The sequence below is a fragment of the Rhodococcus erythropolis R138 genome (genome assembly GCF_000696675.2).
Lineage (GTDB): Bacteria > Actinomycetota > Actinomycetes > Mycobacteriales > Mycobacteriaceae > Rhodococcus_F > Rhodococcus_F erythropolis.
In genome coordinates, this window is the sequence record NZ_CP007255.1 from 5,475,745 (window position 1) to 5,533,415 (window position 57,671).

The 57,671-nt window shown below is 63.5% G+C and carries 48 protein-coding genes and 1 pseudogene (1 of these 49 running past the window's edge); 21 read left to right on the forward strand and 28 right to left on the reverse strand.

What is annotated here, in order from left to right; genetic code table 11:
- The first annotated feature begins 111 nt into the window (after positions 1-111).
- The gene (locus H351_RS25125) at positions 112-894 is read left to right on the forward strand and encodes an IclR family transcriptional regulator (RefSeq protein WP_020968790.1); all 783 of its coding nucleotides are present in this window, start codon (positions 112-114) and stop codon (positions 892-894) included.
- A gap of 1 nt (position 895) precedes the next feature.
- Here the strand turns inward: H351_RS25125 and H351_RS25130 are convergent, their stop codons facing one another.
- Entirely contained in the window at positions 896-1,597 is a 702-nt protein-coding gene (locus tag H351_RS25130) for a PadR family transcriptional regulator (protein ID WP_019749414.1), read from the reverse strand.
- Positions 1,598-1,836: 239 nt separating this feature from the next.
- Between H351_RS25130 and H351_RS25135 the strand changes: the two genes are divergently transcribed.
- The 3 genes from H351_RS25135 to H351_RS25145 all read left to right on the forward strand — a co-directional run bounded on the left by H351_RS25135 (position 1,837) and on the right by H351_RS25145 (position 3,084).
- Complete coding sequence (locus H351_RS25135) at positions 1,837-2,337, forward strand: flavin reductase family protein (protein ID WP_020906617.1); 501 nt, start codon at positions 1,837-1,839, stop codon at positions 2,335-2,337.
- Positions 2,338-2,452: 115 nt separating this feature from the next.
- Positions 2,453-2,839 (forward strand): nuclear transport factor 2 family protein, encoded by a 387-nt coding sequence (locus tag H351_RS25140; RefSeq protein ID WP_020906616.1) that lies wholly within the window; start codon positions 2,453-2,455, stop codon positions 2,837-2,839.
- Positions 2,839-3,084, forward strand: coding sequence for a hypothetical protein (locus tag H351_RS25145; protein ID WP_020906615.1), 246 nt, complete (start codon positions 2,839-2,841; stop codon positions 3,082-3,084). The genes H351_RS25140 and H351_RS25145 overlap by 1 nt, the downstream gene beginning before the upstream one ends.
- Here H351_RS25145 and H351_RS25150 read toward each other — a convergent pair.
- Positions 3,057-3,542 carry a flavodoxin family protein gene (locus H351_RS25150; RefSeq protein WP_020906614.1) on the reverse strand — a complete coding sequence of 162 codons (486 nt, stop codon included), beginning with the start codon at positions 3,540-3,542 and terminating at the stop codon, positions 3,057-3,059. The two genes, H351_RS25145 and H351_RS25150, sit on opposite strands and share 28 nt — an antisense overlap.
- Entirely contained in the window at positions 3,539-3,739 is a 201-nt protein-coding gene (locus H351_RS25155) for a hypothetical protein (protein WP_021334256.1), read from the reverse strand. Before H351_RS25155 ends, H351_RS25150 begins: the two co-directional genes overlap by 4 nt.
- 92 nt (positions 3,740-3,831) lie before the next feature.
- On the opposite strand from H351_RS25155, the gene H351_RS25160 reads away from it, so the two are divergent.
- From H351_RS25160 to H351_RS25175, 3 genes are all read left to right on the forward strand, one after another.
- The gene (locus tag H351_RS25160; RefSeq protein WP_029254738.1) at positions 3,832-4,266 is read left to right on the forward strand and encodes a nucleotidyltransferase domain-containing protein; all 435 of its coding nucleotides are present in this window, start codon (positions 3,832-3,834) and stop codon (positions 4,264-4,266) included.
- Complete coding sequence (locus H351_RS25165; protein ID WP_029254737.1) at positions 4,263-4,874, forward strand: AAA family ATPase; 612 nt, start codon at positions 4,263-4,265, stop codon at positions 4,872-4,874. The genes H351_RS25160 and H351_RS25165 overlap by 4 nt, the downstream gene beginning before the upstream one ends.
- A gap of 403 nt (positions 4,875-5,277) precedes the next feature.
- Positions 5,278-6,720: an FAD-dependent oxidoreductase gene (locus tag H351_RS25175; protein WP_029254736.1), complete on the forward strand. Its 1,443-nt coding sequence runs from the start codon at positions 5,278-5,280 to the stop codon at positions 6,718-6,720.
- A gap of 1 nt (position 6,721) precedes the next feature.
- Here H351_RS25175 and H351_RS25180 read toward each other — a convergent pair whose 3' ends face one another.
- The 4 genes from H351_RS25180 to H351_RS25195 all read right to left on the reverse strand — a co-directional run bounded on the left by H351_RS25180 (position 6,722) and on the right by H351_RS25195 (position 10,361).
- Positions 6,722-7,024, reverse strand: a complete 303-nt coding sequence (locus H351_RS25180) for a hypothetical protein (RefSeq protein ID WP_029254735.1) — start codon at positions 7,022-7,024, stop codon at positions 6,722-6,724.
- Positions 7,025-7,106: 82 nt separating this feature from the next.
- Positions 7,107-7,937 carry a mycofactocin-coupled SDR family oxidoreductase gene (locus H351_RS25185; RefSeq protein ID WP_029254734.1) on the reverse strand — a complete coding sequence of 277 codons (831 nt, stop codon included), beginning with the start codon at positions 7,935-7,937 and terminating at the stop codon, positions 7,107-7,109.
- A 4-nt stretch (positions 7,938-7,941) separates the two neighbouring features.
- On the reverse strand, positions 7,942-8,739 hold the full coding sequence (locus tag H351_RS25190; protein WP_029254733.1) for a mycofactocin-coupled SDR family oxidoreductase: 798 nt from the start codon (positions 8,737-8,739) through the stop codon (positions 7,942-7,944).
- Entirely contained in the window at positions 8,736-10,361 is a 1,626-nt protein-coding gene (locus H351_RS25195; RefSeq protein WP_029254732.1) for a flavin-containing monooxygenase, read from the reverse strand. Before H351_RS25195 ends, H351_RS25190 begins: the two co-directional genes overlap by 4 nt.
- Positions 10,362-10,633: 272 nt before the next feature.
- On the opposite strand from H351_RS25195, the gene H351_RS25200 reads away from it, so the two are divergent.
- The gene (locus H351_RS25200) at positions 10,634-11,074 is read left to right on the forward strand and encodes a hypothetical protein (RefSeq protein WP_019749394.1); all 441 of its coding nucleotides are present in this window, start codon (positions 10,634-10,636) and stop codon (positions 11,072-11,074) included.
- A 7-nt stretch (positions 11,075-11,081) separates the two neighbouring features.
- Here H351_RS25200 and H351_RS25205 read toward each other — a convergent pair whose 3' ends face one another.
- Entirely contained in the window at positions 11,082-11,741 is a 660-nt protein-coding gene (locus H351_RS25205; protein WP_019749393.1) for a response regulator, read from the reverse strand.
- Between the two features lie 176 nt (positions 11,742-11,917).
- On the opposite strand from H351_RS25205, the gene H351_RS25210 reads away from it, so the two are divergent.
- Positions 11,918-12,379 (forward strand): hypothetical protein, encoded by a 462-nt coding sequence (locus tag H351_RS25210; protein ID WP_019749392.1) that lies wholly within the window; start codon positions 11,918-11,920, stop codon positions 12,377-12,379.
- 91 nt (positions 12,380-12,470) lie between these two features.
- On the opposite strand, the gene H351_RS25215 is transcribed toward H351_RS25210, so the two are convergent.
- The 9 genes from H351_RS25215 to dnaK form a co-directional block, all read right to left on the reverse strand.
- Positions 12,471-13,646, reverse strand: coding sequence for an NADH:flavin oxidoreductase (locus H351_RS25215; protein WP_029254731.1), 1,176 nt, complete (start codon positions 13,644-13,646; stop codon positions 12,471-12,473).
- A 132-nt stretch (positions 13,647-13,778) separates the two neighbouring features.
- Positions 13,779-14,498: an ABC transporter ATP-binding protein gene (locus H351_RS25220; RefSeq protein ID WP_029254730.1), complete on the reverse strand. Its 720-nt coding sequence runs from the start codon at positions 14,496-14,498 to the stop codon at positions 13,779-13,781.
- Entirely contained in the window at positions 14,498-16,348 is a 1,851-nt protein-coding gene (locus H351_RS25225; protein ID WP_029254729.1) for a branched-chain amino acid ABC transporter ATP-binding protein/permease, read from the reverse strand. Before H351_RS25225 ends, H351_RS25220 begins: the two co-directional genes overlap by 1 nt.
- A 1-nt stretch (position 16,349) precedes the next feature.
- Entirely contained in the window at positions 16,350-17,207 is an 858-nt protein-coding gene (locus tag H351_RS25230; RefSeq protein ID WP_029254728.1) for a branched-chain amino acid ABC transporter permease, read from the reverse strand.
- A complete protein-coding gene (locus H351_RS25235; protein ID WP_019749387.1) occupies positions 17,204-18,418 on the reverse strand; it encodes an ABC transporter substrate-binding protein in 1,215 nt (404 codons plus the stop codon). The genes H351_RS25230 and H351_RS25235 overlap by 4 nt, the downstream gene beginning before the upstream one ends.
- Before the next feature lie 334 nt (positions 18,419-18,752).
- Entirely contained in the window at positions 18,753-19,163 is a 411-nt protein-coding gene (locus H351_RS25240) for a heat shock protein transcriptional repressor HspR (RefSeq protein WP_003944355.1), read from the reverse strand.
- Positions 19,160-20,332, reverse strand: coding sequence for a molecular chaperone DnaJ (gene dnaJ / locus H351_RS25245; protein ID WP_019749386.1), 1,173 nt, complete (start codon positions 20,330-20,332; stop codon positions 19,160-19,162). Before dnaJ ends, H351_RS25240 begins: the two co-directional genes overlap by 4 nt.
- Positions 20,333-20,354: 22 nt before the next feature.
- Entirely contained in the window at positions 20,355-20,951 is a 597-nt protein-coding gene (grpE, locus tag H351_RS25250) for a nucleotide exchange factor GrpE (RefSeq protein WP_019749385.1), read from the reverse strand.
- Entirely contained in the window at positions 20,948-22,801 is a 1,854-nt protein-coding gene (gene dnaK / locus H351_RS25255; RefSeq protein WP_019749384.1) for a molecular chaperone DnaK, read from the reverse strand. The genes grpE and dnaK overlap by 4 nt, the downstream gene beginning before the upstream one ends.
- Positions 22,802-23,063: 262 nt before the next feature.
- Between dnaK and H351_RS25260 the strand changes: the two genes are divergently transcribed.
- Positions 23,064-23,639, forward strand: a complete 576-nt coding sequence (locus H351_RS25260; protein WP_019749383.1) for a hypothetical protein — start codon at positions 23,064-23,066, stop codon at positions 23,637-23,639.
- Entirely contained in the window at positions 23,636-24,640 is a 1,005-nt protein-coding gene (locus H351_RS25265) for a TIGR03617 family F420-dependent LLM class oxidoreductase (RefSeq protein ID WP_029254727.1), read from the forward strand. The genes H351_RS25260 and H351_RS25265 overlap by 4 nt, the downstream gene beginning before the upstream one ends.
- 19 nt (positions 24,641-24,659) lie before the next feature.
- On the opposite strand, the gene H351_RS25270 is transcribed toward H351_RS25265, so the two are convergent.
- From H351_RS25270 to H351_RS25290, 5 genes are all read right to left on the reverse strand, one after another.
- On the reverse strand, positions 24,660-25,304 hold the full coding sequence (locus H351_RS25270) for an FMN-dependent NADH-azoreductase (RefSeq protein ID WP_029254726.1): 645 nt from the start codon (positions 25,302-25,304) through the stop codon (positions 24,660-24,662).
- Positions 25,305-25,327: 23 nt separating this feature from the next.
- Positions 25,328-26,911 carry an MFS transporter gene (locus H351_RS25275; RefSeq protein ID WP_029254725.1) on the reverse strand — a complete coding sequence of 528 codons (1,584 nt, stop codon included), beginning with the start codon at positions 26,909-26,911 and terminating at the stop codon, positions 25,328-25,330.
- Positions 26,912-27,015: 104 nt separating this feature from the next.
- Positions 27,016-28,500, reverse strand: coding sequence for a dynamin family protein (locus H351_RS25280; RefSeq protein ID WP_029254724.1), 1,485 nt, complete (start codon positions 28,498-28,500; stop codon positions 27,016-27,018).
- A complete protein-coding gene (locus H351_RS25285) occupies positions 28,497-30,365 on the reverse strand; it encodes a dynamin family protein (RefSeq protein ID WP_029254723.1) in 1,869 nt (622 codons plus the stop codon). Before H351_RS25285 ends, H351_RS25280 begins: the two co-directional genes overlap by 4 nt.
- A 123-nt stretch (positions 30,366-30,488) precedes the next feature.
- Complete coding sequence (locus H351_RS25290) at positions 30,489-32,771, reverse strand: IniB N-terminal domain-containing protein (protein WP_037119256.1); 2,283 nt, start codon at positions 32,769-32,771, stop codon at positions 30,489-30,491.
- A gap of 335 nt (positions 32,772-33,106) precedes the next feature.
- Here H351_RS25290 and H351_RS25295 point away from each other — a divergent pair, with 335 nt between their 5' ends.
- The 5 genes from H351_RS25295 to H351_RS25315 all read left to right on the forward strand — a co-directional run bounded on the left by H351_RS25295 (position 33,107) and on the right by H351_RS25315 (position 41,622).
- Positions 33,107-34,828, forward strand: coding sequence for an Hsp70 family protein (locus H351_RS25295; protein WP_029254721.1), 1,722 nt, complete (start codon positions 33,107-33,109; stop codon positions 34,826-34,828).
- 14 nt (positions 34,829-34,842) lie between these two features.
- Positions 34,843-37,278 carry a LuxR C-terminal-related transcriptional regulator gene (locus tag H351_RS25300; RefSeq protein ID WP_029254720.1) on the forward strand — a complete coding sequence of 812 codons (2,436 nt, stop codon included), beginning with the start codon at positions 34,843-34,845 and terminating at the stop codon, positions 37,276-37,278.
- Positions 37,279-37,389: 111 nt separating this feature from the next.
- Positions 37,390-38,637 (forward strand): hypothetical protein, encoded by a 1,248-nt coding sequence (locus tag H351_RS25305; RefSeq protein ID WP_029254719.1) that lies wholly within the window; start codon positions 37,390-37,392, stop codon positions 38,635-38,637.
- A gap of 109 nt (positions 38,638-38,746) precedes the next feature.
- Positions 38,747-40,087 carry a S1 family peptidase gene (locus tag H351_RS25310; RefSeq protein ID WP_019749373.1) on the forward strand — a complete coding sequence of 447 codons (1,341 nt, stop codon included), beginning with the start codon at positions 38,747-38,749 and terminating at the stop codon, positions 40,085-40,087.
- A 224-nt stretch (positions 40,088-40,311) separates the two neighbouring features.
- The gene (locus H351_RS25315; RefSeq protein WP_029254718.1) at positions 40,312-41,622 is read left to right on the forward strand and encodes a S1 family peptidase; all 1,311 of its coding nucleotides are present in this window, start codon (positions 40,312-40,314) and stop codon (positions 41,620-41,622) included.
- A gap of 95 nt (positions 41,623-41,717) precedes the next feature.
- Here the strand turns inward: H351_RS25315 and H351_RS25320 are convergent, their stop codons facing one another.
- On the reverse strand, positions 41,718-42,368 hold the full coding sequence (locus H351_RS25320; protein WP_021343217.1) for a DUF8020 domain-containing protein: 651 nt from the start codon (positions 42,366-42,368) through the stop codon (positions 41,718-41,720).
- 359 nt (positions 42,369-42,727) lie between these two features.
- On the opposite strand from H351_RS25320, the gene H351_RS25325 reads away from it, so the two are divergent.
- Positions 42,728-45,850 carry a (Fe-S)-binding protein gene (locus H351_RS25325; RefSeq protein WP_059016377.1) on the forward strand — a complete coding sequence of 1,041 codons (3,123 nt, stop codon included), beginning with the start codon at positions 42,728-42,730 and terminating at the stop codon, positions 45,848-45,850.
- Between the two features lie 177 nt (positions 45,851-46,027).
- On the opposite strand, the gene H351_RS25330 is transcribed toward H351_RS25325, so the two are convergent.
- Both H351_RS25330 and H351_RS25335 read right to left on the reverse strand, forming a co-directional pair.
- Positions 46,028-46,483, reverse strand: a complete 456-nt coding sequence (locus tag H351_RS25330; protein ID WP_029254716.1) for a hypothetical protein — start codon at positions 46,481-46,483, stop codon at positions 46,028-46,030.
- A gap of 60 nt (positions 46,484-46,543) precedes the next feature.
- Positions 46,544-47,819 (reverse strand): annotated as a pseudogene (locus tag H351_RS25335) (DUF6745 domain-containing protein).
- A gap of 245 nt (positions 47,820-48,064) precedes the next feature.
- Here H351_RS25335 and H351_RS25340 point away from each other — a divergent pair.
- Positions 48,065-48,997, forward strand: coding sequence for a hypothetical protein (locus H351_RS25340; RefSeq protein ID WP_021343213.1), 933 nt, complete (start codon positions 48,065-48,067; stop codon positions 48,995-48,997).
- Here H351_RS25340 and H351_RS25345 read toward each other — a convergent pair.
- Positions 48,987-50,927, reverse strand: a complete 1,941-nt coding sequence (locus H351_RS25345; RefSeq protein ID WP_029254715.1) for a S9 family peptidase — start codon at positions 50,925-50,927, stop codon at positions 48,987-48,989. The genes H351_RS25340 and H351_RS25345 overlap by 11 nt on opposite strands.
- Before the next feature lie 76 nt (positions 50,928-51,003).
- Here H351_RS25345 and H351_RS25350 point away from each other — a divergent pair, with 76 nt between their 5' ends.
- Both H351_RS25350 and H351_RS25355 read left to right on the forward strand, forming a co-directional pair.
- Complete coding sequence (locus H351_RS25350) at positions 51,004-52,257, forward strand: pyridoxal phosphate-dependent aminotransferase (RefSeq protein WP_019747413.1); 1,254 nt, start codon at positions 51,004-51,006, stop codon at positions 52,255-52,257.
- Between the two features lie 487 nt (positions 52,258-52,744).
- On the forward strand, positions 52,745-54,007 hold the full coding sequence (locus tag H351_RS25355; protein WP_019747414.1) for a YibE/F family protein: 1,263 nt from the start codon (positions 52,745-52,747) through the stop codon (positions 54,005-54,007).
- Positions 54,008-54,016: 9 nt separating this feature from the next.
- Here the strand turns inward: H351_RS25355 and H351_RS25360 are convergent, their stop codons facing one another.
- A complete protein-coding gene (locus H351_RS25360; RefSeq protein WP_021333831.1) occupies positions 54,017-55,693 on the reverse strand; it encodes a DUF7159 family protein in 1,677 nt (558 codons plus the stop codon).
- 149 nt (positions 55,694-55,842) lie between these two features.
- The gene (locus tag H351_RS25365; protein ID WP_029254713.1) at positions 55,843-57,162 is read right to left on the reverse strand and encodes a UDP-glucose dehydrogenase family protein; all 1,320 of its coding nucleotides are present in this window, start codon (positions 57,160-57,162) and stop codon (positions 55,843-55,845) included.
- A gap of 108 nt (positions 57,163-57,270) precedes the next feature.
- Between H351_RS25365 and H351_RS25370 the strand changes: the two genes are divergently transcribed.
- Positions 57,271-57,671: the 5' portion of an arsenate reductase/protein-tyrosine-phosphatase family protein gene (locus tag H351_RS25370; protein ID WP_029254712.1), read on the forward strand. It continues 124 nt past the right edge of the window; only the first 401 of its 525 coding nucleotides appear in the window; the start codon lies at positions 57,271-57,273; its stop codon lies off the right edge, out of view.

A 57,671-nucleotide genomic window follows, 5' to 3' on the forward strand; every position in this document is an offset into this window, starting at 1 on the left:
CCCGAAAACAGACCGGTGATCCACTTCACAAATCCAGAACTCTATGACACTATTTCTAATTGAAATAGCCAGTTCACTGGTTGTGGAGCTCTAAGAGAAGTGAGGTACACGATGACACTGCAGGCTGTGGATGCTTTAGGCGCCGATTCGGCCCCGACAGCAATTCTCGATCGCGTCTCGCTGGTTCTCGACGCCTTCGACGGTCCCGGCAGGTTGACGCTCGCTCAGGTCGTTCGGAGCACGGGCCTGCCACGCTCGTCTGCCCACCGCATGCTCGAACGTCTCGTCTCGATGCGTTGGCTGCGCCGCGACGGCCGCGACTACGAACTCGGTATGCGCCTCGTCGAACTGGGATCGCTCGCGGTTCATCAAGACCGCCTCCACGCTGCAGCCATGCCGCTCCTCCACGAGCTCTACCGCGTCACCGGCTTCGTGGTTCACCTCGGCATCCTCGACGGGCCCGATGTGGTCTACATGGAGAAGATCGGCGGACGCCTCGCTGCCGCGGTGCCGACGCGTGTGGGTGGTCGACGCCGGGCCGAGACCACCGCGATCGGTCAGGCACTGCTTGCATTCGGTTCGCCGAAGTCCTCGGGCTACGCACTGCCCCACCTCGCCAGGATTCGCGAATCAGGGGTGGCATTCGAAACCGGAAACGGCCTACCGGGATTCAGCTGTCTTGCGGCACCGATCGGCCCCATCGGCCGCGCTGTTGCCGCGGTATCCATCTGCGCGCCGTCGAAGGCTCTCCGACTCGACCACGTCAGCGCAGCGCCGGTTCGGATGGCGGCCGCTGCCATTTGGCGTGGCATCGACGGCGGATCGCTGAGCGTCACTCCGACGTTGCAGCGTCGTCACCTGCTGCGCAACATGCCCACCGCAGCCGGGGCCTGACTCAGATATTCGAGCCGTTGCCGGTGAGACCGGCTTGCTCGAGCGCCAACACGTACTCCTCGACGTTCTTCCATCTGCCAGGCGTCGAGGGCAACGGCGATCCCAGTCGGTCGTGCTCGGCGACGTTCGCGAACTCGGCGGACGCACGATCGATGTCTTCGAGTAGTTCGCGAGCAAGTTCGATCTCGGCTCGGAAGTACCGTTCCGACCATCGCAACGTCATGACCGGGAACGACCAGGCCGGCTCGTTCTCGGCATGATCTGCGTGGAGTTTCGCGCGTCGAATCTGCTCTTCGACGTTGGCGATATGGGCTTCGACCAGTGCCTTCAGTCGCTCGGGTTCGTTGAGGTGTCCCATCCACAGACGCAACATGACGCCGTGCTTGAGCACCGGGACTTCCACCGGCGCCTCCCGTGACCACGTCCGGACGGCGTCGGTTCCTGATTGGGTGATCGAGTAGAGGCGCTTGCCCCGTACCCCGGGCTCGGAGACGACCCGGGACTCCACGAATCCGATGCTTTCGAGCTTCTTCAGCTCTGCGTAGACCTGGCTGATGGACGGGCTCCAGTAGAAGAAGCCGACACTCCAGTCAGCCCACTTCTTCAAATCGTTTCCGGTCAGTTCCTCCCCGAACGTCAGCATCCCGAGCACTGCCCAGCTGGTAGCGGGAAGTCCTCGGGACACGTCATCAGGTTCGGACATGCCCGAAGTCTAACAATCACTGGTGATTTGCTGGTTTCGTAGAATCCGAACGGACCGCTGAGCGGGATCAAATTTGCCCGAGACCCCTCCACCTGACACTCGGTCGGTCCGAACCCGTGGCGAGAAGCCATTGCTGCCATTGAGTGGGACTGCCGCTGGATTACGACCGCGGCGCCACACATCGTTGCTTCTGAAGCTGTTTGCAGAGTTTTGAACAGAGATTTGAACAAGGAGACGACATGACCGTGGAAAACGCCGAGCCGCCAGTTCTGGACGGACGCACACTTCGCAACGTGATGAGCAATTTCTGCACTGGCGTCACCGTCATCACCGCTCACGATGGAGACTCACCCCTCGGCTTCACCTGCCAGTCTCTGGTCTCGGTATCGCTCGATCCCCCGTTGCTCTCGTTCTGCCCGGCGAAGACGTCGACAAGTTGGCCGAAGCTTCGCGAATCCGGAACTCTCTGCATCAATGTTCTCGCCCACGATCAGCAGGACATGTGTTCGGCGTTCGCTCGCGGCGGGACCGACAAGTTCCTCGGCGTCGAGTGGGACGCGGCCGGCAACGGCGCTCCGGCGCTCAGCGGCGCACTCGCTCGCATCGAGGCCACCGTCGAGCAGGAGCACGACGCCGGTGATCACACCATCGTCGTCGCACGCATCACCGATCTGAACGTGCTGCGCCACGACGGTCCGCTTCTGTTCTACCGCGGCGGCTTCGGACGCTTCGACGCCTGAATTTCTTGCGGGCCGTCCCGCTGCGTGGGAGATTGCGACGCCGAATCGAGACGGCACCGATAGCGTCCGAAGTAGTTGTCAGACCCTGAACTTCTCGACTGATCGGACTAACTCGATGACCACTCTCGAACCAGACACCACGGCCGCGATCACGGCGACGGTTACCACCTACCTCGACGCCGTGGCTCGCGGATCGTCAGCGGACATCGCCGCCCTCTACGCCGAGAACGCGACACTCGAAGACCCGGTCGGCAGCGAACCCCGTGTCGGCAAAGCGGCGATCACCGAGTTCTACGGCGCTCTCGAGGGCGGTTCGCAAGAGACGGAGCTTCTCACCTTGCGGGTGAGCGGATCCAGCGCGGCCTTCCACTTCCGCGTCGTCACACCGGTGGGCGATCAGGTCTACGAGGTCGAACCGATCGACGTCATGACTTTCGACGCGGACGCCAAGATCACGAGCATGCGCGCGTTCTGGTCACCGGCCGATCTGATTGCACGCTAATGCGTCAGGTCAGCTGTCGGAACTGCGGAAACCGCGTTCTGGTCGAGAAATACAGCGAAGCGCACACCAGCGTCCAATGGCTCGAAGAGTCGCAAGTGGTGTGCCCGGAACTGGGGCGTGAGAACGGTCGAGCCAACGCTCAGCGGACGTGTGGCGCTCTGCGTCAGACGATCAACGACCTTGCCGACGCCGGCGAGCTGGAGATGAGCCTGCGCAGCTACCCGGTGCCGGGCAAGCTGTCCTGAACGCTACCGCGTAGGACTTCGGCGAACGTGCGCGCCGATTCCAAGTCGTCGGCGTTCGGCCGCCCCTTCCGGATACCGCCGAACGGCTTGAACGGAAAATACGTATCCCACGCACGGGACGAGAAGGCTGCGACCACATCGAAGCCCTTCTGCTCGAGCAGCTGAACCAGTGGACGCGAGAAGCGATGAATCCCCTTGTCGGGAAAACCACTGGTGGCGAAGACAAAAGCCTTGGATCGCCGTTCTTCGGGGAGTGCCTCGATGAACGAGCGTAGATCTTCGTGGTACGAGCGCAGGTAGATGCCGGAGCCGAAGCCCACTAGGTCGTAGTCAGCGAGCTGCGCGGCGTCGATGTCACCGGGCTCGACCACGCGAGCATCGAGAACTTCTCCGATGACGTCGGCGATACGCTTCGTATTGCCATGGGAGACAGAGGTACACACGATGATTGCCTTCATCGACTGCCTTCTTTCGTCGCTGTGTGTGGGACGCCATCTACGTTCTCGCGCAGGTAGATCCAGGTGATGAATCCACCGCAGATTGCAAAAATCACGGCGACAACCGAATATGCGTCGAGCGGAAACCCAGTCCAGATCAAGCCTGCAACAAGGACCATCGCACCAACAGCCAGACCTGCCGATACTTCCTTGGACATTCGCATCCCTCCCCTGGTTCATCACTGACAGTTCCAGGATAGAGGTACCAGCGAAGCCACGGACAGCCGTGACGGTGGGGAATGATGCCGGTATGTCAGCACGATTGAAAGGACGCAGGCGCGCGGTCAACGCTTTGCTCGTCGACGTCGAACAATGGGCCGGTGAACACGACGGAGTCAAGGCTGTAGCGCTGGTCGGGTCCTACGCGCGCGGCGCGGAGCGTATGGCGAGTGATCTTGATCTGATGATCCTGGCCGACGACGCGAACGCGCTCGCAAATGAAGACTGGTTCGTGCGGCTCCGTCCCGACGCGCGGTTCGTCCGCGCCGCGAACTGGGGGCCAGTCCGAGAGCGGCGTTTCCGCCTGCAGTCCGGGCTCCTCGTCGAGCTGAATTTCGCGAGCGAGAGCTGGGCGGACGTTCCGCTCGACGCGGGCACTCGACGTGTTCTCGAAGACGGTCACCGAATCCTGTACGACACGGGGCCTCTTCGTGTCGCTGCGAGTGCTGTAGGAATTGATCGATGAGCACTGCGTCGGTCTTCGAAACCTTAGCCGCCGAAATATCCGCGTTGCGCGGCTCGCCTCTCGTCGCGATCGACGGTGTCGATGGGAGCGGCAAGACGACATTCGCGAAAAGCCTTACAGCGCAGCTGAATGCACGCCCCGCCATCGTGATTCACGTCGATGACTTTCTGAATCCGCCGGAGATTCGTCATCGTAGAGGTCGGCAATCACCGGAAGGCTTCTGGCTCGACAGCTATGACTACGACGCGCTCGAACGACATGTTCTCGATCCGTTGGGGCCGGGCGGGAGCAGAAGGTACCGACAACGGCGGGACAGCGACGCGTACCTGCATGCAGCCGATGGAGCGATCGTCCTTGTCGAAGGACTCTTCCTGCATCGAGACGAACTCGCCGAACGATGGGACTATTCGATCTTTCTCGATGTGCCCTTCGAGGAGACCGCGCGGCGAATGAACCTTCGCGACGGAACGAACGCGGATCCGGATCATCCTTCGATGAACAGATATGTGGGCGGGCAACGGCTTTACTTCGCCGCTGCAAAACCCTGGACCCGAGCCGACTGCGTCATCGACAACTCCGACCCGGGCATGCCGCGCATCCACTCCTGATATCGCGTCGAGATCGCGAGCGATACTCGTATTCCGCCATCCCTCCCTGCCTGGGAATTCTCCCGAACGGTCGCGAGAAGTCGCGTAGGGTTTCTCAATGACGTCACCAACTGCCTCCCGCATCAGAACTCTGAACTGGATCGCATTCGGGATCGGGATTCTGCTGACTGCCCTCGCAATTTACGATCTCGTTCAAGGCGAGCGTTCAACCAGTGTATGGATCGCCGTTGTGTGTTGGCCGATTGTCGCAACACTCAGTGCGGTCCAGCTATTCAAGTCGAGACCCAACAGCTGAGTACTTGAGGGCACCCACTGATCCTCAGGCGACTGTCCGGAACAGGCCTTCTCTCGCTCACCGGGAAGGCACGTATGAGGCGCCACCATCCGACCATAGCTTTGTGACATGGACAACAACGTCGATGTCATTGTCATCGGATCGGGCGCTGCCGGATCCGCCGCCGCACTCCAAGCACACGCTGACGGCGCGTCGGTGGTGATTCTGGAGAAGAGTGGACGCGATACCGCGGGCGGCAACACTCGACTGTCCGGCAGTGGATGGTTCGTCAACCAGGACCCTGCCGCCGCCCGCACCTTCCTGCGTTCGTTGAACGGAACGTTCACCGTTGCCGACGACGTCATCGACGCCTGGGCAGAGAATACGCAAGGACTGTCCGACTGGCTCCGCAGTCTGGGTGCAACTGTAGCGATGACCGGCGATTTCCATTCCACGGCGGAGTACGGCGAACTCGACGGAAGTTCTTGTTACGCAGGGATGGATACCATCGAAGGGAAGATGGGCAATGAACTTCTCTACCGCTTCCTCGTTTCCGCTCTCGCTGAACGCGGCATCACAACTCTTTTCGACACCGAAGCCACCAGACTCTTGACGGATGAATCCGGATCGGTGACCGGAGTCGAGATCCGTTCGGGTGAACAAACTTCGCAGATCCATGCGCGCCGAGGTGTCATCCTTGCCACCGGAGGTTTCGAAGCAAATCCGGCCATGGTGCGCGATTACCTACGCCTGGAGAATCCGAAGATCTGGGGCTCACCTTCGGCAACAGGCGACGGCCACCGGATGGCACAGGCAGTGGGCGCGGATCTGTGGCACATGAACAACATGATGACCATTACGGGAATCCCCGGCGACCTCGAAAATCCGACTGGATTCTTCCTCGCACTGTGGAACGCGCACAACTATGTGTTCCTCAGCCGGGAAGGTCGACGCTTCACCGACGAGTCAGCCGAAATGCGGCACGGTCATGTGTTCAGAGAGGGTTCCTACCAACACTTTCCGGTACAACCGATGAACATAGTGTTCGACGAGACGATGAGGTTGGCCGGGCAGCTGAGCCCCGGTCGCGACGTACTGCCCGTCGGACACATGGTCCTCGACGAAGGGTACGAGTGGAGTTCGGACAATCAAGCCGAGATCGACAAGGGTTGGATCGTCAAAGCGGACACGCTTGCCGAACTCGCCGGGAAGCTCGGCTTGGACCCCGCCGTCGTGGAAACGAGCGTGCACCGCTACAACGAGGCGTGCGCGGACGGCGTAGACCATTCCTTCGGCCGCAACCCGGAAACTTTGGCCCCGGTGGCAACCGCTCCGTTCTACGCCGTCTCCGGGCCGCCACTGCTGGGATGGAGTAGCGGTGGGCCGCGCCGCGACGGTCATTCCCGCGTCCTCGACACCGCCGGTAGCCCGATTCCGGGGCTGTATGCGGCGGGCGCAGTGAGTTCCACCTACAGCGCGGCGAAGGACGGTGGATTCCATATTGCCGACGCCTTCGCGTTCGGTCGTGTTGCCGGCGCCCATGCTGCCGCGCGCGCGACAGCGGGCGACTGAGTCACATCCGAGCGGCCTTGACCTCGTCGAAGAACGCGACGACGGCGGCTTCGTTCTCCGGCGGAACGGTGAGCGATGCCCGTGGACCCGCTATCGCGATGGTGTCGTCGGCGAGCCGGTTTCCAATGGTGAGTTTCAATCCCGATTTCGACGGTTTCGCCTTCACCGCAATGTGTTCGACATGCCAGCGAGCCACTTCGCTCGTGCTCGCGGCGGTGCGGTCGAAGACCTCCACCGTGCGGTGGTCGAGGACCATGACGATGTTGGTCCCGACGGTAACTTCCAGATAGCGTCGTTCCGCCACGGTGTGCGCCTTTCGGTCAGTTGAACCCGACGCTACACACCGTGGCAGATCTCAGCGTGACATAACTCCGCTATTCAAAACTTCAGCGGGACGAACTCCCCGCATCCACCGGCAGGGCGACCGACGTGATGTAGCGGGCCTCGTCGGAGGACAGGAACAGTGCCGCATTCGCTACGTCCACCGGTTCGATCCACGGAATGGCAAGCATGTTCATCGTCATCGCGGCCGCAGCGAATTCCTCGCGCGTCGGGTTCTCGAGATCGGGGCGGAACTTGCCGCGCACCAACGGGTTCTGAATCATCAGAGTGTCGACGTTGGTGGGATGAACGGTGTTGACCCGCACGTTGTGCGGCGCCAATTCCTTTGCCAGCGAACGCATCAGACCAACGACTCCATGCTTGGCTGCGGTGTAGTGCGCAACTCCGACCAGCCCCCGCAGTCCGGCGATGGAACTGGTGAGTGTCATCGATCCCCCACCTCGCGCGATCAAGTGCGGCGCCGCAACCGTCGTGGTGTGCCACACCCCGGTCAGGTTCACGTCCAACATGGTCTGCCACATCGTTTCCGACATCGTCAGAGCCCCGTCGGAGGACGTGATACCAGCTGTAGCGCACACGATGTCGAGTCCGCCGAGCGCTTCGACCCCCGAGTCCACCGCGCTGCGTAGTGCCTCGAGATCCCGAACGTCCACTACCGCAGATTCGACCTTTCGCCCCAGTGCCTCGATCTGGGCTACCGTCTCGGCGAGATCGGATTCCGACGCGGGCGGGGTGACTGTCGTTTCCAACGACGCGCACACGTCGATCGCGATGATGTCCGCACCTTCTTCGGCGAATCGCACGGCCTGAGCCCTGCCGATTCCTCGTGCCGCACCCGTGATCAGCGCGATCTTGCCTTCCAATCGAGAAGTCATCAATTCACACTTTCTGGGTCAGGCCGGCGTCGACCACCAACTGACAGCCGGTCATGTAGCGGGACTCCGCGGATGCGAGAAACAGGACGGCATTGCTGACATCCACCGGATCGACCCAGGGAACAGGTAACAGGTTGCGTGCGCTCAGTACTGCAGCGGCGTCTGCTTCCGTGGGATTCTCGATGTCCGGGCACAGGTTCGCGAACACTCGCTCGTTGATGATCATCGGGGTACGTACCGAACCCGGATGCACGGAGTTGACGCGAATACCCTCCGCGCCCAACTCGTTGGCCAGCGTTCTGGCCAGGCCCACCACGGCGTGCTTGGCGGCGCTGTAATGACTCGCTCCGGCAATACCTTTGATTCCCGCTGTCGAGCTGACCAGAACGACGGATCCACCGTCGCCGAAGTGCGGAACACAGGCCTTGACGGTGTGCCACGCCCCAGTCAGATTGACGTCGAGCGAGCGGTTCCACACTGCAGGATCGATGGTCCACGACGGTCCCGGCGTGTCGTACACGCCTGCATTCGCGACGACGACGTCCAACCCGCCGAGTTCGGCGACACAATCGGCGACTACCGCGGCGAGATCTTCGAAGTCACGAATGTCCGCGACGCCGGTGACCGCCACGCCTCCACGCTCGCGTACCGCCTGGGCGGTCTCCTCCAGCTCGGACTTTGCCTGCACGACATCCAACGCGATCACGGACGCGCCTTCGTCGGCGAGACGCTCGCAGTGTGAGCGGCCCATCCCGCCGGCCGCACCTGTCACGAGTATGCGGAGACCCTCGAGGCGACTCATGCGTGCACCGCACTGTTCAGTTCGAAGCCTCGGTATCCCGCGGCTGCCACGTCTGCACAGATGTCGGAGTAGAGACCGAATCCTCCGATGAATGGCATGAATATCCTCGGCTTTCCCGGAATGTTGGCTCCCATGTACCAGGAGTTCGCGGATGGAAACAGCGTCGCCGACGCCCGGCGTGAGCATTCGTCGAGCCAGTTGTCCACGGCTTCGGCACTCGGTTCGATGGTGTCGATGCCCGCCGAATCGAGGTGGTTGATCGCGCCCGCGATCCAGTCCACGTGCTGCTCGGCAGCGAGAATCATGTTGGACAGCACACTCGGGCTACCCGGCCCGGTGACGATGAACAGGTTGGGGAACCCGTGTACTCCGAGGCCTAGATACGTCCTTGGACCCGCATGCCAGTTCTCGCGCAACGTCTCGCCATTGCGGCCGCGGATCTCGATGCGATCGAGCGCTCCCGTCATCGCGTCGAACCCGGTGGCGAACACCAGCGCATCCAGTTCGTAGTGCGCATCGGCCGTCTTGATTCCAGCCTCGTCGATCGCCTCGATCGGTGCGGACTTGAGATCTACCAGGCTGACGTTGTCACGGTTGTAGCTCTGGTAGTAGTTCGTGTCCGTGACAATCCGCTTGGTTCCGATGGGGTGGTCGTTCGGAATGAGCAGGTCGGCGATCGCCTGATCCTGGACTTCCGAGCGGATCTTGCGTTCGGCAAACGCTGCCGCTGTCCCGTTGGCCTCGATGTTGCTCGTCTGGTCTGCGAAGGTCTTGGCGAACAGGACACCGCCGAGCTTCCAACGCTCCTCGTATGCCGCGATTCTCTCGGCCTCCGAGACCTCGAGGGCGCTGCGAGGATCCGAAACGAACGGCGATCCACCGCCACTGCGCTTGGACAGCGCTCGACGCTCTGCGTAGCCGGCCTTGATCTCGGCGCGGCGCTTGTCATCGAGAGGCGTGTTTCCTGCCGGCACACTGTAATTCGCGGACCGCTGGAAAACGTAGAGATGATCGGCCTGCTCGGCGATCAGCGGAATGGATTGGATGCCCGAGGATCCGGTGCCGATCACGCCGACGCGTTTGCCGGTGAAGTCGACGCCCTCGTGCGGCCAGAAACCGGTGTGGAACACCTCGCCACCGAAGGTCTCACGGCCCGCAATGTTCGGAACGTTCGCGGTCGAGAGGCTGCCCGTGGCGCACACGACGAAGCGTGAGGTGACGTCGTGACCGCCGTCGGTCTGTACTCGCCACGTGGCAGTACCCTCGTCGAACTGTGCGCTCAGAACGCGTGTGTCGAAGGTGAAGCCAGTGCGTAGGTCGAAGCGATCAGCCACGTGATCGAGGTACGAGAGGATCTCCGGTTGCGCGGCGTACTTCTCGCTCCAGTCCCAATCCTGTTGGAGCTCTTCGGAGAACGAGTAGGAGTAGTCGAAACTCTCGACGTCGCAGCGTGCGCCGGGGTAGCGGTTGAAATACCACGTGCCGCCCACTCCGGAGCCCGCCTCGAAGCCGTGGACACGCAGCCCCTGCTCGCGAAGTCGGTGCATGGCGTACATGCCAGCGACGCCGGCGCCGATGACTACGACGTCGAGTGGTGCGGTGGAGAAGTCAGGATCGGTCATGGTGGTCACGCTACGAGTGGACTGGTTGGTAGAGGAACGGGTTCTCCCGCTGGGTGGGCGGAGCCTCCACCCCATGACACTGGGTGGGCGGAGCCTCCACCCCATGACACTGGGTGGGCGGGCCCGTACGGGTTTGTCCACCGATCGGGGGACACCGATGTCATCCAGCACTCGGACCCGTAGGTGGACAGACCCGAAGGGATTTCGGGGCCATAGTTGTCTCATCACCGAAACACACGGTCACCGAGACCGACAAATCGAGGAGAAACATCATGGCTACCAACACAATTCGACCCGAAGCAATTTCCTTCTCCGGCCTCAGCATGGCAGCTCTGGTCGCCCGCGCCGCCGGGGCGAACGCTGTGAAGTCGATAACCGACACTTCCGTCACGACGGCGATGATCAGCAATTCGGGCTTCGGGGCCCTGTATCTGGTCGACGCATCCAATCCGAACGGTGACTGGATCGTCCCGCCGGCCGACTACATCCTGCCGAACATGAACGTCAACGTGGTCGCCACGAGCAAGAATCAGAACGACTTTCCCGTCGTGCTGACGTACCGCTCCGACGACGGTGGAGTGTTTGTCTTCAGCGCCACCAACTCGAAGACCAGGGCAGATGCCGGCGGAACGTACGCCCCCGACGGCCACGACGTCACGGTGACGATGACCTCGGGTTACCCGGCCATGAACGTCACGTACGTACTGCGGTGACTCCCGTTCACTCCAACAGACCCTGCCGCATCGCGGCGGCGACGGCGGCGCCTCGATCGTTGACTCCGAGTTTCTCGTAGAGGCGCTGCACGTGGGTTTTGACGGTCGAAGGCGCAAGAAAGAGCTGGGAGGCGATGGTGGGGATACTGGCGCCCTGTGCGATCAATCCGAGAACTTCACGCTCACGGGCGCTGAGAGTCGGGCCGGACGGCTCGCTACGGCGACGCACCTCGCCTACCAGTCCGGCAGCGATGCTGGGCGGCAACACATCTCGGCCCGCGGCGCAGTCGAGCACGGCGCTCACGATCTCGGCCCGGGTGGATTCCTTCGGCAGGAATCCGGCAGCACCCGCCTGCAGAGCCTGATACACGACGGACGATTCGTCGTGAGCACTGAGCAGGAGCACCCTGGTCGGCAACTCGTCTCGAACCACTGCTGCTGCCACCTGGGTCCCGTCCAGGTGCGGCATCCGGAAATCGATCAGCGCCACCTTCGGGCGTAATTCCCGAATCATTGCGAGCGCAGCTGCGCCGTCGTCGGCCTCGCCCAGAACGTCGATGCGGTCACTGCCGGTCAGGGCCCGAACCACGCCCTCACGAAACAACGGGTGATCGTCGCCGACCACCACGGAAACCTTGCCGACCACCGGCTTCGTGCCTTCTCGCATTGCTCACTTTCTCACGCCCGTACCAGCAATGCGAGCACTTGCGCCTCCCCCGATCGGGGGACACGCGATTCAACCCCGCCACGGCCCCGTCGGCGGACATACAGCAGCCCTGATTCGCGACAAGATTGATTCATCGCCGAGAACGGCAACCACACACCAGCCCAGGAGCAGACATCATGCGTACCAACACCACTCGCTTCGTAGCAGTCACCGCGATCGCCCTCGCTCTCGGCGGAACCGCACTGGGAACCGCGGCGGTCGCCAACGCCGGCACCATGCCGACGGACGGCCCGACGGTTGCCATGACCATCACCAACAACACCGACAACCCGATGCTGCTGGACAGCGCGTCCAACCCCTACGGACAGTGGATCAACGGCCCCCGCTCCTACTTGGCTCCGCACACGACCGAAATCGTCACCGCCTACAGCAGCGATCCGCGCGGCATCGGTGTCGACGTCACCTACAACGTCGCCGACGGAGTCCAGACCGTCATGGCGGCCAACAACTACGCCGGCAACCCCACCCTCGATGGGACCCGCATCATCGGCGACCCGACGCACGTCATCCTCACCGACTACATGGCCACCGGCTACCCCACGATGAACGCCTCCTACGACGTCTTCACGCAGAACTGAACCGAGCGTTGATGCGACCACGAACTTGATCCGCTACGGCCCACGACCCGGTATCCGCATGGATGTCGGGACGTGGTGTGCGCTGACCAGCTCAGACGCGTTCGACCAACACGCAGCGGGCGCCACTGAAGATCGTGGGCATGCACTTGTTGCAGTGGATGCACAGTGATTGGGTATCGGATTCGGCTGCGATCCGATTGATCAGATCCGGTTCTCTGAGCAGTGCCCGTGCCATGGCGACGAACTCGAACCCTTCCGCCATTGCGGTATCCATGCCCGCTTTGTCCGTGACACCTCCGAGCAGCACGAGCGGCAACTTCACCGCAGCACGGATCTGCCGAGCCTCTTCCAGCATGAACAGCGGCTTGTACGGATAGGTATGCAACATGCTCTTGCCCACCAACTGCACACCGAGTCGAACAGGTTGCGGCATCGCGGCGGCGAACTCGCGGATCGGCGCATCGCCCTTGAACAGGTACATCGGGTTGAGCAGTGAGCTACCCATCGTCAACTCGAGCGCGTCGACGCTTCCGGATGCTTCGAGCCACTGCGCCACCTGGATTGCTTCGTCCACCCAGAATCCGCCTGGCACACCGTCGTCCATGTTCAGCTTGGCCAAGATCGCGATCTTGTCGCCGACGGCATCGCGCACACTGCGTGCAGTTTCGAGTACGACGCGAGCCCGATTCTCGAGCGATCCGCCGTAGGAGTCCTTACGACGGTTGAGTTTCGGGCTCAGGAACGAGCTCGCGAAATAGTTGTGGCCGAAGTGGATCTCGACGGCGTCGAATCCTGCCTCGACGGCAAGTCGCGCAGCGCTCCCGTGCGCGGCCGCAATTCTGGTGATGTCCGCTGTGGTGGCAGTGCGAATCATCCTCATGCTCAACGGATTGAACGAACTCGACGGTGCCAGCGCGGGCAGTCCGGTCGACTTCTGATTCGCGACGGGGCCGGCGTGCCCGAGCTGCGCCGATGCTGCTGCCCCTTCGGCGTGAATGGCATCGGTGAGTCGTCGCAGTCCGGGGAGGGCATCGGGCCGCATCCACAGCTGGCCGTATTCGGTGCGCCCTTCCGGTGCGACGGCGCAATACGCGACGGTGGACATCCCGACTCCGCCGGCTGCCGGGCGGCGATGGAACTCGATCAGCTCGTCGGTGACCAGGGCGTCGGGAGTTTTGCCTTCGAATGTCGCGGACTTGATGATTCGATTTCGCAAGGTCACCGGGCCCAGCTTTGCCGGGGCGAGCACGTCGGGAGCAGTCATCAAGTTTGCCTCTCGCAGGGGTTGTTTGCTGGACGGTAGATCGATGGTCCAGAGCTGGCCAGCCCCCGTGCCACGGAGCGGGAAAACAACTTCAGCCCGGCCGAGGTGGCCGGGCTGAAGTGACATCGGTGCAGATCAGATGCGTCCGAAGTACGCGTCCTTGAGCACTGCCAGGTCGTCGATGTCCTTGGCGTCGGCGTCGAGGACCACCTTGCCGATGTCGAGGACCGTCACGTGATCGGCGACGCTCATCGCGGCCTCCACTGCCTGCTCCACCAACAGAACAGCCAGGCCGGTTTCTTTGAGCTGCTGGACGCGGTCCATCACCTCACCGACGATCACGGGAGCGAGACCGCCCGAAGGTTCGTCGAGAAGGAGCAACCTAGGCTGCGCCATCAGCGCTGCGCCGATCGCGAGCATCTGCTGCTGACCGCCCGACATGGAACCGGCGGGAAGCGAACGCTTCTCCCCCAGGATCGGGAACATCTCGTACATGGACTCGACGGATTCCATAAGCTCGCCGCGCTTTGCCTTGCGGGTGTACCCGCCCAGCAGGAGGTTCTGCTCGACGGTCTGCTTGTGGAAGACCCGCTTGCCCTCCTGCACGTACGCCATCCCCTGCCGCACCCGCTTGTGGGCGGGAACTCCGGTGATGTCGGCACCGTCCATTTCGACGGTTCCGGAGGCCACCTTGTTGAGGCCGGACAGGGCACGGAGCGTGCTCGTCTTGCCTGCGCCGTTGCGTCCGAGCAGGGCGGTCACCTGACCGGGATAGACGTCGAACGAGACATCCCAGACGACGCGCAGATCGCCGTACCCGGTCTGCAGGTTACGGACCTTCAGAATCGGTTCCATCACTTCACCTCGCTGGTCTGATGGTCTACCGCGCCGATTTCTTCGAGAAGTGCTTCTTCGTCACCGGACTTGACTCCGAGGTATTCGCTCAAGACGCGTGGGTGATGTTCGATGGTTGCCGCATCGCCGGTGGCGATCACCTGCCCTTGCGCCAGCACGACTATCTCGTCGGCCAGCGAGAGGACGAGGCGGAAGTTGTGCTCCACCAACACCACTGTGGCCCCGGCATCTCGCAGTACCCGGATCAGGTCCGCCAGGCGTTCGAGTTCGTCCTCGTCGAGTCCGGACGCAACCTCGTCGAAGAGTACGACCCTCGGCTCGGCGATGACGGCGCGAGCAACTTCGAGCATGCGACGCATCCCCAGGGGCAGCGACGTCGCGATCTCGTTGCGCAGGTGCGACATCCCCACGAGCTCGAGAACACGCTCGGCCTCGACGATGTCGGCCTTCGCGATCCTGCGGAAGCTGGGCAGGCGAAGCACAGCCGACGCCATCGACGCGCGGTGCACCGAATACCGTCCGGATGCAACAGCTTCCAGAACCGTGATGTTCTCCGGAATCGTCGGAGTTTGGAACGTGCGCGCCACCCCCACGCGCGCCACCTTGTGCGGCGACGACTGCGAGACCACCGTGTCACCGATTGTGATCACGCCGGCGTCCGCGGTGTAGAAGCCGCAGATCATGTTGAGCATGGTCGTCTTACCCGAACCGTTGGGCCCGATCAACGCGGTGACCTTACCGGCCTCTGCGGTCAGGGTTGCCGCATTGAGTGCCTGGTTGCCACCGAATGCCTTGGACACTCCGTCGACCACCAACCGTGCGCCGTTGATCGGCGCCAGCTCCGGTGTTCCGCCGCTGTTTTCCTTTGCGGTGACTACGCCCAGGCCGGCCTTGCGATCGAGTTTCGAGACGATCGCTCGCCCGACCTTGGTCAGACCACCCGAGAGCAGCACACCGCCGATGATCAGGAAGCCCCCGTAGAAGATCAGCGAGTATTCCTGAAATGCCGTCGACTGGTTGGGACCGAGCTGCATGATCGCGGCACCGACTACGGCGCCGTACACACTTGCCGCACCGCCCAGAATGGATGCCGCCAGAACCGCTGTGGCAAAGGTGAACCCGAAGGCTTCCGGCGAGATGAACAGGTCGGTATTGGCGAACAACGCACCCGCCAGGCCGGCCGGGAACGCACCGATCGCATAGCCGAGCAGTTTCATCCGGAACACCGACACACCCTGCGACGACGCCAGCACCGGCGACTGCTTGAGCGTGCGGAACGCGATGCCGTGGCGCGAGACCACCAGGTTGCGCATCACCGCGAACCAGAGGACGGTGACCACGACAACCACCATGTAGTACTGCTGGGTGTCGAGTTCGGAGCCGAAGAGCGTCGGTGGCTCCATACCGGTGAGGCCGTTTCGGCCGCCGGTCTTGCCGCCGAAGATCGCCAGTACGTCCGGTACCAGCAGGACCAGGAAGAACGACGTCATCGCCAGGGACCAATTGCCCAGTCGCAGACCGGGAACGCCGGTCAAGATGCCGACGCCCAATGCCACGGCACCGGCCGCAGCGAGCTGGACCAGAATGTCGGTGTGACCGGCCTGGGACATCAGACCCGCGGTGTATGCACCCGCCGCGTACATCGCGGCCTGGCCGAGCGCCAGTTCACCGGCAAAGCCGAGGCTCAGGTTCAGGCCGCTGACCACAAGCGCCAGGATGCAGGCCAATTGAATCTGCCGTGATGTCGACAGGTCGAGCCCCATCACGGGCAGCAGCAAGATCACTACCGCCAGGACCAGCGGGATGATCCAGCTCGGAAGGGAACGGAAAGTCCGCCACGCGCTTACCATTTCACACCACCCGTTCTCGGACGTTGCCGAACAAGCCGGCAGGTTTGACCATCAAGATGATGATCAGCACCGTGAAGACGGCGATATTGCTGTACTGACTTCCCGCCCACAGGGCGGTGAACGATTCCACCAGGCCGACGGTCAGGCCGCCGATCAAAGCGCCTGGCAGAGAGCCGAACCCGCCGATCGCCAACGCCACGAATCCCTTGAGGGCCAGCGCGGCACCCAACGTCGCAACTGCAAACGTCTTGGGGCCGACAAGGAGTCCGAGGACACCGGCCAATGCACCCGAGAAGGCAAACGCACCCAGCGCCAACCGTCGTACATTGACTCCTCGCAGCATCGCCGCTTCACGATCCTCGGAGATGCCGATCAGAGCCAGACCCGTCATGGTCTTCTTCGAGACGTAACTCAACCCGATGACCAGTGCGATCGCCGCAACAAGCAGAGCGATCTCCACCGGGTAGGTACGGCCGCCGAGTAGGGTGATCGGTTCGTTCGATCCGAAGAACGGAACCGTGAGAGGTTCACTACCCCAAATCAATTGAGTTGCACCATTGAGCAGCGTGGCAACGCCAAGCGTGGTGACCAGCTGGTTCTGGTGATCGGCCACCGGTCTGATCGCGACGATCTCCTCGACCGAGGCGAGGAGCATCACGGTCACGGTTGCCATGACGGCCACCACGAGAACGGGAAGTTTCAGGGTCACGAGACCCGAGTAGGCGACGAAAGTGCCCACCATCATCAGCTGAGCTTGAGCGAAGTTGAACGTGTTGGAGGAAACGAAAACGATGTTGTACCCGATGGCAACCAGCACGTAGACCGCGCCGAGCGCCAATCCGGACCACAGAATGGTCATGACGCAGCCGGGTTTCCGAACTGACCGTTGAGGATCTTCGTCGGGCTGATGAACTTCAGCTCACTGGTATCCGGGTTCGGGCCGTGGTTGTCAGAGCTGAAGTTGTAGCGCGAGAGGAATGCGGTCTTGGCATTCTCCTGAACCTCTGCGGTTTCCAGTGCTTCGGCGAGCTTCTTCGGATCGGTCGAACTGCCGACCTTCTCCGCTGCTGCCGCGACGAGGGGGAATGCGTCGTAGTTGTCCGCGAGGATCAGCGTCGACGGGATCGAGCCCAGCGACGCCATCGTGTCCACCATCGTGTTGACGAGCGCGTTGTTCGGATCGAACACCGTGCTGGTGAACACCTGCGTCACCAGGTTCTTCACCTGCGGGGTGCCGAGCACGCCGGCGGGCGGATCATTGGCGATGAGGTTGGTGGCAGAGACCGACGTGTTGCCGATCAACGGCACGTCCCAGCCGAGTCGCTCCAGGCTCTGCAACACGTATCCGAGCGGGGCGCCGTACGCGTCCAACGCGATTGCCGTTGCACCGGCATTCTTGAGGGACTGCAACTGCGCCGTCATGTCCAGAGCAGCGGCGTCGTATTCTTCGTTGCCGGCAGCCTTCAGACCGACCTTCTCGAGCGCACCGGTCATCTCCTCGCCGAAGAGTTCACCGTAAGCGGTACTACCGTGCAGGACTCCGACGCTGCTGTAGCCCTTGGTCTTTGCATACTCGGAGATGCCGCGAGCGGTGTCGGTCGCGCCCGGAGCCAGGTCGAAGTTCAGCGGGAACTTCGAGGGGTCCGTGGAATCGGGAGAAGGCGCCATGCTCAGCGAGAGGATGTTGTTCTGCTTGAGGATCGGGAGAACCGCAGCCGCGATCGACGAAGGACCCGAGTTGAGGTAGAGGTCAGGCTTGTTCCCCGAGTTGATGGCTTCGCGCAGCTTGGTGACGGCGATGGTTGCATCACCCGCGTCGTCCACAGTGGTGAGCTCGATCTGACGGCCGCCGATGCCCCCGGCCTCGTTCTGGACCTGAACGCCGGCCTTCGTGGCCAGCAGGGAAGTCTGCGAGTTCGCCGCGAGAACACCCTGCGCACTGATCCCGCCGGTCAGCAGGACGCGGTACGGCGAATCCGCGCCACCTTCGGACTCCGAAGAACCACTACACCCCGCGAGAGCCAGAGCCGTCACGGCAACTGCCGCAACAAGAATGGGCCGACGATTCATGTCTGCACTCCTAGAACACATGTATGCACCGAACGTCAGGCGAATACCTGACGAAAGAAGGATCGGCCGGTGGGAACGCCTGATTTCGAGCACCAGCCAACCAAGCACCCGCTTGATGATCTAGCAAGCAGTTGCTTGGGTTGGAGCATAGAATGTGATCTGGATAACGTCAAACGCACAAAAGAGGAGTCATGGAAGCGGACGCTATGCATATTCGGGCGGCCTCGACAGACCGATTCCCGCTGGGTGGAAACGCCAAAACGGCCCCACGCCCTGCGGGATTCGATGAGGTGAATCCGAGCAGGGCGTGGAGCCGTTTGCGTAAAGGTCTGAACTATCGCTGGTTTCGTGGCTTCCAAACCACCAACGCGTTGTTGCGTGGAATCGGAACGAGGTCCCGGCGATAGCCCGCATGGACTTTCGCGATTTCCTCGGCCAGTTCGCGGACGCGATGCTGCAGAGCCTCGACCTGGTTGGTCAGTTCGATGATCCGTTTGATTCCGGCGAGGTTGACGCCCTCGTCCTGCGAAAGCCGTTGCACTTCACGCAGAAGCGCAACATCACGCGGGGAGTAGCGTCGTCCGCCACCAGTGGTTCGGTGAGGGGTGACCAAACCGAGTCGATCGTAGTTACGCAAGGTCTGCGCATGCATGCCGGCCAACTCGGCTGCCACCGAGATCACGAAGATCTGGGCGTCAGGATCGACCGTCGCATCCCATTGATTCTGCGGTCGTTCGGTCATCATGCACCGGCCCACCCGGCCCGTGGATCGAACCCGCTCGCCTTCTCGGCTTCGAGATAGGTCTTCAGCGCTTCGATCGCCGGGTCGTCCAACTTCTGCGGGACGGATACCTTGACGGTGACCAGAAGGTCGCCGGCCCCCTCGGGACGCTTGGGGATGCCGCGTCCGCGAACTCGCAGAATGCGTCCGTCCACCGTTCCGGCCGGAACCTTCACTCCGACACGGCCGTCCAGGGTCGGCACGGACAGTGTCGTCCCGAGCACCAGTTCGCCGTAGCTCACCGGAACCGTCAGCGTCAGATCGTCGCCGTTACGGCCGAAGACATTGTCCGGCTTGACGCGGATGTTGACGAACAGGTCACCCGCCGGAGCTCCGCGGAGACCCGCTTCGCCCTTGCCCTTGAGTCTGATTTTCTGACCGTCGCTCACGCCTGCCGGCACGCGAACCGTGATGGTCCGTGTCCGGTTGGTGACGCCGCTACCGTGGCAGTCCTCGCAAGGCGAGTCGATGATCGAGCCGGTTCCCCGGCAGTCGTCACACGGCTCACTGAATCCGAATGCGCCCTGGTTGCGGCTGACCACGCCGGTTCCGTTGCAATGCGGGCACACTCGCGGGCTGGTGCCCGGCTTTGCGCCGCTGCCGTGACACGTGGTGCACGACGTCGGGCTGGTCAGACGAAGTGGGACGGTGACACCGAGCGCCGCTTCGCGGAAGGCGAGCGTCGTCTCGGTCTCGAGGTCCTTGCCTCGACGCGGGCGGTTGGGCGCAGCGGTGCGCTGGCCCGCTCCCCCGCGATTGAACAACCCGCCGAAGATGTCTCCGAGACCCGAGTCCTGCCCGCCGGCACCGCCGCCGAACAGGTCGTTGATGTCGAAACCACCAGCGCCGGGGTTGAATCCACCGCCACCTTGCGCACGGGGACCGAAGCCTCCGCTGGCAAAGAGGCGCCTGGCCTCGTCGTACTCCTTGCGCTTGTCCGGATCAGACAGAACGGCATGAGCTTCACTGACGGACTTGAAACGCTCTTCGGCCTTCGCATCGTCAGGGTTGGCGTCGGGATGAAGATCCCGGGCCAGCTTGCGATACGCCTTCTTGATTTCGTCGGCCGTCGCGGTGGACGAGACGCCCAGCTCCTTGTAGAAGTCCTTCTCGATCCACTCCCGTTGACTCACTGGGCGTCTCCTCCTCTCACTCTTACTTCGCTTCTTGTTCTGAACCGTCTGCAGGCTTGTCGCCTACCCGGTCCGTCACGGCCACCATTGCGGTCCGAAGGACCCGGTCGCCGAGCTTGTAACCCTTGCGCATGACCGTCCCGAGTACGGGGTCGTGGCCTTCGCCTTCATGCTGCACCGCTTCGTGGAGTGCGGGATCGAAATCGTCGCCCTCGTTACCGAAGTCGGTCAAACCCAGACCCGTCAGGGTCGTGTTGAGCTTGTCCGCGAGTGCACGCAGTGGACCTGATTCGAGGTCACCGTGTGCCCGAGCGCGATCCAGGTCGTCGAGGATTCCGATGAGTTCGGTGATGACCGAAGCGCGCGCGGTTTCCTTGATGACCTGCTTGTCACGCTCGACGCGACGACGGTAGTTGGTGAACTCCGCCTGAAGTCGCTGCAGATCCGCAGTTCGTTCGGCGAGCTGATCGGTGGCGGATGCTTCCTCCACGATCGACTCTGCTTCCTGAACTACCCCTGTGTCTTCCGAGTCGAGCGGCGGCAGGGATTCCCCCGCCGCCTCTCCCTGTGCACCGGTCTCGGGGTCGACCGGGTTGTTCTCGGAGTTGTCCGAGGTCACTTCTTGTCCGAGTCGGTGGGCTCGTCGACAACCTCGGCGTCGACGACGTCGTCGTCATTGCCTGCGCCGTCGGTGTTTCCGGCCTCGTTTGCAGCGGAAGCCTCGTAGATGGCCTGGCCCAGAGCCTGCGACTCGGTGCCCAGCTTCTCCACTGCGGTCTTCACTGCAGCGATGTCGGTGCCTGCCAGGGCGTCGTTGACGTCCTTGACCGCTGCCTCGACCTTGGTCAGGATCTCCTCGGAGACCTTGCCCGCGTTCTCACCTTCACGCTGCTCCTTGACGAACTTCTCCGTCTGGTGGACCAGCGACTCGGCCTGGTTGCGGACCTCTGCCTCTTCGCGACGTGCCTTGTCTTCCTCGGCGTGAGCCTCGGCGTCCTTGACCATGCGCTCGATCTCTTCCTTGGACAGACCGGAGCCGTCCTGGATCTTGATCGTGTTTTCCTTGCCGGTGCCCTTGTCCTTCGCCGTCACGTGCACGATGCCGTTGGCGTCGATGTCGAAGGTGACCTCGATCTGCGGAACGCCACGCGGGGCGGGCGGCAGATCGGTGAGCTCGAAGGAGCCGAGCAGCTTGTTGTGCGAAGCGATTTCGCGCTCACCCTGGAAGACCTGGATCTGCACCGAAGGCTGATTGTCGTCAGCGGTGGTGAAGGTCTCGGAACGCTTCGTGGGGATGGTGGTGTTGCGCTCGATGAGCTTGGTCATCACGCCACCCTTGGTTTCGATACCGAGGGAAAGCGGCGTGACGTCGAGGAGCAGAACGTCCTTGACCTCGCCCTTGAGCACGCCGGCCTGGAGTGCGGCGCCGACTGCGACGACCTCGTCCGGGTTGACACCCTTGTTGGGCTCACGGCCACCGGTCAGTTCACGAACCAGATCGGAGACTGCCGGCATACGGGTGGAGCCACCGACGAGCACGACATGGTCGATGTCCTTGACGGCGATTCCGCTGTCCTTGATCACTGCCTGGAACGGCGCACGGGTGCGATCGAGCAGGTCCGAGGTGATCTTCTGGAACTCGCTGCGGGAGAGCTGCTCGTCCAGGAAGAGCGGGTTCTTGTCCGCGTCGACCGTGATGTACGGGAGGTTGATGGAGGTGCTCTGCGAGCTGGAGAGCTCGATCTTCGCCTTCTCCGCAGCCTCACGCAGACGCTGCAGGGCCATCTTGTCCTTGGTCAGATCGATGCCGTTCTGAGCCTTGAACTTGTCGACCAGCCAAGCGACGACGCGCTCGTCCCAGTCGTCGCCACCGAGGTGGTTGTCACCGGAGGTTGCGCGAACCTCGACGACGCCGTCGCCGATTTCGAGCAGGGAGACGTCGAAGGTGCCGCCACCGAGGTCGAAGACCAGAATGGTCTGCTCGGTGTCACCCTTGTCCAGTCCGTATGCCAGTGCAGCCGCGGTGGGCTCGTTGACGATACGAAGGACGTTGAGGCCGGCGATCTGGCCGGCTTCCTTGGTTGCCTGACGCTGTGCGTCCTCGAAGTATGCGGGGACGGTGATGACGGCGTCGGTGATGTCTTCGCCGAGGTAAGCCTCCGCGTCACGCTTGAGCTTCATCAGCGTGCGGGCGCTGATTTCCTGCGGCGTGTACTTCTTGCCGTCGATTTCCACGTTCCAGTCAGTGCCGATGTGGCGCTTGACGGAGCGGAGGGTGCGGTCGACGTTCGTGACTGCCTGGTTCTTCGCGGGCTGACCGACGAGAACCTCGCCGTTCTTGGCAAATGCGACCACCGAGGGGGTGGTACGTGAGCCTTCGGCGTTGGCGACCACTACGGGCTCGCCGCCCTCCAGCACTGCAACTACCGAGTTGGTCGTACCGAGATCGATACCGACTGCACGAGCCATAGTGTTCCTACCTTTCGTTCTGCGGTTCTCTGCCCGAGTGGTTGATCTCGAACATGACCGCGAGTTTTTCGCTTGGTGAGCGTCCTCCGCTCAAGTTTGCCTCCGACCGTGGCCGGGAGTCAACTTGAAGTTGAGCCGAGGGCGCTCAAGCTTGTCGAAATGGTCAACTACAGCCCACGTAGATTTGTTCCCGCCTTCTCCGAAAAGCCGAAAAAGTGCGCCACATCACTTCCGAATCTCTCCGAATGGCTACGATCGGCCGGTGACCGATCCCGACAATTCTCCCGTTCGACCTGCTCGACCGGCGCCGGCGCGCCCCGCACCCGAGCGACCCGACGTCTCGGTTCGGCCGCTCCGACCTGCAGCGAACGACGAGATGCCCAAGGCCGTGACCTTGTCCACCTCTGCCTGGATCGGCTCGTTCGTCGTCCTGGCCGGTATCGCCGGAGTGGTAGTCACCAGCCTCGACGACGTCCGGTCAGCCCTCGAAGAATCGACTGCGCGCGACAATCCCGGATACTCGTCCACCGATATCTCCGATGCCGTGACGGTCGTCCTGGCCGGCAGTGGCGGCGGCGCTCTCGTCCTGATCCTGCTCGCACTCATGAGCCTTCAACTCCTCCGTGCCCGCAAGAACGCCGGGCGGGTGATGACGGCGATCGTCGGAGCCCTCAGCATCGCGGCCGGGCTCGGCTTCATGTCTCTGGTCGACGGCGCTGCGGATATCGGCGCCGGAGTTCTGAGATGGGGTCCGATTCTCTACTGCGTCCTTGTAGCAGTGGCGGCGATCGCTCCGTTCGCTCCCGGTGTCAGCACCTGGCTGCGAGTACGCCGATGAAGGTTCACGTACAACTCGACTCCGCGCCGGGCGCGGGCGCTGCTCGCAGCCGTGAACTCGCGGAGACCGGCGCCGGTGGCCTGTTCACCTTCGAGGGACCACACGACGTGTTCTTCCCGCTCGTCGAAGCGGCATCGGCCGTCGACCTCGACCTGATGACCAACGTCGCCATCGCATTCCCCCGCAGTCCCATGCATCTGGCGCATTCGGCCAACGACCTACAGTTGCTCAGTCGCGGCCACTTTCGCCTCGGTCTCGGATCGCAGATCAAACCACACATCGAAAAACGCTACAGCGCAACGTGGTCGCGTCCAGCGGCCCGCATGAAGGAGACGGTCGCAGCGGTCAAGGCGATCTTCACGGCGTGGGAGAACACCTCGACGCTGAACTTCCGCGGCGAGTTCTTCACCCACACTCTGATGCCCCCGACGTTCGATCCAGGCCCCAATCCCTATGGACCGCCGCCCATCCTGATGGGTGCGCTCGGACCGGTGATGACCCGGACGGCGGCGGAGGTGGCCGACGGACTCCTGGTCATGCCGTTCCACACGCAACGCCATTTCCTCGAACGAACACTTCCGGCCGTCGATGCCGGCCTCCGTGAATCCGGCCGCACCCGAGACGAATTCACGATCATCCCGCAGGTCATCGTCGGCGTCGGCCGCGGCGACGATCAACTTGCCGCGGCCGCCCGAGGCGTCAGAGCCCTGCTCTCGTTCTACGGTTCGACGCCCGCATACCGTCCGGTGCTCGACGTCGAAGGGTGGGGCGAGGTCCAACCGGAACTCAATGCCCTGTCGAAGCGAGGTGGTTACGCCGACATGGCATCACTGATCACCGATCCGATGCTGACCACACTCGCCGTCGTCGGCACCCCCGAAGAGTGTGCAGCCGAGATTCGGCGCCGGTTCGGCGAGCATGCCGACGAAGTGTGCTCCTACTTCCCGGGTTACGACGTAGAACCGTCAGACGTGGCGTCGATGATCTCGCTTCTCACCTGAACCTGGTCGAACTTCCTGATCAGGCCCCCAAGGTACGGGCCAGCTCGGTCAACGACTCCCGGGCAGCACGCAGGCTCGCGTCACCCTGCTCGATCAGCGGTGCCATCGCCGGAATACGCTGCGCCAAAGTCAGTTCCGCGGTGATGACGGAGACATCCATTCCCATCGACACCCCGAGCACCTGAACGAGTGGCGGGACGGTGTGATCGTTGGCCTCGTTCCCCGAGCCCGGTGCATAGGTGTTCCCACGGCTGGACACGATCACCACGGGCTTACCTGCGAGCGGCTGAGTACGCGTGTCGAAAGGCACCGTAGTCCCCAGGACGTGCACGTAATCTATCCACGCCTTCAACGTCGACGGGATCGACCAGTTGTACATCGGCGCGCCGATCACGACTACGTCTGCAGCGGTAAGTTGCTCGATGACCCGAGCCTGTAGTGCTTCCGCGGCGGGATCCGGAATCTCCCCATCGACTCGCAAGCGTGGTGCGTAGTGCAGGGCCGCATCCGCGAGGTGCGGCAACGGATCCCGGTGCAGGTCCACCGTCACCGTCGTGTGATCCGGGCTGTTCTTCGACCACTGCTGAGCGAACAGGGCAGTCAGATCACGCGAGGTTGAGTTGTGGAGTTCGGCAGACGAATCGATGTGAAGTAGCTGTGGCATCCCTCATCACTACCAGAGCGCGCTCAACTCTTCTCCGCGGCGAGATCGGATTCTGCCGCGTACTGCGCCAGCAGGACACGTTCGCGCTCGCGATGCGGATAGAAGAACGTCACCACCGCGGCCCCGGCACACACGATGATGATCGCCGCGATGTAGGCGTTTGTATCCCCGTCCAGGAAGGCGTTTTTGGCGGCGGTCATGATTTGGTCCGCGTATTGCGGGTAGCGTTCCGCCAGAACTTCGGCGCTGGAGAAAGATTTGGTGAGCGCGGCCTGAGTTTCGGGAGTCACCTCGGATGCGTTCGGCGATGACGAGATCGCAGTACCCAACGATTTTGCGTAACCGGCCGTGAGTATTCCGCCGAGAATCGACTGCATGATGGCCCCGCCCAGGTCACGTTGCAGGTCCGACGTTCCCGACGCCATACCAGCGCGGTGCACGGGAACGGATCCGGTCAGCGAACGCGATGCCGGTGTGCCGGCCAGGCCGACGCCGATCCCGACGAGCGCATAGGCCAGCGCGACCTGCCAATACTGTGTGCTTTCGTTCCACAGGAAAAGCGCGACAAACAACCCGAGAACCACGAACAGGTAGCCGGAGAGCAGCGTGACGCGGGCGCCGTACCTTTCGATCATGGTCGCCGAGCGCGGCGCAACGATCACCATCGCCAGCGCAGCCGGAATGATCGCCGCACCGGCTGCCAGCGTCGAGTAGCCGAGGACGTTCTGCAGGAACTGCTGGCCGATGAACATCGCGCCCATGAGCGAACCGAACACGACCAACCCGCCCACCGCCGCGACCCAGAAGGTCGGGCGCGCAGCTACGTGAAGATCGAACAGCGGATTGACCGCGCGTCGCTGTTGCAGGAAGAACCCGATACCCGCGACGACCGCTATCGCCCCGAGCACCAGAGCCAACGTGCCCGAACCCTTCACCGGCGCAAAGTTGATGGACAGCACCAGCGCCCCGATGAAGACGATCGACACTATGCCGCCGAGGTGATCAACTCGCTCGGTCGTCTCGTTGACGTGCGCGGGCACCAACACCAGCGAACAGATCAGTGCCACGAGAGCCAACGGAAGGGTGACGAAGAAGACCGAACCCCAGTGAAACTGCTCGAGCAGCGCCCCCGAGACGATCGGACCGAGTGCTGAAATCGCGCCACCGATTGCGGACCACATGGCAATCGCCTTGGTCCGTGCCGGTCCGGCCCACAGCGCCGTGATGATCGCCAGCGTGGTCGGGAATGCAAGACCTGCCGAGACGCCTCCGACTATCCGAGCAAGGAACAGCACTTCGAAGTTCCCGGCGAATCCAGCCACGATCGACGCCGGAATAGACAGCGCCATGCCGGTGACCAGCAGCATCTTGCGGCCGTATCGGTCTCCCAACGCCCCAAGGTAGAGCACCGTTCCGGCCAGGCCCAACGAGTACCCGACCGCGATCAGGTTCAGTTGTGTCTGGCTGGCGTCGAAGGCCCGCCCGATGTCCGGCAGCGCGACATTCGCGACCGAGAGATTGAGATTCGCGACCGCAGCGACCAGGATGAGCGTCCCCAGGACGAGGGTGGCTCGATCCGGTGAATCGGACTTGATGTCACTCGCCATGCGCGTGCTCCCATCGAGGTGGGACCCGAACCTGGGAGTTATGTCCGGGTCATCCCGAACTCAAGATAGAACCCTCTCCAAGCGCTCGCACAGTGAACGGGTCCCTATTCGGGCACAATTTCAGCCAAGACGCCCTCGGCGCTGCGGGCAGCAACCAGGCAGGCGCGGGAGGTGAACCTGTCGAAGAGCGGATGCCTGGACAACTCGCGCCATCGCCGGACAGCCGCGGTAGCCCGCGCACGCTGCACCTCCGGCGATTCTTCCGGTTCGCAGCCCAACCGGTCACTGGCCCGGATTCCGTAGCCACCGATCAGCCTTTGTAGTTGTGCCAGGTCGTCGGGTGGCAGATCTGTGTGTACCGAACGAAGTCGCCCGAGCAGGCGAAGTTCGTGGAAACCGTGAACATCGGCAAGCAACCGTTGTGCCTCCGCCGCGATCTGGTCGCCTTCCTCACTCGGATCAGCTTCGAGGATCCTGCCCAACGTCACCAGTGCTGTGTGCGATTTCAGTTGATCCGCGCGCTGCCCGAATTGAACGTCGATCACCTGACGAAGCTCGTCCAGTCCGCTTCGCTCCAGCAATTCGGCTGCCAGACTCGGTGAATCAGTGGCACCCAGCTTGATCGACGTCACGGCGAGGCGAATTCCGAAGAGCCCGAACCGATCGGCCAATTGCGCCCGCATCGCCGCATCGACCGGGAGTGGACTGTCCTGCCTGGCAAAACGATCCGCGGAGAGCAGTGCCAGGCTCAGATCCTCGGATGCAACTTGCGCGAGCGCCGAGAAGGCAGCGAACTCACTCTGCCTCATCGTCCGTGCGGCGAGTGCCAGCAGACCTGCCACGGGAACCACCGACTGACACAGGCCGGTTCGCTCCAATTCCTCGGCAAATCGTGCCGCGACGTCCTTCGCCGAAGACAACGCGTCGAGCCTGCCTGCGCCGACCTCGTCGGCACGCGAGAGAACACCGATCACTCCGAGCGGGCCGGATTCTCCGCCGACATGATCAGCGATCTTCCCGAGGAACTGCATGTCACTGGCGTTCAGGGCGCGCAGCAGGTAGACCACCGCGTCCGCGCCGGGCGCACCACCATCGGGAACCAGCATGTCCCAGGTTCGGGCCGAAACCTCGGTCGAGAGCGAAGACGTACCTGGGGTGTCGATGATCGTTGTACGAGCCAATGCCGAAGACGGCCAGTCGACGTCGATGCGGTCCACCGAGTCTGCGGTGTACTCCCCCAGATCGAACGTGAGCCTGCCGTCGCGGCGCGTCACCGGCACGTTGAACTCGGCACCGTTCTCGGCCGTCGCAGTCACCTGGGGCGTTGTCCCGTTCCGATACCAGGTGACGACGCGCGTGCACTCCGTCGCGTCGGTAGGCGCTATATCCTGTCCGACAAGCGAATTGAGCAGCGTCGACTTCCCCGCCTTGAGGGAGCCGGCGAGCGCCACCCGGAGTGGCTCGTCGAGCCTGGCAGCGCATTCGTCCAACTGGGCTCGCGTCTGCGGCTGGTCCGCGTAGACCCGTCTGGCCTGGTCGATCAGAGCATGTGCCGACTCCACAGCGGTCACGGCGGTCGTGGCACTCATGCGTTGCTCACCTTTGCCGAAGCAGGAGCCGGAGTTTCGCCGATCAGCTTTCCGGCAACGGTGTCAAGCTCTGCGACGACGCGCATGTCGGTCTCCAGACGCTTGATACGAGCGGCGTGTTCGCTCGACTCCAACTGCGCAGCTTCCTGCGTGGCGCGGAGGGATTCGTTGATCGAGCGCAGCGCCTGCTCGGCGATGTCGGTGAAGTGATCCCGCAGGAGCCGCTGCACCAGGCGGAGGCGGTCCTTCGACTCCTTGCCCACCTGGAAGCTGACGTCGTCGGCGAACCGTCGGATAGCCGCTTTCGCCTCGGCCCGACGCTTGAGCACCTGTGCTTGTTTGTCTTCGCGATAAGCCTTGGTACCCAGCAGAACCCCGGCTCCGATGGAGATCGGGTTGACCAGTGCCATGCCCATCATCGTGGTGATCAAGCCGAACATCAAGACGCCGCCGTACGAGCCGCGCATGCCGACCAGGACCTTCTGAGTGATGCCGATACGGCCGGATTCGAGGTCCGACAACGCGCCAACCGGTTCCAGGAAACCGTCGGTGTCGGCGACGTCGAGATGCGGGAGCGCGACGTCGCCGGTCTCCGCGAAGTGCTGCGCCACAACTTCTGCCAACCATTGAGCTCGATCGTGAGCCCACACGAAGTTGTCACCGATAGCGGTGGCGATCTCCTGTTCGAGCCACTCCCCCACTACGTCCCAGTCCTTACCTGGATCGCCTTCGTCGACCGTCTCTTCGGCCTGGCGGGTGACCCGGCGCAACCGGTCCCGGAGGTCGTGATCGATGTCGGCGGCAAGGTCTGCAATGCCGTCGCCGAGGCTCTGTTGCCAGAGCGAGGTCTTCTTGTGCAGTTCCTCGGCCGCTGCCCGGGCACGCTGCAGGCCGGCGACCGCCGCTTGAGCGGTGGACGGATCCTTCAGCGCCGCAAGCTCACTGCCCATCTCCAACGTCAGATGTGCTGCCGAGGAACGCACGTCCATCGCAACTGCGCGTCGCGTGTTCGACTCGGCACGCGCAACCACGTTGTCCCGCAGGAACTGATAGAGGTCCAGAAATCCGGATTCCGCCTCGAGTTCCTTGTCCCCCAGCCTCAGTGCGTGCGACCGCAGTACCGAGGAGATCGGAATGAGCGGCAGGTCCAACCCGGCGCGCTGGAGATGTCCGCGATCGGCGTCGAGGATCTGTCGCCAGTGCGGGTACAGATCGGTCTTGCTGATCAGACCGGCCACCGCAGGACACAGATTGACGACCTGGCGGATGAATCCCAGCTCGGGTTCGGTGAACTCCTGACTGGAGTCCGACAGAACCAACACGGCATCGGCCGCAGTGATCAATCCCAATGTTCCTGCAGCATGCGGATTTCCATGACCACCGACACCGGGGGTGTCGATCAGAACCAAACCGTCGGCCAACAGCGGACTGGGAACACCCACTTCCACACGCAGAACTTCACGCCCTTCGGCGCGAGGCGTGGCCGGGGTGATCCCCATCAGTTCTTCGAGCGGGAAGGGCACCCGGATGGGCGCCGCACCCGGATCGGCGAGAATCAATTCGGCGACCGCGGTCTCCGCGTACTGCACGACCGTCGCCACGGCAGTGGTCTCGTCGTCACCGACCGAACACACGTCGATGCCGAGCAGAGAATTGACGAACTGGCTCTTGCCCTGTTTGAGGGGACCGACCACCACGATACGAATACGTGGATCATTGACTCTGACCTGAGCATTCTCGAGTCGGCGCACCAGATCCGTGCGCCCGAAATCCTTCGCCACGACGGCTGTTCGTTCGAGCAACGACGCCGTCGACGACGCGACGCGCGCCTTCCGACTGCTTACCTGACTCGCTGAATCACTCATGAGCTACGTTGACCCGCAATTCTTCCCGACTCGAATATCCGGCCCTGCGAACGCATAGCGCACGCAGGGCCGGATTTGTTACATCAGGTCATTTTGACCGATTTCAGTTCCTGCGTCAGCAGATCAGGGATGCAGGTGATCGACAACCGCAACCGGGTCGATGTGATCGACCGGTGCTGCAACCGAATCCTCGGCGAAGAGCGAGTGTCCGGTATCGGCGCTCAGTCCCGAATCGGAGCCCGCACCGAAAGCGTCGGTCGCATCGATCGACGACCACGGGTTCAGCGCACCGGTCAAGGAACTTGTCAGGTCGGACACGCCGCTGACTGCTCCACCGAGGGATCCACCCAGGTCAGCGACTCCGCCGCCAACGGTACCGCCACCGTCGACGGTGCCACCGGCAGCCGCGGCTGCGTCGGCACCGATCGAACCTGTCACGTCGGTGACTGCTCCGACAGCCCCGCCGAGCGATCCACCGAGATCGGTGACGCCGTTCAGTGCTCCGCCGAGCGACCCACCCAAACCGGCCGCAGCGTTCGTGGCGGCGTCGAGACCTGCTGTTGCGTCGAGACCTGCTGTTGCGTCCAGAGCACCGCCCACCGTTGCTCCGAGGTCGCCGGTCACACCGCCGAGGTTCAGGCCGTCTGCCGCGATGCTTCCGAGGTCGACGGAAGGCAGTTCAGCGGAGATCGGGCCAAGGTTCACTGCGCCGAGGTCGACGGAGGGCAGGTCGGCGCCGATCGAACCGGTGTCGATTCCGCCGAGGTTCAGTGCCGTGTCCAGCGCTCCACCGAGTGCGCCTTCGGCACCGAGAACGCTGTCGAGAGAGCCCCCCAGCCCGAGGCCGGCTCCCAGCGCACCGTCCAGCGCGCCGGTGAGGTCCGTGCCCACGGAACCGACAGCACCCAAGCCGCCTGCACCTGCGAGAGCGGTGTCGAGAGCCGCAGCCACACCGGCTGCCAAGCCTGCTTCGCCGCCCAGCCCGAGTGCACCACCGAGGTCGATTCCGGTAAGTCCGCCTGCGCCCAGCGCTGCGTCGAGTGCGCCGCCGAGACCGCCCGCCAGCCCGGCATCGATGCCGAGTGCCGAACCGAGGACACCTTCGAGGGCCGTAGACAGATTCGCACCGCCGCCCAGAGCCGCTGCGAGGTCTGCGCCGAGACCGCCTTCGAGGTCGAGTGCTCCCCCGAGCAGTCCACCGAGTGCGCCGCCCAGATCGGCGCCGACCGTTCCGCCGGCACCGAGGGCGCCGGAGAGTGCCGCGCTGAGCTGAGCGCCCAGGTCTGCACCGCCGCCGAGTACGGCGTCGAGGTCGAGTCCTCCGCCGAGGCCCAGTGCTGCGTCGAGTGCGCCGCCGAGTGCAGTTTCCAAGCCGCCGCCGACTCCGAGAGCTCCGCCGAGTGCGCCGCTCAGTGCAGCACCGAGATCGAGGCCGCCCGCGATATCGGTGAGAACGCTGACATCCGTGATCGCTCCGAGGACGCCGCCGAGTGATGCACCCAGATCGGCGCCGATCGTGCCGCCGGCTCCCAGGACACCGGAGAGCGCGCCGGACAACGCCGTGCTGAGGTCGCCCGTCAGAGCGCCGGCCAGATCGAGGCCGCCGCCCAGTGCAAGGGCGGATTCCAGTGCGCCGGTCAGGCTCGCGCCCAGTTCGCCGCCGATGTCGAGGAGACCGCTGAGGTCTGCTGCGCCGCCGAGGAGTCCACCGAGAGCCAGTCCGAGGTCGGCTCCGAGGTCGCCACCGATGGCAAAGACGGGTGCGAGGGCTCCGCTGAGCCCCGCCGTCAGGTCGAGTCCGCCGACCGCACCGATGGCGGCGTCCAGGGCTGCGCCCAGTTCCGCGGTCAGACCGCCGGTCACTCCGAGGGCGCCGCCCAGAGCCGCGCTGAGCTGTGCGCCCAGATCGAGAGCTCCTTCGAGATCGAGTGCACCGCCGAGGCCCAGGCCGGCTTCGATGACGGCGCCGAAGGCTGCGCCGAGGTCGGCACTGATCTCGCCGCCGATGGCAAGCGCAGCGCTGAGGGCTGCTGCGAAGTCGCCGACCAGGTCGAACTGGCCGCCGAGGGCGCCTCCGACTCCGAGGCCTGCACCGGCACCGAGACCCAGGCTGCCGCCGAGGCCGCCACCTAGTCCACCGGTGAGACCACCACCGATTCCGAGACCGCCGCCGATGGCACCCGCAGCGGACGCGCCGGCGTTGACGATCGCGGACAGGTCGGCGCCGCCACCGGCAAACAGTCCGGACTCGGCAACCAGCGGAGCGACGGCGACGATGTCGGCGGGGCTGACGTCGCACAGACCGGCAGCATTGAGTGCCGCGGTCGGGTTGGCGCAGTAGTTGGCAGCTGCCTCGTCGTCACGAAGTAGCCCGAGGATGAATTCGAGTACGGCGTTCGTTGCCATGGCGGGTTCTCCTGAAGTTCGTTGACCGGGTTGTTGCCGGTGGGTTGTTGCCGGTGATCCGGAAACTGGTGCGCTGCCAGAGGTAGCGAGTGGAATCAACGCTAAGAACTTTTGCGACTGGGGCCAACGGGGAGCGCCCCCCTCTTCTGCGTGGACAGACGGGGAAGCCCCCTACGGGGTACGCAGGCTCGGAATAGGGGGATTTGCTCCGATTAGGGGATCGGTCCCCTACTTCGCCGCGACGCCTCCGATCCGGTAACGATCTAGGTCCTGAAACCGACATCGCAGACAACCGCGACAGTCCTTCTGTCGCCCACGACCAGGGGAGTTCGTTCATGGCGGCAGGGCTCGGCATCAGCATCGGTTCGGCCACTCTCGTAGCTGTCACCGACGGCTCGACCGGTGAAACGCAACAGGTCCGCTTACCCAGTGCGCTGCAATTGGAGGACGGATCCGTCATCACCGGATTTGTCGAGCGCGTCGGAGACCCGATCCCGATACTTGCCGCCGACGGTACCGAGTACCGCGGCGAGGCTCTCGCAGCGACAGCGGTAGGCGCGCTCGTCGGCCAGGCTGGCGGCGAAGAAGGTCCAGCTGTTGTCCTGGCTCACCCGGTGGGGTGGAATCGTCACACAGCACGCACCATGGAGTCCGCGCTGGACGACGCCGGGGTTCACGGGGCTACTCTCGTCGCCGAACCCGCGGCCGTCATGGCGTGGCTCGCCGCTTCCGGAAACGCTGCCAACGACGGTCTGACCGTCGTCTACGACCTCGGCGCTCGCTCGCTCGACGTCACGATGATGTCCACGACCGGCGGACGAAGCGAGATCTTCGGAAAGCCACTGCGCAGCGAGGACATCGGCGGCGACGAATTCGATCACCTCGTCACCGTGCACCTGCTCGATGCGGTTTCCGACCACTTCGCAGCCCTTGATCCCTTTGCTCCCGAGACGATTGCAGCGCTGGAAACTCTGCGCGAGCAAGCCCGCGCAGCCAAGGAGGAACTTTCCACCGAGACGGAAACCGTTGCTCGCGTGACGCTTCCCGGCGCCGTCAGCGACATTCGACTGGTTCGTTCCGAGCTCGAGGATCTGATCAGGCCCGCCCTCACCGAATCGGTGGCCTTGGTTCGCAAAAGCCTGCGATCTGCCGGCGTCGAGTCCAGTGATGTCAATCAGGTTGTTCTGGCCGGCGGAAGCTCGTCCATTCCCCTTGTCGCCGAACTACTGTCCGCGGAGCTTCGTGTTCCGGTGATCGCCGACGCCGATCCCGCGTCGTGCGCGGCGTCCGGCGCCGCGGCACTCGCCCTCGACGCCCGAGACTCGCAAGTGCCGGCCGCCGCCACTGCAGTGATTCCCGCCGAGCCGTCGCGCAAGCCCGCACCGGTTCCTGCCTTCTCGACTCCGTTGCTTGCCGAGCCGACAGAGGAAGAGAACACGGCGACTCGACGCTCGTCGAGGGTGGGCGTCGTTGCTGCGGTGGTAGGAGCGTTCATCGTGCTCGCCGCAGGCGGACTCGGAATCGGAACGGCCATGGACAAGATCAACGTTCCGTCCAGTTCGGCGGACACCACCAGTGAGTCCACCTCGTCCACCGCTTCGACCACGCCGGGCTCTACCCCCGGCAGCACCACGGCAGCCGAAGCAGCAGGCACCGGATCCACGACTGCGAACAACGTTACTCAGAACAATCAGCCCGGCTCTCCTGCTGCCGCAGGCGGTTCGACGACGGCACCAGGGGCAGTTCCGGTTGCCGGCGCACCAGCTGGATCTGCTCCCGCACCAGGTGAGACCGCCCAGTCGGCGCCTGCACCTGCCGCACCCGGCGCCCCGGCGCCCGCACCGGCTCCCGCCCCGGCACCGGCGCCCGCGCCCGGAGCAGGCGTCGGAACCGGTATCGGTGATGCTGCGACCGGCATCGGCAACGGTGTCGGCGGTTTGGTCGACGGCGTCGGGGACGGTGTCGGCGGCGTGGTCGGAGGTCTCGGTAACGTCGTCGGTGGTGTCGGAAACGTGGTCGGTGGTGTCGTCGGCGGCGTCACCGCGCCGATCCGCTGACCGGCGGGCTTTCGATGAACCGTGACAGCGGCACCGAATCGTCGTACATTGCAGGACTTTTGCGCGGCATCGACCTGACTGCATCGCCACTGCGCCTGTTCGTCACCGGGACCGATGCCAGCGCTCGGCCCCAAGTGACGAGGGCGGTGCGCAAGAGGATCGAATCTGGTGACAGACCCGTGGTCACCGTCGTCACGCATGACGCCCCGGCCGATGCGATTGTGGTGATCGCGGACGCGCAGGCTCTGACCTCCGACGAAATCCGTGCTCTGAACGAGCTGGTTCAACGTGACGACCTCGGAGTTGTCATCGCCTCCGATCGGATCGATCCTCCACTCGCACCGATCTACTCGAACATCTCGAGTTTCGGTACCGTCCTACATCTGAACCCGTTGAACCGGTCAGATATTCGGAAGATCGCCGCGGAGCGAAGAGTTCCGCTCGACGATCGTGCCGTGCTGACGCTCGAGCATCTGGCCGGTGGTTCCTTCGGGGCCGTCGAAGCGTATTTCGCCGCCGCCTCGGCGGGCCGCCCGGAAATGGCGACAGCCGTACGCACACACATCCTCCATCAGGTCACCGCTCTGCATCCGATCGAGCGTGAGATCCTCGAGGTTTCATTCGCCGTCCCGGACATCGACGCTTTCGAGCTCGATCTGGGGCAGGAGAAGTTCAGTCTCACAGCGGCATTCGACCGAGCACTGGCTACCGGACTGTTCGGTTCGCGATCACCTCTCGTCGCGAGCGTTGTGGCAGAGTCGACCAGCACAGGACGTATCCGCAGCGAGCTGATCAGAATCGTCGAATCACGCGCGAACGCGAGAACCCTCGATATCGGTACAGCACGAAGACTTTTCGACTCCGGCATCCGCCACCGCGATCTCACGGCTGTACTACGAGACGCAGTCGACGCGAGCACGCCGGCGGCCGCGGCAGATCTTTTTCGTCGTGTGAATTCGATCGAGCCTCTCGGCGTGGCGGACACGCTGCTGTACGCCCAGGTCTCGGCTCGGAGTGGTGACCTCGACACTGCCTGCCGCCTGGCCGATTCCGTCATCGCCGAACCCGATCTCGACAACGCGAGACTGGCTGCGGCGGTGCGAATCCGCGCAGCTTCGTCCGCAGCATGCGGCCAACTCCGCGCCGCCGCAGATCTCTACACCTGGCTCGGGCCAGGGCGCACCGAAACCGAATCCCCCTTCGCTGCAATCACCTTCCTCGGCATCGGCAACGTCGACGACGCGAACGCGGCGCTCGCCGGGCATACTGGATCACCGTCGAGCTCCACGGTCGGCGCTGCCACACTGGCCAATGGACTGATGCAATCGGTCACGGGGAGTGCACCGAGTGCGCTCAACACGATGTCGCGCGCACTTTCGCTCCCCGGCGGCTCCGGCACATCTGAATTCCAGCCTGATTCCGCCCCGGCGCTGGTAGCTCTTGCACTCCTGCACAACGGCGCCCATGAACGGGCCGCCGCTGTCGTCGCGGCCGCGATCGCCGCCGACGACGCAAGCAGTCACACGTGGGCGCGGCTTCACCTTCTCGACGCGTGGATCGCGATGACCCGTGGGCACGACACTGCTGTCGAAGATCTACCGGAGGAGGTAGTCCGCGGCCCCCTCCGTGAGCGTGACGCACTGTTTCTGCATGCCATGATCGTGGGTCTCGCTCGACGCTCCGGCGATCTCGCCCAGCTGCGGCGCGCCTGGTCGGGCGCAGCCGGCACCCTCTCGTCCTGCAGCGTGGATCTCTTCAATTTGCTTCCCATCGGCGAACTGTGGCTTGCGGCAGTACGACTCGACGAGGCCGAGCAGGTCGAGCATCTGGTCGACGACGCACGCACGCTCCTCCGAGCACTCGGCGAGCCTCCGCTGTGGTCTTCGCCGCTGCATTGGTACGGCGTCCAGGCGTCGATCCTCTCGCAGTCACCGGCCGATCTCCTTCCACACGCCCATACACTCGCGGAATCAGCCAAAACCCACACTTACGCAGCCGGTTTGGCGACCGCCGGACGCCAATGGCTCCTACTCATGCAGGGCAGCGTCGACGCAGACGACGTGGAAGCTGCAGCGCGAACACTCAACCGCATCGGGCTGCCCTGGGACGCGGCCCGCTTGGCGGGCGAAGCAGCATTGCGCACACCGGACACCAAATCGGCCACCGCATTGCTCCACGTTGCGCGCTCGCTACGCACAACGTCGACGGCCGAGACCAATGCAACCGATTCGACCGACAGCGCGGCACCACCGTCGGTACTGACCGAGCGCGAACAAGAAGTTGCCGAACTCGTCGTCGTCGGCCTGACCTACCGGGAAATCGGCGAACGCCTCTACATCTCCGCAAAAACCGTCGAGCACCATGTCGCACGCATCAAGCGGCGCGTCGGGGCGCAGTCTCGTTCGGAACTACTCACCATCCTTCGCAGCATGACACCGCCGAACAAATAGTTAGCTGCATATTGTCCGGAGGGTTGCGTATATCCGTTTAAGTGATAGTTTTCACAGGAATCAGGACATGCATGCCGAGCAAAGTTCGGTAACTGTGAAACGGGGATCGCTATGAAGTGGGGAGTCGAACTCGCCGTCGGCAATAAACGAAGCATTGCTGCGATCGCGAAACCCGACTCGGAACCAGTGATCCTCGAACGCGAATCGGTGCTGCACCACGCTCCTGACGGCACCGTGCAGCTAGGTGAAACCGCGTTGGGGTCAACCGGCTTGCGCGGGTTCCTCGACAGGGTCGGAACTGACGATACCGACAACTTCTCCGAGCACATGACGCGAGGAGAGGAACTCGTAGCGACAGCAATGTATTGCCTGGTCAAGGAGGTCCGAACACTCACTGATCAGAACCTGAACATCTCTGCGGTGATCCCGGCAGGTTGGTCGAGCGATTCCGTCGACGCACTGCGCGGCGCACTCGACAGCATGGATCTCGACGGCGTCGAACTGATTCCGGAAGAGAAAGCCTCTGCGGCCTGGCTCGCGGATCCGGATGCCGACGACAGTGCAGCCCGCGGAGCCGCAGCGTTGGCCGCGCCTTACTCGATCACCTCTACCTGTTCCGAACCCGAACCAACCGATCTTGCCGAGCCAGAGGACACCATCGAGGAGTTTCCGCCGTTCGTCCTGATCGAACCGGAGCCGGAATCCGGCGTGGAAGTACCGGGCACGAAAGCACCGAGCGTCGACGGTTGGCTGAATCGTCAGTGGCGATCGGAGCGCCGACCGATCATCGCCGCAGCAGCCGCCGCAGTCTTTCTGACGGTGTCGGGGTGCGCGGCCGCGGTCATCATCGGACACACTCCGACCATTTCAGCGCCCGGGATTCTCGACGCACAATCTCCCCTGCCCACCGGCACCACGCCCGCCACTGCGGCGAGTCCGTCCGGCACGGTTTCGCAATCAGCGACCTCGCTCCCGTCGGAAGTACCCGCTCTCGGCGCGCAGCCGACGGCGCAGTCGTGGTCATCCGAAGCGGAATCGACCTCACCCGAATCCCAGCCCATCCCGGCGAGTCCGGGCACCGGTACCGAGAAATCCACTACGGCGAACGTCCCCGCGCAACAGGGATCGCCGATCACCATCCAGCTCGACCCCCTTCGGATCGAGAACCTGCCGCCGGTCGTCGGACCGCTGAATCCGGTCGATCCGGCTACCCCGGACACTCCCGCCGTGACCGACCCCACTGATACACAGACAACGCCGACGCAGCCCTCCAACCCGACCGACACAACCGATCCGGTGGTGCCGAATCCCGACATGCCCGTCATGCCATTGGCCCCGAGACCCGGAATGCCAAGTTAGACAGAAAGATTGAACAGCCAGAGAGGAGGCGCATATTCCTCGTCGAAACTTTTCCCCTATGGTGGGTGCGGTACCTACCGGCTCGGTGCCGGGGACTTGAAGGGATTTCATGCGTAACTCGTTGGCGATCCGCACCGCTGTGGTCGGCGCCTCGGCACTACTGCTCGCAGCTCCATTCACCACGACGGCATCGGCAGAGCCCGCCTCCGACACGCATGTCGAACAGCTCGAAGCCGACCAGCTTCCGGCTGAGCTGGTCGAGGCGATCACACGCGATCTGAAGATCTCCCCACAGGAGTATCTCGACCGCGCTGCCAAAGCTCAGGAACTCGGCGCGTACGCCCAGGAATTCAAGTCCGAGCGCCCCGGCGACTACGCCGGATCGTGGATGGGACTCGACGGTCAACCCGTCGTAGCCGTCACCACCACCGAAGCTGCTCGAATCGCGGCCGACGACGGATACCGCACCCACGTCGCCCCCGTCTCCGCCGACACCCTCGAGAAGACGCTGGCCGACGTCAACGGATGGATCGCCGGGCTTCCCAAGGAAATATCACGCGCAGTCAATTCGGCGACTATCGACGTCTTGAACAACCAGGTCGTCATCGACGTTGCGAACAGCCCCGTCGGGCAGGCACTCAATCTTCCGACCCTGCTCGAGAACACCAAGATCGTTCTCAGCCCGGACGGCGGCGGATCGGTTGATCCCGGAGCGCTCGGCGGCGACACCTACATCACGTCGACGGGACCCATTCGCGAGACGCCGACCGAGAACATCTCGGTCTGCTCGTTCGGGTTCAACGCCGTCGACGATCAGAACAATGCACTCAATATCAGTGCCGGACACTGCAATCCGGCCGAGGGCTCGAAGTCGCCGGTCTACCTGCCGAATCACGCGAACGTCGACGACAGTCAGTTGATCGGCGCCTTCTCACAGTCTTCCGTCGGCAACAACGCCGGTGATCTCGATTACTCGGTCATCAAGTTCGACCAGTCGGGCATCGACGCGGGCCTCGACCGCGCTGCCGTCCGCGGTGCCAACGGGACCACCCTCGCGATCACCGGAACAGCACGTCCCGTGATCGGCGCTCCCATCTGCAAGTCGGGTCAGACGTCGTCCTTCACCTGTGGCGTCGTGGCAGCCGATCGCGTCGAAACACAACTGGTCATGGCTGACGGCGATTCACGAACCGTCCGCGGGTTCGCTGGTACCGCGTGCACCCTCGCCGGGGACAGTGGCGGCGCCATCGTCTCCGGAACCCTGGCGCTGGGCATCACCAGCGGTTCCAACAGCAGCGGCGCACCCAGTTGCAACGAAGCGAACCTGGTACTCGCGACCTCCGGTGGAACCTCGAATCTGGGTATCCCGGTCGGAGACATCCTCGACGCTGCAGATCGTGCATCCGGCGGCGGTGTCGGTTCCGGAATCCGCGTTCGCACTGCGGGTTGACCAACGCCTGATTCACAGCACTGTGCCCGCCGATCTGTTCTGATCGGCGGGCACAGTGCTGTTGTCGGTCGGGGTCAGCGCTGTTTGCTCATGTAACGGGTGGGAATAGCGCGTTCGAACCCATATAGTCATGGTCGACTGTGATCGGCTCACCACAAGTCCGTGAGCCGTATCCGTGTGCTCCCAGGGGGGTGGTACGCGGTCAACGAAGTGGAAAGGCCCACATGCGAAGCTCCATCGCACGTCGCGCCGCAGTGTTCGGTTCGGCCGCGCTGCTGCTCCTCGGACCGATTACCGCGGTCGCGAACGCAGAACCGAATGAATCCGGGGTATCCGATCAGGCAGCCCATCTGCCCGTCGAACTCGCCGAAGCCCTACAGCACGACTTGGCGCTGACGCCCGACCAGTTCGTCTCGCGTTCCGAACTCGCGCAGAAGCTCGCAGAGTTCGCCGCCATCGCGCGCGTCCAGTTTCCCGACTCTTTTGCCGGCGTGTGGCTCGACGACCTCGGCAAGGGCATCGTCGCTCTCGCTGACGGTCGCGACAAGGATGCTGCCCGCGAGGCCGCCGAGAAGGCCGGCTTCGAGGTCAAGGACGTCGCGCAGAGCGAGCAGGCTCTGCAAGGTCAACTCTCGGCACTCAACACCTGGCTCGATTCGCAGCCTGCCGAGGTCGCAGACCTCGTGCGCGGCATCGCCGTCGACGTGGTCGGCAACGGAGTCGCCCTCACCGCCGATCCTGCCGCCGGCATCGAATTGCCTGAGTTCCTGAAGCGGACCGTCGTCCACACCGCTGCTCCGCTACTGGTTCCCCCGATCGTCGCGGACCTCATTCCCGCAACCGGATCCGCAACCGGCGACGCTGCACTGGGCGGAGACGCCTTCGGCGCGACCTCCGGTAACACCGGACTGCGTTGTTCATTCGGCTTCAACGGCACCGACGGTTCAGGACGCACGGTCAACATCAGCGCCGGTCACTGCGATCCCAACCGTGCCGCTGCCGGCACCTCGAACTCCAGCCAGGTCTTCCCGATGGTGAACAACCAGACCGGGCCCCGCGTCGGATACTTCGCCAAGAGCAGCTTCGACGGGCGTGACTACTCGATCATCAACATCGACGACAACGCGAAGTACCGCTTCGAGAACAACAGCGTGCGGGTCCCGTTCAACCGTTCGGTCAACATCACCGGTACCGCCGATCCCATTGTGGGCGCCCCGGTCTGCAAGGCGGGATCGACCACCGGCTTCAGCTGCGGCGTCGTCACCGGCGTCAACCGCGTCGCCAAGGTCTTGGATCACACCCTCGACAACGGCTTCACCACCAACATCTGCGTCCTGCAGGGTGACAGCGGTGGCCCCATCGTCTCCGGAACGTTGGCAGTGGGCATCACGAGTGCGTCCAACGTCGCCACCTCTCCCCTGTGCGAGATCGCTCAGGCCGAGACGTTGTTCGGACAAGAAGCACCGACGCAGTACGCGACGCCGATCAACGACATCCTCGCCGCCAATCCAGGCCTGAAGGTTCGCGACTACTGATCGCACAGATTCCCCTAGACAGCAAAACGGGCGCCACACCTTTCGAAGGTGTGGCGCCCGTTTCGGCGTTCGTGACGTCTAACCGGTAGAGCTGCTTACTGGAAGAGAGTTGTTCCGGCCGGAGCGTTCAGGACCTTGATCAGGTCCATCCCCGCGACGATTGCGGTTCCGCCGCCGGCGAGGATCGTACCGGCGACTCCACCGATACCTGCACCGGTGACCATGCCGGGGAGGCAGCCGATAACCAGGCCGGGCAGACCCACGATGCAACCGATGACTGCACCGACGATCGTGCCGGTGAGGCTACCGATCTGCGTGGCAAGCCCGAGCTGTGACTGGAACTTCTCGATTGCCTTCTGATCCTCGTCAGGCGAAGCAACCGGGGTGAACTCGGCAGCGACCGGCTTCGGCTTGGAGCTGGCCGGGTCCAGGTTCGGCTTGAGGGTGAGGGTCTTGCCGTCCTCACTGATGGTCTCGTCGAACGGGAACTGAACGTCCCCGAGGTTGAACGCGAGCGGCAGGCTCACGAGAGTTGCGCCCTGGCTGTTCTGCAAGTCGACGTGTGTGCCGTCACCCGATACCCGGAATGCCCCGGCATCGATGGTGGTGACAACAGCCTGGTCGACGACCTCGGCGGTGTACGAAACGTCGGGTGACGTCTCCGGAGCTGCGTAAGAAGTACCTGCAGCGATGCCCGTAGCGGCAATGGTCATCGCTGCGATGGCCGCAGCTTTACGAATGAACATTTTTGATCCTCCCCGGGAGCGAGCGGGCGCAAGTCGATGACTCACACCACCCGTTTCCCCTGTGCGTGACGGGCGTAACGATAACAGCCGGTCGGTTGTCCTCACCTGCCCGGAAACCGAGTTAGGGCTGCCTGACAGAAAGGAGCCCGACGGCCACCGCCTAACGTGACGACCAGACATGTCTGCGTTTGACCAAGCCCGTCCGACGCAGAAGATTGATCTCTCCAGGCCACGAGCGGTTACCAGTCGGTATCTACAGGCTGGTAATGCAAGTTACTGGCGGGTAACATAACGCAGGTTAGTATCAGTGGGCTGTCCCGAGGTGGCCGACGCGTCGCCCTGAAACGAAAGGCCGCGACATGAATGCCCTGACGATTACGTTGGGCACGATTGGTGCTCTGCTGAGCTTGGTGTGTTGGTACATCTTCCTCTCAGGCGCGCTGAGGATGTTCAACACCGTGCGCATCGGCCAGTCGGCACCCGATCGATGGCGCCCGTTCTTCCCTCGCTTCAAGCAGATGATCATCGAGTTCATCGCGCACACGCGCATGAACAAGTTCCGCAGCGTCGGCTGGGCCCACTGGCTCGTCATGGTCGGCTTCCTCGGCGGATTCCTGCTGTGGTTCGAGGCTTACGGCCAGACGTTCAACCCCGAGTTCCACTGGCCCATCTTCGGTAACACGTGGGCGTGGCACCTGTGGGACGAGATCCTGGGCCTCGGCACCGTCATCGGTATCACCACGCTGATCGTGATCCGTCAGCTCAACCACCCGCGTCTGCCTGCACGCCTGTCCCGGTTCGGCGGCTCCAACTTCAAGGCCGCCTACGTCATCGAGGGCATCGTCCTGCTCGAGGGCCTGGGCATGATCATGGTCAAGGCCGGCAAGATCGCGACCTACGGTCACGCCAACCCGTGGACCGACTTCTTCACCATGCAGGTCGCCAAACTGCTTCCCGCCAGCCCCGTCATGATCTCGGTGTTCGCGTTCGTCAAGCTGATGACCGGCATGATCTGGCTCGCGATCGTGGGCCGCAACATCACCTGGGGCGTCGCCTGGCACCGCTTCTCCGCGTTCTTCAACATCTACTTCAAGCGTGAAGACGACGGCACCGTCGCGCTCGGCGCGGCAAAGCCCATGATGTCCAAGGGCAAAGTCCTGACGATGGAGAACGTCGACCCCGACACCGACACTCTCGGCGCCGGAAACATCGAAGACTTCTCCTGGAAGGGCTGGCTCGACTTCACCACCTGCACCGAGTGCGGGCGTTGCCAGTCCCAGTGCCCTGCTTGGAACACCGGAAAGCCGCTCTCCCCCAAGCTGCTCATCATGTCGCTGCGTGACCACGGCTACGCCAAGGCCCCGTACCTGCTCGCTGGTGGACGCAAGGACATGGGCGGCGACGAGATCGGACTCGTCGACAGCGAAGGCAACGTCAAGGAAGCCGCACTCGCAGCCATCCCCGAGGCCGCACGCCTCGAGGCCGACCGCAAGCTCGTCGGTGAAACCGTCGAAGGTGAGATGGCCCCGGTCATCGACGCCGAAACCTTGTGGAGCTGCACCAACTGCGGCGCCTGCGTCGAACAGTGCCCCGTCGACATCGAACACGTCGACCACATCATCGACATGCGTCGCTACCAGGTCCTGATCGAATCGGAGTTCCCCTCCGAGCTCGCCGGCCTGTTCAAGAACCTCGAGAACAAGGGCAACCCCTGGGGCCAGAACTCCAAGGATCGCCTCAACTGGATCAACGAGATGGACTTCGAGATCCCCGTCTTCGGCAAGGACGCCGACAGCTTCGAGGACTACGAGTACCTCTTCTGGGTCGGCTGCGCCGGCGCCTACGAAGACCGTGCCAAGAAGACCACCAAGGCCGTCGCCGAGCTCCTCGCCACCGCGGGAGTGAAGTTCATGGTCCTCGGCGCCGACGAAACCTGCACCGGCGACTCCGCACGTCGTGCCGGCAACGAGTTCTTGTTCCAGCAGCTCGCAATGCAGAACATCGAGATGCTCAACTCGGTCTTCGACGGTATCGAGCAGAAGAAGCGCAAGATCGTCGTCACCTGTGCGCACTGCTTCAACGCCCTCGGCAACGAGTACCCGGAGGTGGGCGGCGACTACGAGGTCGTGCACCACACCCAGCTGCTCAACCGTCTGGTGCGCCAGAAGAAGCTGATCCCGGTTGCGTCCGTGAGCGAAGACGTCACCTACCACGACCCGTGCTTCCTCGGACGCCACAACAAGGTTTACGACGCTCCCCGTGAACTCATGGAAGCCTCAGGCTCCAAGCTGGTCGAAATGCCGCGTCACGGCGAACGTTCCATGTGCTGTGGTGCCGGTGGTGCTCGCATGTGGATGGAAGAGAACATCGGTAAGCGCATCAACGTCGACCGCGTCGACGAAGCGCTCTCCACCAACCCCAAGAAGATCGCCACGGGTTGCCCGTTCTGCCGCGTCATGCTCACCGACGGCGTCACTGCCCGCCAGGAGCAAGGCCAGGGCGAAGGCGTCGAGGTCGTCGACGTCGCGCAGTTGATGCTGAACTCCGTCACCCGCCTCGATCCCGCCCAACTCGGCGAGAACATCAAGGTGATCCCGCGTGAGAAGGCCCCGGTCGCTGCTGAGGCAAAGGCTGAGACCGTCGAGCAGGATCGGGTCGCCGAAGTCGAGGAAGCCGCCGCGACTCCGGAAGCCAAGGCTGCACCGGCAGGCAAGGGTCTGGCCATGAAGGGCCTCGCCAAAGCACCAGGCGCAAAAGCTCCCGGCGCCAAGGCACCAGGCAAGGGCCTCGGAATGGCCGGCGGGGCAAAGGCTCCCGGCGCCAAGAAGGCGGCTCCCGCCGCAAGCGCGGAAGCTCCCGCCGCCGAAGCTGCTGCACCGGCCACACCTGTGGCAAAGCCCAAGGGTCTCGGTCTTGCGGGCGGAGCCAAGGCTCCCGGCGGCAAGGGACTGCAGATGAAGGGCGCCGCCAAGGCACCCGGAGCAAAGGCCGCTGCCGCACCGGCAGCGGAAGCACCGGCAGCTGAGGCTGCTGCACCCGAAGCTGCTGCACCCGTCGCCAAGCCGAAGGGTCTGGGCCTGGCGTCCGGCGCCAAGGCTCCCGGCGGCAAGGGACTGCAGATGAAGGGCGCCGCCAAGGCACCCGGAGCAAAGGCCGCTGCCGCACCGGCAGCGGAAGCACCGGCAGCTGAGGCTGCTGCACCCGAAGCTGCTGCACCCGTCGCCAAGCCGAAGGGTCTGGGCCTGGCGTCCGGCGCCAAGGCTCCCGGCGGCAAGGGACTGCAGATGAAGGGCGGGGCCAAGGCTCCTGGTGCGAAGGCTGCACCTGCTGCTGAAGCACCTGCCGCTGCTCCGGCTGCACCAGCCGAGGCTCCCGCAGAGGCCCCCGCCGCCGAGGCGGAAGCCCCGAAGGCTCCACCGGTCGCCAAGGCCGGCGGACTCGGATTCAAGGCCGGTGCAAAGGCTCCCGGCCGCAAGAAGTAACCGCTCCACACGCGAATGCCCTCACCGTCACGGTGAGGGCATTCGTGTTTGTGTGGGGAGCCACTCCCGACCGAGCACCCGTTCCCTCGACCAAACACACCTTGCTCTACGCGGAAAGCGGTGCTCGCCGTGGACAAGTGGTGCTCACTCCCCCGCTGCCAAATCGAGGTCGCCCGGTCAATCTGCGACAAGCATCACCGCACCGCGCGCACGCCCGACGCCCCTTTCCTGCTGCCGTCCGATGACGTATCGCCCCGGAGCGATTCCGGTCGCGCCGTGCTCCGGATGGATCAGGTACGCGGTCACTCGGGTGTCGAGCATGCCGAGCGCAAGGCCCCGAGCATCTTTCACCGGCGTCGACCACGTGCACTCCCCTTCGTCTGCAACCAGACTGTGGGGGTTACCGCCCGCCGCGCTTCGCAGCAACTCCACTCCCGAGAGCGGCACTCTCACAGAGCGTGTCCACGGCAGAGGCGCCACGATATTTGCGAGCAGCGAAAACGGGATCACGATGAGATCGCCCTGCGCCTGAAGTCCGTCGATCACAGGAATGGACACTTCCTGGTCCAGGTAGTCGAAGACATCGAGGCCGGTGAGGGTGGTGAGAGCGGACAAGGTCATGTTCGAGTTCATAAGTATCACCAAGGGTTTGAGGATTGAGGGTTTGAGGATTGGGGCTTGAGGGGTCGAGATTCAGGTTCGACGAACGAGACGGGAGTAATCGGCGCCGGTGATGCCGTAAGTCCAACCGGCGGCATCCAACGCGGAGGTAAACCATCCGGGTACGTGAAGGCCGTATCGACGCCGATGCCCGTCGCGTTCGAAAGAACCGTTGACCGCGAGGAGAATGCGTCCACTTCGGCCCCAGCCCTCCGGTGACGCGTAGAGCTGCAGCAGGCAACCGGCATTACCGGGATCGTCGGCTTGGTCGACCAGTGTCAGGCCGGCCAGCTCGATGTAGGAATCCCACCCGATCCGCTCGATTGCACATCGACGGATCTCTACATTGCGCTCGTGTGCGATGCGTTCGGCGGTCGGGTCGAGCACTACCCAGTCGGGAACGATCGCTCCGTGCAGAACGAACGCCTTTGTTCCGTCTGCGAATTCGAGTGCCGGGGAATCAGGGTGGTGGAGTCGGCGTTCTCCCCGCACTGCCCGGTATCCGCTCCGAGTGCAAGACCCTGGGTCGTTCCGCCATGATGCACACGTCGTCGAACGCCCACCACCACCCGGTCGAGTCAGCCAGTGCGGTCTGCACATCGAGAAGTTCACGGTCTTCCGAGCGGAAGGTCGCAAGACCGTATCGATGGCATGTGTCGTAGTACGCGATTCGATGGGCGTCCTGCTGCCCGTACCAGGTCACTCCACCCGCCACCGGGGTCGACATCGTTCGTATCGCAGCTGCCACGCCGTCGAACAGTGTGGTGTGCAACGATTCCCAGATTGCGGATCTGATGATCCGCGCTGGATTGACGCGGCGCTGAGTCGAACCCCGCTGATCCGACCCCCGCTGATCCGACCCCTCGGACACGCTGGCACCAACGCCCCCGAACGCGCGACGTTCCATCTCCCAGCGTTCTATCTGCCAGTCAATGCTCCGACGTTCGATACGCGCGTTCATACGTCGGCGCGACGCCGAAAACATGCTCGCGATGTGCCCGCAAGCGCAGTCGAGTCCAGTGCCGTCGAAGGGCATCTTGTTCGACAGACCTTCGGCGGCGATCAGATCCGATCCAGCAGAGGGCGACTGAACCCAGACGAACTCCGGTTTCGGGAGCCTGGATCGTCGGTATAGTTGCGCGACAGCAGATTCTGCAGTGGATCGATCGGCCGGACGTGCACACAGACCGCGTTCGAGCCATACGTCGCGGACTGCTTCCAAGGCCTGATTGTCTTCATCGAAGATATCGATGTTCTCGGTCGATGTCGCTCGACGTGACGTCGACGAGCGAAACGGTGCGGCGCTCACGCGACGGTGGCGGGGTCCGCCTTTCCTGTAGTCATAGTTCAACAGCCTGGCACGCAAACGCTCCGGACGCAAGGGTTGCCTAGAGTGCGACACCGAGAACCTGCCACCGTTTCCCCACACCCGACACCCTCTCCAGCGACGCGAAACCGGTTCGAACTGTGGACAAGTGGTGTTCACTCACGGCTATCCACAGCCCCGGGTTCACGGCTTCCTTTCCAGCGCCGGGCGCAGCAAGATCGATCGGTATGGGGGAACAAATACGCATCATCCGTCGGCCAGAGCAACTGTCGACAGGTCGTACCGATTCCGAGATCCGGCAGGCCTGCGCGAGTGGAAACTGGTCCAGAATCCATCGCGGTGCCTACGTACCCAGCGACCACCTGTCCCGCCTCGACGCATACGGGCTACATCGATTGCGCGTCGAGGCTGTGGCCGGTACCGCTTCGGCACATGCAGCGGTCAGCCACATCTCGGCAGCGGTGGTGCACGGCTTCGAACTCTGGAACACTCCGCTCGAAGTTGTGCACCTCTCTCGGGACCGACGAGGCGGTGGCCGTAAATCCGCTCGACGACACGTGCACTCGGTATCGTTCACCGACGACGAGGTCACCCACGTCGACGGCCTGCGCGTCACGACTCCGGCACGAACTGTTGCGGATCTCGCGAGGACGCTCCCTTTCGAACCGGCTCTCGTGGTGGGCAATTCAGCGTTGCACCGTTCAGCGTTGACCAAAGATGCAGTTGCGGCCTCGCTTGCACTCAGCCCGAACCATCCGCGCCATCGACATGCGCTCCACGCGCTCACCGCGATGGACTCGCGCATCGAAAGCGTCGGTGAATCACGGAGCCTCGCATTGTTCCTGCAGGAGCACTTACCACTCCCCGAACCCCAGGTCGAAATCCACGACGCTCGAGGGTTGGCCGGCCGCGTCGACTTCCTGTGGCGTGAGCAGCGCACCATCGGAGAGTTCGACGGCCGCATCAAATACGGCCGACTGGTGCCCGCCGGGCGCAGCGCCGAGGACGTGCTCTGGGACGAGAAGCTCCGCGAAGACCGACTCCGTGACGCGGGGTGGGAAGTCGCGAGGTGGACGTGGGCCGACCTGTCGACCCCGTCACTGGTGGCAGGTCGGATCCTCGCGGCCTTTGCGCGCAGCCGCGGGGCCGTCAGCTACTGATCGCAGGCTTCCACAGCTCGAGCGTCGCAATGCCGGGTGGGGTGAATCCGAGCACCTGCCCGTAGAAGGACAGCTCGGCGTTGCGTGAGCTGATGATGGTCGACTGCTTGCGGAATCCGTGAGATTCACCCTCGTAGGCCAGGTAGGCATGCGGAATGCCCTTGGCCACCAGAGCATCCCGGAATCGCTCCGCCTGCGAGGGTGGCACGATCGGATCGTCGAGACCCTGGAGCAGCAACACCGGGCAGTTCAACCCGTCGACGTTGTTGAGCGGAGCACGTTCCGCGTACAGGTCGGCAGATTCCGGCAGCGGGCCGATCAAACCGTCGACATAGCGCGATTCGAAATCGTGAGTTTCCTGCACGAACAGGTCCAGTTCGGCCACGCCGAAATAGGAAGCACCACAAGCGAACACGTCGGACGTCGTCAGTGCGGCCAGAACGGTCCATCCACCGGCAGATCCGCCTTCGATGGCAAGGCGGGCCGGATCGGCAAGCCCTTGCTCGGCCAACCCGGTGACGGCGGTGACGACGTCCTGCACGTCGACGACACCCCACTGTCCGCGCAGCCGGTTGCGGTACTCACGTCCGTAGCCGGTCGACCCGCCGTAATTCACATCGACGACGCCGATTCCGCGGCTGGTGAAGAAGGCGTAGACGAGGTTGAGGGCCGGGGCGACGTGCGCCGTCGGCCCACCGTGAACAAACGCAACGTATGGCGGCAGTTCGCCGTCGAGTCCTTTGTATCGCGGACTGCGCGGCGGATACGCAACGGCGTGAACTTCTCGCCCGTGTCCGTGAGCCACGACAGCTCGCGCTTCCGGAAGGTATGCAGACTCGGGCAATTCTTCGACCGACGAACGGATTTCGGTGAGTTCGCCGGTACCGAGGTCGAACTCGCGTAGTGCGCCCGCCAGTTTCGCGCCTCCCGAGGTGAGCAGCAACCGATCGCCGCGAACCTGCATGAGGCCGATGCTGGTGACACCCGGGATCGCGATGTCGCGCAGTTCCCCCGACGCCGGATCGAGTACCGCCAGCGTGTCGGTTCCCACCGTGCGTGCGGTGAGAAGGTGCCCGTTGTCGAGTTCGACGAACCAGCGCGCACCGAAGCGCCACTGTGGGCCACCGAAATCCGCATCCACCGGGCAGATCGGGGTGATCTTGCCGCCGACTCGATAGATGTTCCACCAGCCGCTGCGATCACTGATTGCGTAGAGTTCGTCGTCGGTGATCCACTCCGGCTGCAGGACGGACTCTTCAAGTCCGCCGATCAGCACGGAGTACTTCTGAGCGACGCCGTCAACGAGTGGAGCTACCCGCAGTTCGGTACCGTCCCAGGGCATTTGCGGATGGTTCCACGCGATCCAGGCTATTTTGGTTCCACTCGGCGAAAGCCTCGGTGACGAGAGGAAGTCCGATCCGCCGACGATCGAGCGAATCTTGCCGGAACCGTCCAGCGGAATCGCGCAGATATCGCGAGTGATCGCCCCGTCCTCCGCGTGCGCTTCCCGAACCGCCCACACCTCACCGTTCACGATCTGCAGGTCTGCGTATCGCAACGCGGCCGGCGACGCGGGTTCAGGCGTCAGAGCCCGCGGAGTGACTCCTTCGAGGATGTACACCCGTTGATCGGAGAATTCACTGAAGACCAGTTTTCCGGACTCGGTGACGGTCCAGGCGCCACCGCCGTACTCGTGAACCCTGGTCCGCGCGTTCCACGGCGCAGGGAGGATGTCGACGGGTTGGTTGTCGAGACCGGATCGACGGATCGATGTCCGACCACCCTCGGTCGGACGAAGTTCAGCCCACCAGATCTCGTCACCGACGTATCGTCCACCCTCGACAGGGTGGCCACCTGCAGCCAGATCCGCTGCTCCGATCGGAGAAGTCCACGATCCGTACGGGGCTGCAATCTGCTCGCTGGGGGTCATCGCTCGACAATAGCCAACTGGTCGCGCGACACGGTCCCCGACAATGCACTTGCACAGTGGTGGAATCATGTAACTCGTGAGCACACCAGAACCCGTCCGCCATCGTCAGCCGCAGCGCGAGCTGGAGCAGTCGTCGAAGCTCCAGAACGTCCTGTACGAAATCCGTGGGCCGGTGCACGCGCATGCCGCCCGGTTGGAGGCGGAAGGACACCGGATCCTCAAGCTCAACATCGGCAACCCGGCACCGTTCGGATTCGATGCTCCCGATGTGATCATGCGCGACATGATCGCCGCCCTGCCCTATGCGCAGGGCTATTCGGAGTCGAAGGGCATTCTGTCGGCGCGGCGCGCAATCGTGACGCGTTACGAGCTGGTTCCCGGCTTCCCCGAGCTCGACGTCGACAACATCTACCTCGGTAACGGTGTTTCCGAGCTGATCACGATGACCATGCAGGCCCTCCTCAACAACGGGGACGAGGTTCTGATCCCAGCGCCCGACTACCCGCTGTGGACTGCGATGACGAGCTTGTCCGGAGGCACGCCCGTCCACTATCTCTGCGACGAGGCCAACGACTGGAATCCCGATATCGCCGATATCGAATCCAAGATCACCGACAAGACCAAGGCTCTCCTCGTCATCAACCCGAACAACCCCACGGGTGCGGTGTACTCCATGGAGGTTCTGCAGCAGTTGGTCGATCTGGCACGCAAGCATCAGCTTCTGCTGCTCGCCGACGAGATCTACGACAAGATCCTCTACGACGACGCAAAGCACATCTCGCTGGCAACGCTTGCCCCTGATCTGCTGTGCCTGACGTTCAACGGCCTCTCGAAGGCCTACCGCGTCGCCGGCTACCGCTCCGGCTGGGTGGCGATCACGGGCCCGAAGGATCACGCCGCCGGCTTCCTCGAGGGACTCGACCTCTTGGCGTCGACCCGCCTGTGCCCCAACGTCCCCGGACAGCACGCCATTCAGGTCGCCCTCGGCGGACACCAGAGCATCGAAGACCTGATCCTGCCCGGCGGTCGCCTGCTCGAGCAGCGCGACGTCGCGTGGGAGCGATTGAACATGATTCCGGGTGTTTCGTGTGTGAAACCCCGCGGTGCGCTCTACGCGTTCCCTCGTCTGGATCCGAACGTCTACGAGATCCACGACGACGAGAAGTTGGTTCAGGACCTGCTTCTCCAGGAGAAGATCCTGATGGTTCAAGGCACCGGGTTCAACTGGCCGAACCACGATCACCTTCGGATCGTCACCCTTCCGTGGGCCCGGGATCTCGCCGTGGCCATCGAGCGATTCGGCAACTTCCTCACCAGTTACAAGCAGTGATTTCGGCCCGTCGAATCGGGCGAAATCAGGTAAACAATTCGTTGTACAAATACCCCGTAAACGTAAAAGTGCGGGGTATTTGTGAGACCTTCGTCACAACATTCGCATACCAGGCGGTTTGATTGACACTTTAACTATTTAGTGACCTGCCCTGATGCGAAAACGGTCCAACCGGTACGTGATTCGTCGTGAAATTGGTAGTTGGACAACGCGCCAAACCCGATTGAAATTGGGTACATTGGTTATCAGCACTTCGGTGCCGCGAGCACCTGGTATCCCTCCCCCCCCTGTGGATACCAGGTTGGTGGCGGGGACAACCCCCCCTGTTCCCCGCCACCCAGCTCGACCAATCCCAGTTTCGCCTCTTCCCGGAAATCACCTGTGCCGACGCTGTCGTCGATCGACACTATCCGCAGAAGCTGACCATTCGCTTCGGAGCCGATAACATTGCACCGGTGCAAATCCCCAGTCCGACACTCAGTTTCCGATGAGTCACGGCCACGGCCACGGTGGCCCCATTCAGATCGGCCCCACCGCATCACGCGTCGTCATAGGCTTGCTCGTCGTCATCGGCATGGTTGTCGTCGCGGCAGCTATCGCGCTGTGGCCGGACAAGAACACCATTCCCGTCCCGCTCCCCTTTCAGAATGCCGACGGCAGTTCGGTGGAGACCGAGGCGGGCACCGTCACGATGCAGGATCTCGGCGACTGCGGAAGTTCCTCCGCCGGAAGGGTATTCGTCGGTGCACCGCAACCGCCACCCACCTCCGCCTATCAGTGCCAGCGCAGTATCGTCGATATCGAGTCCGGGCCGAATGCCGGAACGAAGACACTCCTCGAGATCATCCCGGGTGCCGGACAACCGGATCTACGGGTCGGTGACCACATTCGCCTGGTGCGTCAGACCGACCCGAACGGAAACACGCAGTACTCCTTCGAAGACTATTCGCGTGGTCTCCCACTGGCGCTGATCGTCATCGCGTTCGCCGTCGTCATCATCGCCGTTGCGCGGTGGCGCGGACTGCGCGCACTCGTCGGTCTGGTGATCGCCTTCGGCGTCGTCGTCGGGTTTCTCCTGCCCGCATTGCTCGACGGAAAGCCTGCGATACCCGTTGCACTGGTCGCCGGCGCGGTGATCTTGTACGCGGTTCTCTATCTGGCGCACGGTGTCTCACTCAAGACCAGTTCGGCTTTGCTCGGCACCCTTGCCGCGATGGTGCTCGCTGCCGTTCTCTCCTACCTCTGTATCGAACTGACGCACCTCACCGGGCTGTCCGAAGAGCAGAACACCAATGTGCAGACATACATCGAGCACATCGACATCACGGGCCTGCTGCTGGCGGGCTTCATCATCGGATCGCTCGGTGTTCTCAACGACGTCACCATCACCCAGGCATCTTCGGCGTTCGAGTTGGCCGAACTCGACAAGCACGCACCCCGCCGAAAGGTGTTCAGCGGGGCGATGCGGGTCGGACGCGATCACATCGCCAGCACGGTCTACACCTTGGTTCTCGCGTACGCCGGCGGGGCGTTGCCACTGCTTCTGCTTTTCAGCGTCAGCGGTCGCCCTCTTCAGGACGTCCTGGTCGGTGACGCTGTAGCGATCGAAATCGTACGGTCCGCGGTCGGCGGGATTGCTCTGGCGCTATCTGTTCCGCTCACTACTGCTATCGCCGTGATTCTGGCTCGCCCACCCGGTAGTGCGGTCAAGGCCGGCCCCACGTCAGGCGGCCGACACTCCAAACGCTGAAAGCGAGCCTCAGAGTCCGGGAATCGGTGGGAGAACCGGTAACAGAATCGGCGGAAGCCCCGGGATGTAGATCGCGGGCGGTGGCGGCGCGGGAGCGGGCGCGGGCGGCACGTAAGTGTCCTGCACGACTGGCGGAGCCTCGACGACCGGAGGGGCTTCCTCCGTCGTCGTCGGGGGCGGCGTCGTTGTGGTCGTAGGCGGCGGGGTAGTCGTGGTCGTCGGCGGCGGCGTAGTCACCTCGGTTGCCACAGGTCCGGCATCCTCGGAATCGAAGACCTTTCCTCCGTAGCCCAATCCCAACCCCACGATCACGATCGCCGCGATCACACCGGCGCCGAGGCCAGCGAACCGTAGCGGGTTTCTCGGCTCTTTGGATGTCGATTCGACGGGTTGTGTCCCGGCGAGCCAGGACGGGTGTGCGGTTCCTGCCCCGGGTGCCTCGCCTTCGTACATCGCCGAGTACGCCTGGGCGTCAACCATCACAGCCTCGGTGTCGGCGTCATGTTCTGTGCCGAATCCGTCCGTGGCCTGGTCGCTGTCGGCGACCGCGAGATCTGCGGCCGGATCGAATCGTTGCTCGTGTCGGTTCGGTCGCGGCTGAGGCAGTTCCGCCGCGTAAGGGCTCGGCACCTGTTCCTGCGGAACGGACTTCGTACCGGAAGCGGCTTCGGACAAGGCATTCGGCCGCTCCGATTCCGCGAGCGTTGCGACCCCTCCGTGGCTGAACGCCTGAACCGGAACGGGTACCTCCGCCGGGGTGTGGATCGGATACGGCGCAAAGATCGGCGCTACAGCCGGAACCTGAACCGGGGCAGATACCGCGCGCGCCGATGGCGTCATCGACGACTCCGCGATCAGCGCAGCGCCTTGCGCAGTCACGAGTTCCGGCTGCTCGGGCGCGATGAGGGGGCACTCCAGCCACGCGGCGAGGGTCGCCCGCACGATCGGAATGCGTGCACCGCCACCGATCAGGAGAATCGCGTCGGGGTTACGGCCGGACGTTGCGATGACCTCTCGTATCTCGCGTGCGAAGGCCTCCACCGACGTGACGACCAACGAATCGAAAACTTCCCGCGACAGCAGGAGAAGCCCACCGGGCCCGGGCAGGCACACCGCACTTCGTGAGGACAGCTGTTCCTTCGCGAGTCGGCATCGCGCCTGCAGTTCGGCATCGCCGCCCGGGTCGGCCGGCGTAGCTATACGGCGACGCACGGTCTGATCCGAGTAGACGAGCTCGTCGAAGTGATCTCCGCTGACCCGCGTCGACCGGGCGGTGACGACGGTAGACCGCATCTGCCTGTCCACAATGCTGATCGTCGATCCAGAACTACCGATGTCGACGACGACGAGTGTGCTCTGGTCGGTCAGCGCACCGGACTCCTCGAGCATTCGAAGCGTCGCGACTACTTCGGGAACCAGCTCGAAGTTGTCGATGCCTTTCTGTTCGAACGCTGATTGGAGTGCTCCGGCCTGCGCTTGATCCCGGTAGGCGACGACCGTATTGCTGCCGAGATCGGCATTCTCGGTCAAGGCCACGCCGGTTGCCTCCGCTGCGACTTCCTCCGGAATCTCACGACCGCGATCGACCGCTCTGGATCGGAACACCGGACCACTGTGGTCGGGCGTCCCCGGGCGCGCCAAACGCACAGCGCTGGCTCCCACCGTCACACCCAAAACCAAGTTCATGATCCACCTTCGTCGACCGGCGACGGGTTCCGTCAGCAGACCCCGTCATTCCCCGGCCGGAAGTCTACCCACTGGGCATGGTCTGCGAGGTTCGCGCATCTCACCTAAGGCCTTCTCGCAGCTATTTTTTCGCAACCTGGACGGTCGACCTACCGCCCCAATCCGCGGTAGTTCCAACCGGCGCCGCGCCACAGGTCCGGATCGAGGCAATTTCTGGCGTCAACGATCACCCGCCGCCGAACGAGTGGTTCCAAATCGCCGGGCACGAGTGAGGCGAACTCGTCCCATTCCGTGGCGATCAAGACCACATCAGCATTTCTGCAAGCTTCTGACGTGGAGGTTGCATAGTGAAGGGTGGGAAACAGTCGGCGAGAATTGTCCATGGCCTTCGGATCGAAAACGGTGACCGCTGCCCCGTGCAACTGCATCATTCCGGCAACGTTGAGCGCAGGCGAATCGCGCACATCGTCGGATTCGGGCTTGAACGCGGCCCCCAGAACCGAGACGTTAGCTCCCAGCAAACTGCCTTCGCAGGCTGCCGTCACCAGTTCCACAGCTTTTGTGCGTCGTCGCATGTTGATGCTGTCTACCTCGCGGAGGAAGTACAGGGCCTGGTCGACACCCAATTCCCCGGCGCGTGCCATGAACGCCCGAATGTCCTTCGGCAGGCACCCACCGCCGAACCCCAAGCCCGCATTGAGGAACCGTCTACCGATCCGAGCGTCGTACCCGAGAGCGTCGGCCAACATCGTGACGTCGGCGCCGGTCGCCTCGCACACCTCCGCAATCGCATTGATGAAGGACACCTTGGTCGCGAGAAACGCGTTCGCAGATCCCTTGACCAACTCGGACGTCGCCAGATCGGTCACGAGGAACGGCACCCCCGCGCCCAGTATCTCGGCATACACCTCGCGAAGAACGCCTTCGGCGTTTCCCGGCCGGTCACGATCGATCCCCAGAACCAACCGGTCAGGGCTCAAGGTATCCGCGATCGCGTGTCCTTCACGCAGGAACTCCGGATTCCAGGCCACCTCTACCGAGCCACCCGCCGGCGCAGTCGCTCGGAGTCGCTCGCCGAGAGCCGCTGCCGTGCCTACCGGCACCGTCGACTTCCCGACTATCAGCGAAGGCTTTCGCAACAACGGCGCCAACATGTCGATCACCGAATGAACATGACTGAGATCTGCGGCGTACTCCCCCTTCTTCTGGGGCGTCCCCACACCGACAAAATGGATGTCGGCAAAATCCGCGGCATCGGCGTAGGAAGTCGTGAACTGCAGCCGACCCGACGCCAGATTCTTCTCGAGCATGTCGGTCAGACCCGGCTCGAAGAACGGGACCTCCCCACGAGACAACTTGTCGACCTTGGACTGGTCGATGTCGACTCCCAGCACGTCGTGACCAAGTTCGGCCATACACACTGCGTGGGTCGCCCCCAGGTATCCCGTTCCGAACACGGTCATCTTCATGTGTTGTTGGTATGCGTCCGAACTTTCGAAAACGCGTACGCCAGGTGGGCGCGAAACCAACATCGGGCGTACGACGAGTGCGTCGCGCGTGCAACCTATGCTTCTGGCATGCACGTTCTCTTCGTTTGTACGGGAAACATCTGCCGATCACCCACTGGCGAACGCCTTGCACGTGCTTATGCCGCCGAAGCCGGAGTTTCCGGATTCACCGCGTCGAGTGCCGGAACCCGGGCGATGGTCGGACACCCGATCGAGCCGACTGCTGCGAGGGTTCTCGCGGGGCTCGGCGGCGACCCCACGGAGTTTCAAGCCCGACGCATGACAACAGCGCTGGCCTCGGACGCCGACCTCATTCTCACGATGACCGAAAGTCAGCGAGACAAAGTCCTGGCGATGGCTCCGGCGCGGCTCAAGCGCACGTTCACACTTCGAGAAGCCGCACGGTTGAGCTCGCTCGCAGATGCACGAACTGTCGAGGACCTCGCCGCCGCCAGGCCCCGATTTCGTGC

Coding starts and splice junctions, on each gene's coding strand:
- H351_RS25325 (WP_059016377.1), top strand. CDS start 42,728: ATGAATGCCCTGACGATTACGTTGGGCACGATTGGTGCTCTGCTGAGC.
- H351_RS25205 (WP_019749393.1), bottom strand. CDS start 11,741: ATGCGAGAAGGCACGAAGCCGGTGGTCGGCAAGGTTTCCGTGGTGGTC.
- H351_RS25150 (WP_020906614.1), bottom strand. CDS start 3,542: ATGAAGGCAATCATCGTGTGTACCTCTGTCTCCCATGGCAATACGAAG.
- H351_RS25305 (WP_029254719.1), top strand. CDS start 37,390: ATGAAGTGGGGAGTCGAACTCGCCGTCGGCAATAAACGAAGCATTGCT.
- H351_RS25125 (WP_020968790.1), top strand. CDS start 112: ATGACACTGCAGGCTGTGGATGCTTTAGGCGCCGATTCGGCCCCGACA.
- H351_RS25295 (WP_029254721.1), top strand. CDS start 33,107: ATGGCGGCAGGGCTCGGCATCAGCATCGGTTCGGCCACTCTCGTAGCT.
- H351_RS25220 (WP_029254730.1), bottom strand. CDS start 14,498: ATGGAACCGATTCTGAAGGTCCGTAACCTGCAGACCGGGTACGGCGAT.
- H351_RS25310 (WP_019749373.1), top strand. CDS start 38,747: ATGCGTAACTCGTTGGCGATCCGCACCGCTGTGGTCGGCGCCTCGGCA.
- H351_RS25360 (WP_021333831.1), bottom strand. CDS start 55,693: ATGAACTTGGTTTTGGGTGTGACGGTGGGAGCCAGCGCTGTGCGTTTG.
- H351_RS25160 (WP_029254738.1), top strand. CDS start 3,832: ATGTCAGCACGATTGAAAGGACGCAGGCGCGCGGTCAACGCTTTGCTC.
- H351_RS25265 (WP_029254727.1), top strand. CDS start 23,636: ATGAAGGTTCACGTACAACTCGACTCCGCGCCGGGCGCGGGCGCTGCT.
- H351_RS25340 (WP_021343213.1), top strand. CDS start 48,065: ATGGGGGAACAAATACGCATCATCCGTCGGCCAGAGCAACTGTCGACA.
- H351_RS25145 (WP_020906615.1), top strand. CDS start 2,839: ATGCGTCAGGTCAGCTGTCGGAACTGCGGAAACCGCGTTCTGGTCGAG.
- H351_RS25300 (WP_029254720.1), top strand. CDS start 34,843: ATGAACCGTGACAGCGGCACCGAATCGTCGTACATTGCAGGACTTTTG.
- H351_RS25230 (WP_029254728.1), bottom strand. CDS start 17,207: ATGACCATTCTGTGGTCCGGATTGGCGCTCGGCGCGGTCTACGTGCTG.
- H351_RS25330 (WP_029254716.1), bottom strand. CDS start 46,483: ATGAACTCGAACATGACCTTGTCCGCTCTCACCACCCTCACCGGCCTC.
- H351_RS25280 (WP_029254724.1), bottom strand. CDS start 28,500: ATGAGTGCCACGACCGCCGTGACCGCTGTGGAGTCGGCACATGCTCTG.
- H351_RS25365 (WP_029254713.1), bottom strand. CDS start 57,162: ATGAAGATGACCGTGTTCGGAACGGGATACCTGGGGGCGACCCACGCA.
- H351_RS25275 (WP_029254725.1), bottom strand. CDS start 26,911: ATGGCGAGTGACATCAAGTCCGATTCACCGGATCGAGCCACCCTCGTC.
- H351_RS25320 (WP_021343217.1), bottom strand. CDS start 42,368: ATGTTCATTCGTAAAGCTGCGGCCATCGCAGCGATGACCATTGCCGCT.
- H351_RS25185 (WP_029254734.1), bottom strand. CDS start 7,937: ATGACTTCTCGATTGGAAGGCAAGATCGCGCTGATCACGGGTGCGGCA.
- H351_RS25345 (WP_029254715.1), bottom strand. CDS start 50,927: ATGACCCCCAGCGAGCAGATTGCAGCCCCGTACGGATCGTGGACTTCT.
- H351_RS25190 (WP_029254733.1), bottom strand. CDS start 8,739: ATGAGTCGCCTCGAGGGTCTCCGCATACTCGTGACAGGTGCGGCCGGC.
- H351_RS25195 (WP_029254732.1), bottom strand. CDS start 10,361: ATGACCGATCCTGACTTCTCCACCGCACCACTCGACGTCGTAGTCATC.
- H351_RS25290 (WP_037119256.1), bottom strand. CDS start 32,771: ATGGCAACGAACGCCGTACTCGAATTCATCCTCGGGCTACTTCGTGAC.
- H351_RS25240 (WP_003944355.1), bottom strand. CDS start 19,163: ATGATGACCGAACGACCGCAGAATCAATGGGATGCGACGGTCGATCCT.
- H351_RS25315 (WP_029254718.1), top strand. CDS start 40,312: ATGCGAAGCTCCATCGCACGTCGCGCCGCAGTGTTCGGTTCGGCCGCG.
- H351_RS25210 (WP_019749392.1), top strand. CDS start 11,918: ATGCGTACCAACACCACTCGCTTCGTAGCAGTCACCGCGATCGCCCTC.
- H351_RS25270 (WP_029254726.1), bottom strand. CDS start 25,304: ATGCCACAGCTACTTCACATCGATTCGTCTGCCGAACTCCACAACTCA.
- H351_RS25165 (WP_029254737.1), top strand. CDS start 4,263: ATGAGCACTGCGTCGGTCTTCGAAACCTTAGCCGCCGAAATATCCGCG.
- H351_RS25355 (WP_019747414.1), top strand. CDS start 52,745: ATGAGTCACGGCCACGGCCACGGTGGCCCCATTCAGATCGGCCCCACC.
- H351_RS25200 (WP_019749394.1), top strand. CDS start 10,634: ATGGCTACCAACACAATTCGACCCGAAGCAATTTCCTTCTCCGGCCTC.
- H351_RS25285 (WP_029254723.1), bottom strand. CDS start 30,365: ATGAGTGATTCAGCGAGTCAGGTAAGCAGTCGGAAGGCGCGCGTCGCG.
- H351_RS25130 (WP_019749414.1), bottom strand. CDS start 1,597: ATGTCCGAACCTGATGACGTGTCCCGAGGACTTCCCGCTACCAGCTGG.
- dnaK (WP_019749384.1), bottom strand. CDS start 22,801: ATGGCTCGTGCAGTCGGTATCGATCTCGGTACGACCAACTCGGTAGTT.
- H351_RS25235 (WP_019749387.1), bottom strand. CDS start 18,418: ATGAATCGTCGGCCCATTCTTGTTGCGGCAGTTGCCGTGACGGCTCTG.
- H351_RS25140 (WP_020906616.1), top strand. CDS start 2,453: ATGACCACTCTCGAACCAGACACCACGGCCGCGATCACGGCGACGGTT.
- H351_RS25225 (WP_029254729.1), bottom strand. CDS start 16,348: ATGGTAAGCGCGTGGCGGACTTTCCGTTCCCTTCCGAGCTGGATCATC.
- H351_RS25175 (WP_029254736.1), top strand. CDS start 5,278: ATGGACAACAACGTCGATGTCATTGTCATCGGATCGGGCGCTGCCGGA.
- H351_RS25155 (WP_021334256.1), bottom strand. CDS start 3,739: ATGTCCAAGGAAGTATCGGCAGGTCTGGCTGTTGGTGCGATGGTCCTT.
- H351_RS25135 (WP_020906617.1), top strand. CDS start 1,837: ATGACCGTGGAAAACGCCGAGCCGCCAGTTCTGGACGGACGCACACTT.